This is a genomic window from Streptomyces sp. NPDC008125 (genome assembly GCF_042957125.1).
Classification (GTDB): Bacteria; Actinomycetota; Actinomycetes; order Streptomycetales; family Streptomycetaceae; genus Streptomyces.
This window is the reverse complement of the sequence record NZ_JBIBHR010000003.1, coordinates 111,512-168,239: the sequence shown is the minus strand read 5'-3', so window position 1 is coordinate 168,239 and position 56,728 is coordinate 111,512. Positions and strand designations below refer to the sequence as shown.

The following is a 56,728-nucleotide window of genomic DNA, read 5'->3' as shown; positions in this document are numbered from 1 at the left end:
ACCGGCTCGGCCTCCGGCGCGGTCCCGTGGACCTTCCTGTCGGCCGATCGGTTGATGCGGGCCCCGCCCTGCCGGGTCACCATGGTGGAGGCATGGGCGCGTCCGCCCAGCTCACGGCAGACGCGGCGGAGCCCGCCGCACGGCCGGGAGCACCGACGACGACAAGCGTGAGGCGGGTACGAGGTGCGGCGGAGAACCGGCCCGGGGCGGGACGGACCGGCGGACGGTGCTCCGGCCGGACCCGGGTCGTCCGTGGCGCGCACGCCCGATCCGGACGCCCGGTGGCTGGCGCTCCTGCTGCACGCCGCGTTCTTCCTGCTGCTGGGCGCCTCGCTCACGCGGTTCCTGATGCGCCACCCCGGCGAGGCCCGCACCCCGTGGATCATCGGTCTGTCCGTCACTCTCGCCGTCGTCTACGCCCTCGGCCCGGTACTCGGCTCGCGGCCCACCCCGCGCCGGTTCACCTGGCTCGCGGGGCTCGTCACCGTCTGGATGGTGCTGGTCGTCCTCGCGCCGAGCTTCGCGTGGTGCGCCGTACCGCTCTTCTCCACCGGACTCCGCCTCCTCCCGCCCCGTGCCGCGCTCGTCCTGGTCGCCCTGCTCACGGCGTTCGTGGTGGCCGCCCAACTGCGGCTCGCCACCGGCTTCGACCCGAACCTCGTCCTGGCACCGCCCGCCGTCGCGGCCGTGGCGACCGCCGTTCTCGTCCACGTCCGCCGCCAGGCCGACCGCCAGCAGGAACTCGCCGTACGCCAGCGCGAACTCATCGAAGACCTGGTCCGGACGCGACGCGAGCTGGCCGCGACCGAGCGCCGCGAGGGCACCCTCGCCGAGCGCCAACGGCTCTCCATGGAGATCCACGACACCCTCGCGCAGGGCCTTTCCAGCCAGCAGATGCTGCTCCAGGCCGCCGACCGCACCTGGGACACGGAGCCGGGCACCGCCCGCGCCCATGTCCGTACGGCGGCGGGCATCGCCGCCCGCAACCTCGCCGAGGCCCGGCGCTTCGTCCACGACCTGGCACCGGCCGACCTCGCGGAGGGCGCGGGGCTGGAGGCCGCCCTCCGCGCCCTGGCCGCACGGGCCACCACGACGGGCGGGCCCGCCGTGCGCTGCCACGTGGAAGGCGCCGCGCGGTACCCGCTGCCGGACCGGGTCCAGTCGGCGCTGCTGCGCATCGCCCAGGGCGCGCTCGCCAACGTCGCCGAGCACGCGGGCGCCGCCACCGCCGCGCTCACCCTGACCCACCTGGACGACCGGGTCGTCCTCGACGTCGCGGACGACGGCCGCGGGTTCGTCACCGGCGCACCGGAGGCAGGGGCGGAGCACCGGGACGCTCCTGAGCGCCGGGGCCACGGGCTGCCCGCGATGCGTGCCCGGGTACGACAGCTCGGCGGGCGGCTCACCGTCGAGTCCGCCCCCGGCGAGGGCACCGTCCTCTCGGCGGAGATCCCGCTGCCGGACCCGGACCCGGACACGGACCCGGACACGGACCCGGAGGTACCCGGCACCTCCGCGGAGCCCGCCCGTCATGGGGAGCCCGCCCGTCATGGGGAGCCCGACACCCCCGAGGAGCCCGTATGACCCGCCGTACCGTACGCGTCCTGGTCTGCGACGATCACGCCGTCGTCCGCGCCGGACTGCTCGCCCTCCTCGGCAGCGAACCGGACCTCGACGTCGTGGCCGAGGCCGGCAGCGGCGAGGAGGCCGTCGTCCTGGCCGCCCGGCTGGCCCCCGACGTCGTCCTCATGGACCTCCAGCTCGGCCCGGGCATGGACGGCGTCGAAGCCACCCGCAGGATCACCGCCGGAACGGGAGGGAACAGCGCAGGGGGAAGCGGCGCGGAGCCCCATGTGCTCGTCCTCACGACGTACGACACCGACGCCGACATCACCCGGGCGATCGGCGCGGGCGCGACCGGCTATCTGCTGAAGGCCGAGCGCCCCGAGGAACTGTTCACCGCGATCCGGTCCGCCGCGCAGGGCCGCACCACGCTCTCCCCGCCCGTCGCGGACCGGGTGATGGCCCGGCTGCGTACCCCGCCACCCGCGCTCACCGACCGCGAGCGGGACATCCTCGGGCAGCTCGCCCGAGGGCTCGGCAACCGGGACATCGCCCGCACGCTCTTCATCAGCGAGGCGACGGTCAAGACCCACCTGGGGCGCATCTACGCCAAGCTGGGCGTGGAAACCCGCGCCGGAGCGGTCGCCAAGGCCAACGAGCAACGTCTGCTGCCCTGAACCGGGACATCCGGGCCATGGCTTCCGGCCAGGGCTCCCGGCCAGGGCTTACGGGCCAGCGCTTCCGAAGGCCAGGGCTTCCGGGCCAGGATAGGTGGTGCCGCAGGTCACCCGGGGTCTGAAGTCCGGCCGTCCCGCCGCCCGCTCCCGGCATGACACCATCGAACCGTGCTCGACATCGGCTACTCCCTCTCTCGTCGCTTCCCCGACCCCCCGCAGACCGACTACCGCCGCGCGGACGTCCACGCGCTGCGGCACGACCTGTTCTCCGGGGACGTGTACCTCGCGGACACCAAGGCGGACCGCGAAGTATCCACAGCCTGGGGATGGGTGCCGGTGCTCGACTTCGCGTGGGCGCTCTGCGACATCGTCGAGCAGCTCGACCAGGACCCGCGCGGCAACCGCTCCCACAAGGAGCAGTACGCCGAGCTGGACTTCACCGAGTCCAGCGACCGCATGCTCTTCGCACGCCGGTTCGGCTGGGTGAACGTCGAGGCCGACTGGATGCACGCCGACGAACCGCCGCTCACCTTCAGCCACTCACTGCTGCGCCGCGAAGCCCGCGACTTCCTCCAGGACCTGATCGCCGACCTCTCCGACATGCACGAGGGCCTCGCCGACAACCCGGTGATCTGGGACCTCCAGGCCCGCTTCCCCCGCCTCTGACCACGGGCCCAGGCCGCCGGCAGGACCACGGCTCGGGCAGGATCACGGCTCGACCCGGACCCCGATCTGTGCCGCGAACGCCGGGGCCAGTTCCATCAGCTGCACCGGGCTGATCACCGCGCCCGCCAGCCGTTCCACACCCCGCGCGATGTCCAGCTCGGCAGCGGGCCGCAGGTCCACCGACTCCATCGTGACGTTGCTGAAGTCGGCCCGGCGCAGCACGCAGTCGCGGAACTCGACCCGTACCAGCCGGGCGTCCGCGAAGTCCGGCTCCGAGAGCACGCACCCCTCGAAGACGACATCGGTGAGCCGGGCCCCGCGCAGGTTCAGGTAGTCGATCTTCCCGCCGCGCACCAGGACGCGTTCCAGCACCGCCCCGTGCATCTGCACCCCACCGAGGCGCGCGTCCACGATCTCGACGTCGCGCAGCGACGCCTCGGCGAGCTCGGTGGCCACACCCCGTACGCCGGTCAGCACCGAGTCGAGGAACCGGGCCCGCACCAGCTCCGTACGGTCCAGCGCACAGCCGTCCAGCGCACAGTCCATGAACCGGGCCCCGCGCCCCGACTGGTCGGCGAGGTCCACGGAGGAGAACCGCAGCCCGTCGTAGTCGCCGTCCGCCTCCAGCCCGGCGTCCTCGTACGGGGCGAGCGGCGGCAGCCGCACCTCCGGCCGCCGCGCCGCCGCGACCTCCTTCCGGCCGCCGACACCCTTGCCGGTGCCGCCCCTGCTGTTGCTGTTCCCGCTGGTGCTGTTCCTGCTGTTGCTGTTCCTGCCCGCGCTCGCTGCCATGGGCCCATCGTGGCGTACGGGACCGACAGTCCGGAGTCCCCCCTGGGCGCCGCCCCCGTCAGCCCGCCCGGCCGACCCGCATGGGCCGCATGGACCGATGAGTTCGACCAGCCGGTCGAGTCCCCCTACTGTGAGCGACGCCCGTTCGAGGAGGAACAGATGACCCAGCTTCTGCGCGTGCAGAACTTCACCGTGTCGAGCGACGGAATCGCCGCCGGCGAGGAACAAACCCTGGAGCGGCCCTTCGGCCACGTGGACCCTCAGAACCTCATGGCCTGGGCCGGGGCCACCGCAGGCTGGCCCAATCGCACCGACGGCAAGGGCAGCCGCGGCCTGGACGACTACTTCACACGCGACTTCTCCCACAACATCGGTGCCGAGATCATGGGCCGCCACAAGTTCGGCCCGCAGCGCGGCCCCTGGACGGACCATGAGTGGCAGGGCTGGTGGGGCGACGAACCCCCCTTCCACACACCGGTGTTCGTCCTCACCCACCACGAGCGCCCGTCCATCGAGCTCTCCGACACCACGTTCCACTTCGTCGACGCCGATCCGGCCACGGTTCTCGCCCAGGCCCGCGATGCCGCCCAGGGCAAGGACGTACGCCTCGGCGGCGGAGCCACCACCATCCGCGAGTTCCTCGACGCCGACCTCGTGGACACCCTGCACGTGGCGGTCGCCCCGGTGAAGTACGGCTCCGGAATCCGGCTCTGGGACTCCCCCGACGACCTGCGCGACCGCTTCCACCTGGACGTGGTCCCCAGCCCGAGTGGGGTGACCCACCACTTGTTCTGGCGAAAGTGACCGGCGGAGCGCAGAACTGACCTGGCGGGTGCGGGTGTTCGCGGGTTGAGTTGATGCTCGGTGGGCACGGGCGGAGGAGCACTCGCAGGCCGGCCCGACTTCGAGGCCGTCTCGGAACCATCCCCGCCCGCCCGGGGAGCAGGCCAGGCCCGCGTCCCTAACCGATCGACTCCGGCGAACCCAGCTTGGCCAGCGCCGCGTCCGTCAGCCGGTACACGGTCCACTCGTCCTGCGGGCGGGCGCCCAGAGACTCGTAGAAGCCGATGGACGGGGTGTTCCAGTTGAGCACCGACCACTCCAGGCGGCCGTAGCCCCGGTCCACGCACGTCCGGGCAAGTTCGGTCAGCAAGGCCTTGCCGTGGCCACCGCCTCGGCGCTCGGGGCGTACGTAGAGGTCTTCGAGGTAGATGCCGTGGACCCCGCGCCACGTCGAGAAGTTGAGGAACCAGAGCGCGAAGCCGACCGTCTCTCCGTCCTCGTCCGAGACGGCGATGTGGGCGTACGCGGCGGGCCGTTCGCCGAAGAGAGCCTCGCGCAACTGCTCCTCGGTGGCCTGCGCCTCGTCGAGTGCCTTCTCGTAGTCGGCCAGCTCACGGATCATGGCGTGGATGGCGGGGACGTCTGCTGCGGTGGCGGTGCGAATCATGGAGGCAGCGTAGACGCGGCGGCTGGGCAGGACCGATGCCCGGGGTGGCTGAGGGGTGGCACTGTCCCCGCACGCGCGGGGAGCACGGGAGTTCCGGCCCCTGGCTGTGTGAGTTCTGGGGACCATCCCCGCACGCGCGGGGAGCACGATGGCCGCCCAGTTCTCCGGGTGGCGGTCGGGGGACCATCCCCGCACGCGCGGGGAGCACCCGGCGGAGCTGGCGGACGCGATGGAGGCGCAGGGACCATCCCCGCACGCGCGGGGAGCACCCGGCGGAGCTGGCGGACGCGATGGAGGCGCAGGGACCATCCCCGCACGCGCGGGGAGCACTGCTATTGCGGGTCCAGAGCGCCATGCCGATGGGGACCATCCCCGCACGCGCGGGGAGCACCGCTCGTTCTCCGCTGTGAGGTTGGCGGGCACGGGACCATCCCCGCACGCGCGGGGAGCACGCGCCCCGCAACGACCTACCGGGGTGGATGACGGGACCATCCCCGCACGCGCGGGGAGCACGATCCGGGAGACCAGGAGCCACACCCGGGCGCCGGGACCATCCCCGCACGCGCGGGGAGCACCCGCAGAACAGCAGCAACGGCAAGGGCGCGAAGGGACCATCCCCGCACGCGCGGGGAGCACGAAGCCGCTGCGCTGCTCGGCCACTGCGCGGCGGGACCATCCCCGCACGCGCGGGGAGCACGCGACCCGCAGGGCCACCGTGCCCCGGGCGGCGGGACCATCCCCGCACGCGCGGGGAGCACTCTTCCTGACCTGCAAGTTCATCGCGCCCAAAGCCCGGAACCGACCAACTTCAACGACTCCGACATACCGGCCATTCCGCACATCCGCAATCCAGCGCATCCCCGCCCCCAGTCTCCCCCGACCACCCCCGCCAAGTCCGCCAAGTCCGCCAAGTCCGCGCACCTCCCGGCCACCACAGGCCCCGGAGTGAGCCAACCGCCGCCAACCCCCGCAACCGCAGCGGCCCCGCGCGCACCGGGGTGACCGAACGCTGACGCGTTGGTCACCCGGTGCGCGCGGGGCCGCCGGTGCCTTCACCTGCCGCGAGGGGCCTTCAACTGCCGCGAGCCGGCCGCTGAGCAGGCGTTCAACAACCGCTGGAGAGCCGCTGAGCAGCCGCTACCGCACGGTCACCTCCACCCCCGCACGTACGGACTGCTTCGGAAGGCTGACCGTGAGGATGCCCGTGGCGCTGTCCCAGTGGTACGCGTCGTGGGAGAGGCGCTTGCCGTGGGCGGTGACCTCGGTGGGGGCGTGGGTGGTGCCCAGGAGGGAGAGGGTCCAGTTGCGGTTCTTGACCTGGCCCTCGTAGGAGCCCTTGGCCGCGCCGATCTTCACGGTCCTGAGCACGCTCTTGCCGGAGCCCTTCCCCGAAGCCTTCTCCTTGTAGGTGACGGTCGTCGTGGCGCTCCGGGCCTTCGTCGTCGCGGTGGTGCCGTCGTCCTCGTACAGCTGGTACGAGCCGTTGGCGCCGGAGGCGATGGAGAGGGTGACGTCGGTCAGGGGGTTGCGGTCGTTGTCGGTGACGTTCTTGGTGCGGGTGGGCATGATGCCGCCGGACTTGACGAAGACGGGCATCGTGTCGAGGGTGGTGGCCACGTTCTGCGTGGTGCCGCCCTGGTACGTCTTGCCGGTGAACCAGTCGGTCCACTCGCTGCCCGACGGGAACCACACCGGGGTGGTGGTGCTCTCGCCGGGCGTGGTCACGGGGGCGACCAGGACGTCGGAGCCGTAGAAGTACTCGCTGTCGGCCGCCGCGTAGGCCGCCGGGTCCTCGGGGTACTCCAGGTAGGTCGGGCGCACGATCGGTACGCCGGTGCGGTTCGCTTCCTCGGCGAGGGAGTAGGTGTAAGGCACCAGGTTCTCGCGGAGGTTGAGGAAGGCGTCGGCCGACTTACGGGCCGCCGGGCCGTACTGCCAGGGCAGCCGGTCGCTGTGGTTGCTGTGCAGGCGGTCGACGGGCTGGAAGGTGCCGAGCTGGACCCAGCGGGCGTACAGGTCGTCGGGGAGCTTGTTGGTGCCCTTCTCCGAACCGGCGAGACCCGTCGTGTCGACGTGCCCGCCGATGTCGTGGGTGATGGAGGCCATGCCGGTCGCCGCGGACTCGCCCGGGGTGTAGCCGACCTCGAAGCGCAGCGTCCCCCAGGTGGAGAGGGTGTCACCGGTGAAGTGGAGGGTGGTGCGCTTGTCCGCCCACGGCCCGGTCGGCAGCGCCTGCTGGCCGCTGTAGCCGCCGGCCTGGAGCGAGCCGTAGGCGCGGGACATGACGAAGCCGCGGCCGATGGCCCGGGCGGAGTCGTCGGCGTAACTCTGGTTGATCCACGCGTCGGGGGTCACGCCCTGCAGCGAGGACTGCGAGGAGTCGCAGCACCAGTCGAGCCACCAGAAGTCGACGCCCTGCTCGTCCATGGTCCGGTGCAGGTCCATGTAGGCCTTGAGCTGGTCCGCGTCGCCGAAGTCGAAGGTGTAGCAGTCGCTTCCGCAGGCGCCCTTGGCGAGCTTCCCCTTGGCGGTGGCCTGCGCCTGGGCGAACTGGGGGTCGGAACCCTGGATGCTCGGGTGCGTGTTGAGCGTGTTGTGGAGGCCTTGGTCCTCCGACCAGTCGAAGAAGCCCTTGGCGTCCGGGAACTTGTTCTCGTCGATCTCCCAACCGCGCCAGGTGTCACCGGCCTTGAAGTCCGTGTCGGTCACCAGGACGTCGAGGGGGACGCCCTCCGCGCGGAACGCCGGCAGGATCGTGTCCTGGTAGTCGGCGGCCGTACGGTCGAAGTACTCCGAGTACCAGACCCCGTAGGCCCAGGCGGGCAGCAGGGCGGGCGGCCCGGTCAGGGTGGCGAGGTCCGCGAGGCCCTGCTTGTAGTCGTGGCCGTACCCGAAGACGTAACCGTCCTGGTAGGACGATCCGCCGTGCGCCGGACGGGGGCGGACCTTCTTCGACGTGAGGTCGTACAGGGCCGACGGGGAGTCGTCGAGGAGGTACCAGCCGTCCTGGCTGAGCAGGCCCGGCGTGGTGGTGACGGGGGCCGCGTTGTCGCCGTTCACGCCGTCCAGGCCGCGGCGGTAGCCGCCGAGTGCGAGGTGCGGCTGCGGTGCGGGCGACTTCGGGGAGGCCACCGAGAGGGTGTCCGCGTTGATGTGGCAGCTGCCGCCGTCGGGGCAGCCGAGGGCGATGTCGTTGGCGCCCGCCTTGAGGGCGACGGAGACGGAGGCGGTCTGCCAGTCGTCCCAGTCCTTGGTGGCGGGCAGTTCGAGGGTCGCGGTCGACGCGGTGGCCCCGGCCGAGGACCCGGCACTCGTCACGGTGGCGGTGCGGGCCCGGTGGAGGCCGTCGCCGCCCTGGCCGTTGGCGTACCGCACCCGGAGCGTGTAGACGCCGTCGGCGGGGACGCCGACGAGGTGGGTGGTGAGGCCGGACCCCTGGTTGAGCTCGGCGACGAAGCCGGTGCCCGCGTACCCCTGGTGGTCCAGGGCGCCGGTGGCCGAACCGGCCAGCCGGGCCGCCTCCGCCTCACAACTCGTCCCGTAGAGGCAGCTCTTGACGGCGGTGGTGTTGGCGGAAGGGTACGAGTCGTCGCCGGCGGCCAGCAGGGCGACGCTGTCGAGATTGACCGATCCCGAGTCCGTGGCGGTCCGGGTCAGTGCGACCGTGTGCTGCCCCTTGGCCAGGTTCAGTTGCGCGGTGGCCTTGGCCCAGGTGTCCCAGTCGGCGGTGGTGGGCAGTTCCACCTTCTGCGGGGCGCCGCCGTCCACGGAGAGCGAGAGGGTGCGGGTCTCCGCCTTGCCGTCGCCGCCCTGGGCGTTGGCGTAACGCAGAGCGAACCGGTAGGCACCGTCGGCGGTGACATCGATGTCAGTGGAGACCGAACTGCCGGTGGCCTCGAAGCCGGCGGCGAAGGCGGCTCCGGTGTGGCCGCTGTGGTCGGACGCCGTGCCGAGGCCCGCGAGCCGGAGACTCTCCGCCTCGCAGAGCGCGCCGAGCTCGCAGACGAGCCGCTGCCAGGGGGCGGCGGCGACGGGCTGCTTGCCCGCGTCGAGCTGGACGGAGAAGTTCTGGGAGTCGAACGCCCCGGAGCCGACCCGGTAGCGCAGGGTCATCGCGCTCGTCCGGACGGTCAGCCAGCCGTCCTTCGTCCGCGCGGTGTAGGCGGTCGGAGTGAATCCGTCCCGGCCGATCGCGTTGAAGGTCGGGTCGTCGGTGAACTTGCCGTCGCCCGCGTACTCGGTACGGACGAGGGTCGGCGAGAGGATCTCGAAGCGGGCACCCCCGGAGGTGACGGTGGGTATCCGGGCTCCGTGGCTCCCGCCCGCGGTGGCGGTACCCGCACCGGCGGTCAGGGTCGTCGAGGCGGCCACGGCCAGGGCGGCCACGGCGCCCACTCTCCGGCGCACACGTGGACTTCCGCCACGGCTCTTCGATGCGGCTTTCACATGCGACTCCGTTCTCCTGTAAGCCGGTCCACGGCTCGTCCCGGCCGCGCCGGCCACTTTTTCCCACGTTGCAAAATCGGCCGTCCGGCATGCAGGAGAACACGCCGTCTCGCGCGGTGTCCATAACGCTGCACCGTGGACACGAAGTTGGATGCCGTGGCGGGTGGGGTGCCGGCAACCCCCGGGCGAGCGACTGCGGTTCGCGCCACGGTGACCGGCCGTCACCGGCCCAGCAGCCGCCGGGCGATCTCGGCGTGGTCCGGGGCGAGGGTGTGCGCACCCTCCCTGCTGTGCCAGAGCACGTTCTGGAGGACCCGGCCCAGGGTCCAGGCGCGCGCCCGCTCGCGGTCGTAGGCGGGTCCGAGCGCCTCGCTGAGGGCGTCGAAGCGCCAGCGGACCTCCGCGGGGTCGAAGCGGTTGTCCAGGGCGGGGAAGAGTTCGAAGCCCGGGTCGCCCGCCAGGGGTTTCGGGTCCAGCGCGACCCACTCGTGGGCGCGGTCCGTGCCCGGGCGGCCGGCCAGGACGTTGTCGTAGTGCAGGTCCCAGTGGAGCAGCCGGTCGCCCGGTTCGCCGGCCACCTCGCCCAGGGCCGCCGCGCAGTCCGCGACCAGCCGCCGCTCCTGCTCGTCGGCGAGGGTGGTCAGGGCGCGGGGCGTCTCCGCCAGCATCCGGTCCGCCATGTCCGCCAGCGTGCGCAGCCCCGGCGGCGCGGGCACCGCCACCAGCCGGGCCAGCACCCGCGCGAGGACGCCCACCGCCTCCCGGGCGTCCGGGACCGCCGACAGGGGGCGGCTCTCGTCCAGGCGCTCCAGCAGCATCGCGCCGGTCTCCGGGTCGTGGGCGAGCAGCCCGACCGCCCCGGCCCCCGCCTCGCCCCACGCCCGCAGCGCGAGCGCCTCGCCCGCCGACTCCTCGTCCACCAGCTGGAGTTTCAGCGCCGCCGGGCGGCCGTCGGCGAACCGGACCACCGGAAGGACCAGCGCGCACATGCCGTACATCGACGGCCCGTCGACGCGCAGCCCCCACTCCCGGAGGCAGCGGGCGGCCAGCTCCGGCAGGGCGTCGGTGAACGCCCGGCCGACCGCCCCGTGGAACATGGTCTGGGTGGCGATCAGCTCTTCCGGGATGTCGATCACGCCACCGATCGTAGGACCGTGCGTCAATCGGGACCATGGAGCGAAACCGCCCGGCAGCAGCAGCCGTCGCCGCCGCGATCGGCCGCTGGATGGCCCGATCCCCGGGTACATACGTCTGGTTGACGGTCCTCCTCGTCACCTCCCACCTGCTGGGACCGCTGCTGCCCGCCGCCGAGGGATTCGTCCGGCTGCCCGCACCCGCCGATCCGCACACACTCGCGGACCGCCCGTTCCGGGTGTTCCTCGCCGGTCTGCTGTGGCTGCCCGAGGGCGGTCACTGGGTGCTCTGCGCGGTGCTCTTCACCCTCTTCCACGCGCCCGCCGAACAGTGGCTCGGGACCCTGCGGTGGTGCGCCGTGGTGGCCGTGGCGTACGCGCCCGCCGGGCTGCTCGCGGAGGCCGTACTGCTCTGGGCGGCACGGCACGGGCACGCGTCCCTGTCCGCCACCGACTCCCTGGTGTACGGCACCGATCAGGGGCTGGCGGGGATCGCGGCGGTGCTCACCTACCGGCTGCCGCGCGCGTGGCGGTACGCGTACGCCTTCGCCGTCCTCGTCTTCTGCGGGGTCCCGCTGGGCGCCGGACCGGACGTGACCGACCTCGGCCGGTTCGCCGCGGCCCTGGCGGGACTGGCCTGTTTCCCGCTGACCCGAAGACCCCGCCCCCGGGCACGCCGACCCCGGGCGCCGGGACGGGCCGCGGCCCAGTAACCTCCCGCCCACGGCTCGCACGCGGCCCACCGCGCCGCCGACCGTTGGGAGGCGCTGAGGGGGCGTTCCCGGTCGGGGCCGGGGCGCGGGAACGGGGCCGGGGCGCGGGAGCGGGGCCGGGGCGCGGGAACGGGGGCGCTGGGGGGCATCGGGCGTGCGGGCGCCGGACGGGTGCCGGACAGGTACCGGTCCGGTGTCGCGCGGCTTCCGCCGCGCGGCCGGCGCACCTACGCTGCGGCCATGACGGTGAACCCCGCGCACCCCTTCGACCTGGTGATCTTCGACTGCGACGGCGTCCTGGTGGACAGCGAACGCATCTACGTCAAGGTGGACGCGGTCGTCATGGCGGAGCTGGGCGCGCCCTTCACCGAAGCGGAGATCATCGAGCGGTTCGTGGGCTCCTCGGTGGAGGTGCTGCGGGCGGCGGTGGAGGAACGTATCGGCAGGCCGCTGGCCGACGACTGGGACGCGCCGTACTCCCACCTCTACCGCACCGCGCTCGCCGGACTGACCGCCGTGGACGGCATCCCGGAGGTGCTGGCCGCACTCACCGTCCCGTACTGCCTCGCCTCCAACGGCTCCCATCGCTCCATCCGGCGCAGCCTGGCCACCACCGCGCTGAGCCACCACTTCGAGGGCCGCGTCTTCAGCGCCGCCGACGTCGCCCGGGGCAAGCCCGCCCCCGACCTCTTCCTGCACGCCGCACGGACCCTGGGCGCCGACCCGGCGCGGTGCGCGGTGATCGAGGACAGCGCGTACGGGATCGCCGCGGCCCGCGCCGCCGGGATGCGCGCCTTCGGGTACAGCGGCGGCCTCACCCCGCCGGCCCGCCTCGAAGGTCCCGGCACGGTCGTCTTCGACGACATGCGCGCCCTGCCGGGGCTGCTCGCGGCCGGCTGACGCCTTCCGCGCCCGCTTCCGTACCCGTTACCCGTACCGCCCCCGGGCGCGCGGTCCCCGCTCCCACCAGGCACCATCGGTGTCCGGGGCGGCACCCGTACGCCGCCTCCGGGCCCTGCGGGTCCGCCACCCACCTCACCGGAGCACGCATGTCCTACGACGTCCACGCGGTCCGCGCGCAGATCCCCGCCCTGAAGTCCGGTTCGGCGCGCTTCGACGCCCCCGGAGGCACCCAGACCCCGCAGCCGGTGATCGACGCGATCGTCCACGCCCTGGCCCACCCCCTCGCCGTACGGGGCGTCCAGAACGAGGGCGAGCGCAACGCCGAGGCCATCGTCGCCGGTGCCCGCTCCGCGCTCGCGGACCTGCTCGGGGCCGACCCGCGCGGCATCGTCTTCGGCCGCAGCTCCACGCAGCTCACCTACGACCTCGCACGGACCCTCGCCAAGGAGTGGGGCCCCGGCGACGAGGTGGTGGTCAGCCGCCTCGACCACGACTCCAACATCCGTCCCTGGATACAGGCCGCCGAGGCGGCGGGAGCAACCGTCCGCTGGATCGAATTCGACCCGGAGACGACCGAGTTGACCCCCGACCACGTGCGGGACGCACTCGGCGGACGGACCCGGCTGGTCGCCGTCACCGGCGCCTCCAACCTCACCGGCACCCGCCCGGACCTGCCCGCGATCGCCGAGCTCGTGCACGGCGCCGGCGCCCTGTTCCACGTGGACGCCGTGCACCTCGCCGCCCACGCCTCGGTCGAACTCGCCGCGATCGGCGCGGACTTCCTGACCTGCTCGCCGTACAAGTTCCTCGGCCCGCACTGCGGCGTACTGGCGAGCCGGCCCGAACTGCTGGAGACCCTGCACCCCGACAAGCTGGTGCCGTCCACGGACGCCGTCCCCGAACGCTTCGAACTGGGCACACTGCCCTACGAGTTGCTGGCAGCCGCCCACGCGGCCGTGGACTTCCTGGCCGGCCTGGCGCCGGCGGCCGAAGGCGCGACGGCCCCTCGGCGGGAGCGCCTGGTCGCCGCGTTCGAGGCGATCGAGGCCCACGAGGACGCCCTGCGGGTGCGCATCGAGACCGGACTCGCCGCACTCGACGGCGTCACCGTGCACTCCCGCGCCGCACTGCGCACCCCGACCCTGCTGCTCACCTTCCCGGGCCGCTCCGCCGCCGACGCCTCGCGCCACCTGGCCGCCCGGGGCGTCGACGCCCCCGCGAGCTCCTTCTACGCCCTGGAGGCCTCCCGCCACCTCGGCCTCGGCGACGCGGGCGGACTGCGCGTCGGCCTGGCCCCGTACAGCAGTGAGGAGGACGTCGACCTGCTGCTCGACGCCCTCGCCGACTACCTCACCGCCGGTCCCGCCCGCGCCTGAGCGGGCAGACCGACGCTCCCTGTCCGCCGGGGCTCCGCGTACGCCTCGGAGCCCCGGACCGCGGTGGTGCCCCGTTTCACACGCCGGTGAGGGCCACCAGGGCCGCCAGACGGTCGTCGAGAGGACCGGAGACCGTACGGACGGGGGCGCCCGCCGCGCGGAGGGTGTCCAGCAGAAGGCGGTCCGAGAGAACGCGGAAGTGCTCGGCGATGGGCGGTGTGCCGTCGCGCAGGGGGAACTCGACCGGGAGGTGGACGAAGACGTCGTACGAGGTGAGCGCGCGGTGCAGGAACTCGCGGCCCAGATGGTCGAGCACGGTGCGGTAGGGGTCGCCGTCGCCCCCGTCGGCGACCACGTCCCACACGTCCGGGCCGGCGGCGGGGTGGAGGCCGACCGCGAGCCGGACCGTCGCGTAGACCCACTCGTGCAGGAGGGAACCGTCCGAGAGGAACCCCTTCGGGTACGCCGCCTCGGCCAGAAGCCGCTCGGCGTGACGGCGCACGACGAGCTGAACCAGCTCGGGCTCGGTGGCCTCCTCCAGCGAGGTGGGCCGGCGGCTGCCCACCGGGTCCCGCATGGGGGTGCCGTGCGCGGCGGGCAGCCCGACGCGGGCCGTGGCGGCGCTGATCAGGGTGGTCTTTCCGGCTCCGTAGGCGCCGACGAGGGCGATCCTCACAGCAGTGCTCCTGGTGGGGTGGGATTCGGTTCGGGCAGAGGTACCGCGAGGGGTGAAGGCGCCTTCGGCAGCCGGTACCACCCGTGGTGGGCCGCGAGGCGGCGCAGGTGCGGGTCGTCACCGACGATCACGGCGCGGTCGGTCAGGGCGAGCATGGGCGCGTCGGAGACGTGGTCCCCGTAGGCGATCGAGGAGGCCAGGTCGATGCGGTGGACGGCGGCCAGCTCCCGTACGGCCGCCGACTTGGCGTCGCCGATCATCGGCTGGTGCGGGCGATCGGGGAGCCTGCCGGTGTACAGGCCCGAGACCGGATCGATCTCGGGCTCGGTGCACAGCAGGTGATGGGCGCCGATGTGCTCCACGAGGGGCAGCAGCACGGCGGGGAACGAACCGGAGACCAGGACGACCCGGTAGCCGTCCCGGCGGTGGGCCCGCAGCGCTTCCAGGACGGGTTCGTGGAAGAAGCCGCCCCCGGCCACCTCGGCGAGGAACCACGCCTCGGCCAGTCTCGTGATCTCGACGGCGGGCGCTCCGGTCAGCAGCCGGAAGTAGGCGCGGTTGGTCTCCTCACGGCTGACCCCGGCCATCGTCATGGCCTTCAGGCGCTGGCGGGCGTGCACGGCCTCGTGCGGGGGCCGGCCCCGGGCCGCGTACCAGTAGACGAGGAAGCGGAAGATCGCGGTGCCGCGGGTCAGAGTGTCGTCGACGTCGAAGAAGGCGGCGGGGCGGTGATCGGCGGAGGTCATGTCGGAGCCATCCCGGAGGAGGAGCGCGGTCGGCCCTGGCCCGGGCCGACCGCGCTGCGGACGGAGGGGGTGGACGAGCGACCCCGAGGTCAGGCGGCGGCGCCCTTCGCCACCAGCAGCTCGGCGACCCCGAGGGCGCTTCCGGCCTCCTGGAGCTCGTCGTCGGCGACCTCCACGCCGTACGTGCGGCTGAGGTCCACGGCGACCTCGACGAGGACGAGCGAATCGAAGCCGATGCTTTCGAAATCCGTGTCGACGGAGGTGGTTTCGGCGGGGGCCTCGTACTTGTCGACGAGGAGGGTCAGGATCACGTCGGCGAAGGAGGCGGCGGAGGCGGATGTGACGGAATTGCTCATGGAACTGTGTTTCCTCTCCGGGGTTTCGGGGTGGTGTGATGCACGGTTCCCGTGCCGGGTGCGCGGGGTTTCCGCGGAGTTCGGCACGCTTGGATGCTGCGCGTGAGCCGTGGGAGGGCCCGGCCCGTGGACCGGCCCGGCGACGGTGGGGCCGCCGGGGAGGGCGGTCCGGGCCCGGACCCACGGGAACGCGCGCGGTACGGGCACGCAACGGCGGTGGTGCGCGCGGAGGGCCACGAAGGGCGCGCGGCGAAACCGGCGCGCGAAGGGCCGCGTGGAACGCGCAACGGCACCGGTGCGCGTGGGGGAAAGCTGTGGCGCGGGCGCGTGACGGGCGTCGCGCCGCACCTGGGACGCGGGATCAGACCGGGACGACGTCCGGCCAGGTAAGAGCGGCGGAACCCCAGGTCAGGCCGCCGCCGAAGGCGGTGAGCACCAGGCGGTCGCCGGTCTTGAACGTCCCCTTCGCCGCCGCGTCGGCCAGAGCGAGGGGAATGGACGCGGCAGAGGTGTTGCCGACCTTGTCGATGTTGGTGACGGCCCGGTCGGCGTCGAGGCCGATCTGCTCCGCCACGGACCGCAGAATCCGGAGATTGGCCTGGTGACCGACGAGGTACTCCACCTCGTCCCTGCTCCAGCCGACGTTCTCCAGAACGGCGAGCGAGGACTCCGCCATGCGGCGGACCGCCTGGGCGAACACCTTCTTGCCCTGCATGGTGAAGTAGTGGTCCTCGGTGGCCGCCGGCACGTCGCCGGAGGGCTGCCGGGAGCCGCCCGCGGGGATCTTGATGAGGTCCTTGCCGGTGCCGTCGCTGCCCAGGTCGAAGCCGAGCAGCCGGCCCGGCTCCTCTCCGGTGCCCCGGCTCAGCACGACGGCCCCGGCTCCGTCGCCGAAGATCACCGACGTGGTGCGGTCGTTCGGACTGAGGATGGTCGAGTAGGTCTCGGCCCCGATGACGAGCGCCCGCTCGACCCGGCCCGCCACGATGGCGTTGGCGGCGGCTTCGAGGGCGTAGACGAATCCGGAGCACACGGCGGCGATGTCGTAGGCCGCGGCGTGTCCGAGCCCCAGCCGCGCGGCGACGTCGGGCGCGGTGGCGGGGCAGTGATGGTCGGGCGTGGTGGTGGCGACGATGAGAAGACCGACCTCGGCTCCTTCGCCGAGTCCGGCGGACTTCAGGGCCGCGCGGCCCGCCTCGGTGGCCAGGTCACCGGTGGACTGGCCGGGCGGGGCCCAGTACCGTTCCCGGATTCCGGTGCGGGTGGTGATCCACTCGTCGGAGGTGTCGAAGATGTCGGCGAGTTCGGCGTTGGTGACTCGTCGGGACGGCAGATGCGTGCCGAGCCCGCGCAGGACTGCGTGCGGCATGGGTATCCCCGGTTCTCCTGGGTGGTGTCTTCCGGTTCTGTGGGTCCTCGCAGGGGTGGTTCTGGTTCTCCGGTACGGGTGCTCGGGTGCGGGCCGTGCGGGGCCGCCGGGGTTCAGCCGGCGGCGCGGACGAGCTCCGAGCTCGTGTCGATGAGCGCGTACTCCGCCTGGGCCAGCTCGATCGCCTCGTCGATGCTCACCACGGGCTTGAAGCCGTAGATGTCGATGATCTTCTGGAGCCGCTCGGGTATGGAGCCGCCCACCGTGTGGTACGGGATGTTGAGCTCGTCCAGGGTCCTCAGCATCAACTCGTCCGCGAGGGACCGGAAGCGCTCGTTGACCGGGCGGTGGCCGTCCTGAACCAGCGGGAACTCGATGGGCAGGTGGACGAAGGAGTCGTAGGTGGCACGGGCGTGCTGCTTGGCGGGCACCGCCATCTGCTCCAGGACCTTGCCGTAGAAGCCGATCTCCTCGGTGACCTCGATGGCGTCCAGGTTCACCGACTCGTTGGGGTTGATGCCGACCAGCACGCGGACGGTGCCGTACGCCCACTCGTGCAGGGACGAGCCGTCGGAGACGAAGCCGTCGGGCAGGTGGGACTCGTTGACCGCGCGCTCCTGGTTGCGCCGCATGATCAGCATGATCAGCTCAGGCGGGGTGCACTCCTCCAGCGTCTTGCCGGGGATGGAGATGGGCAGCAGTTCCCGCATGGTCTTGGCCGACGAACGCGGCAGGCCGACCAGATGCGAGACGGCCATGGTGGTCAGGGTCTTGCCGACGGAGTAGGTGCCTGCGATGGCGAGCTTCATGACTTGTCTCCTGTGATGATCGGGGCGCTCGGCTCCGGTGCGCGAACGCCGTGGGTCGTGGGTCGTGAAGGGGTTCAGGACGAGTACCGCGGCAGCCGGTGGACCACCGAGCAGACCACGGAGATGTCGGCGAGCTGCGCGGCGATGTCCGCCCGGCGCCAGGTCTCGCCGAGGCGGTTGTTGAGCAGGACGGAATCCCGCAGCTCCGCCCGCATGGGCAGCGGTCCGCCGTCGGCGGCCGCGCGCGGCCGGTGCGGCGTGGTCGCCTCCAGCAGGGTGCTGCGCATCCACAAGGTGTCCGAGTCGGCACGGGGAACCTGGTCCAGCTCGTAGAGCAGTACCTGGCCGATCTGGAGGGCCGTCACGAACGCGTCCACCAGGTGCACGGACGGCTGCTGCTCGCCCTCCATGCCGCCGAGCGTGCCTTCCGGCCCGCCGGTGAGCCGGATGTCCGCGGTGGCGACGCTGCTGCCGGGCCGGATCTGCATGCTCTCGACGCGCTGGACACCGAGCCGGCGGGTGTCGCCGTAACCGCCGTCACGGACGACGGGCGCGGTGCGGGCCCGGGCGCCCGGCGGGAGGTCCGGGTGGTCGGCCTCCAGGCGGATGCGGAGGGTGCCCACGGTGGCCTCGACGGCGGTCCGCGCCCGGCCGGGCCGGGGCGAGGACAGCCGGCCGACCAGCTGCGCGGAGACCGGGAAGCCGGTCAGGTCGTCCTCCACCGGCCGGTTCCCGGCCTTGATGCGGACCCGGGCGAGCCACACGGTGGCGAGTTCCCGCTCGGTCAGCCCCAGGTGACTCGTGAGCAGGGCCTCCGTGAGCTGGGCACCGAGCAGCAGGACGTCGACGGTGGAGAGGTGCGGCCGCTGGTCGGTGTCGCCCTTGCGGGACCAGTCGCTCGGATAGTCGACCTGTGCGGTGGCGGCCAGCCGGGGCGCGTCCGAGGCCGCACCGTCCGGCTCCGGTACGTGGAAATCGGTGAGGCGGTGCCGGGAGCGCTTGTAACCCTCGCCGAAGAAACGGCGTTCGGGCGCGCCCAGGTAGTCGGAGATGTCCGGCAGGTAGGGGGAGGCGACGGGCAGAACGGACGAGGCGGACTGAGCGGGCATCGAGTTCCTTCCCTGTGCTCTGGACGTGGCGTCGGGCGGTACGCCCGGATTCTGCGCTCGGTACGGGCGCCGGGCCGGACGGGTACGGGGCGCGGGCCCCGTGCCCGGGTGGACCCGGCCGGCGCGGCACCGGTTACGGCGCTGCCGTGAGGCTGGGCTCCACCGACTCGTCGGCCGCGGTCACCCCGGCGGACGCGGCGGGCTTCGGCCTGCGGAGCAGGAGGCTGATGACGAGGGCTCCGGCGAGTACGACCAGGCCGTCGACGAGGATGCCGAAGGTGGTGCCGTCCAGGACCCCGGCGGCGGAGGCGACGCCGTCGTCCAGAACCCCGTACTGCGAGGCGGCCACCGCCGACATCACCGGGATGCCGAGCGTGAAACCGATCTGCTGGGTCATGGCGGCCAGGCCGGTGGCCAGTCCCTGCTCGCGGTCCTCGATGCCGGAGGTGGAGACGACGGTGTACGAGACGATCGCCAGGACGTGGCCGAAGCCGCCGACGAACGTGGTGAACAGGACGGCGGCGATACCCGCCGACTTGTCCTCACTCAGCCAGAACAGCGCACCGGTCATGACGCCCTGCACGGCCAGCCCGAGGACCAGACCGCCCTTGGCGCCGGTACGGGCGATGATCTTCGATGCGAAGGTGCCGCCGATGAACGCGCCGAGTCCCAGGAACCCGAACATCAGACCGGTCTGGAACGGGGTGAGGTTCAGCACCTGCTGCAGGTAGAGGGTGAGCAGGAAGGAGAGCGCCGACTCCATGGAGAAGGTGATCAGCCCGCCCAGGTTGCCCCACTTGACGGAGTTGGCCTTCAGGACACGCACCGGGGCGAGCGGCGCGGCGGCCTTCAGCTCGATCAGGTAGAAGGAGGCCAGGAGGACGGCGGCGACCAGCAGGGTGACCCAGGTCTGCGCGGAGTCCCAGCCCTCGCGCTCGGCACTGGTGATGCCGTACACGAAGGCGAGCAGGCCCGCGGTGACGGTGATCGAACCGGGGACGTCCAGCTTGGGACGGTCCTCGGCGACCGAGTTGCTGATCACCAGCACGCCGCCGATGAACAGGGCGACGCCTACAGGGACGTTGATGAAGAAGTCCCAGCGCCAGGAGAGCAGGTCGGTGAGCACACCGCCGAGGACCGCGCCGCCGGCGAAGCCGAGGGAGAGCAGCGCCCCGTTCAGCCCGAGCGCCTTGGTGCGCAGCGGGCCTTCCGGGAAGCTGGTGGTGATCAGGGCCATGCCGGACGGTGTGACGATGGCAGTGGCGAGACCCTGCAACACCCGGGCCACGATCATCAGTTCGGGACTGTTGGCCAGGCCGCCGAGCAACGAGGAGACCGTCAGCAGGGCCATGCCGACGAGGAAGAGCTTCTTCCGGCCGATCAGGTCGCCGATGCGGCCGAAGAGGAGCATGAAGCCCGCGGCGGTCAGGGCGAAGGCGGTGGAGATCCACTGGAGGCTGTCGAGCCCGAACCCGAGGTCCGAGCCGATCTCCGGCAGCGCCACCGTGAGGATGGAGAAGTCGACGGCGAACATGAATTGCGCGCCCAGCAGGACGACGAGGATCGTCTTCTGCTTCCCTGTCATGGACAGTTCTGTGGAGTGTGTCTTCGGCATGGGCAGAAGCCTCACGGCGATCCTCCTCACCAAACAGTGCGCGCTCAACATATTGGTCCCCCCAACAGGCTCGGACCGGGGCGCCGCGGCGCTGTCCCCCGGCACGCACGGCGGGCCGGGACATGGGTTGTCCCGGCCCGCCGGCCGTGCGATCGACTCCTCCCCCGCCGTGCGGGCCGTCCCGCGTCGCGCCCCCCGGCGGGTGCGCGACGACCTGCTGGACGGCCCCCGGGCTCACTCCACGGGCTGCCAGACGTACCCGTCGCCCGCGGCCTCCACCCGCCCGAAGACCACGTCGGCGAAGTGCCCCGCGTAGCAGACGGTGCCGGGCCGGGCGGCCTCCTCCAGCACGGCCCGGCGCGTACGGACCGCCTCCTCGCCCCCGCCGTCGAAGAAGACCCGCCACTCGGGGTGCGCCGTCTGCGCGGGAGAGTGGAGCACATCCCCGAGCACCAGGACCCGGCGGACGCCCTCGTCCCCGGAGTGCCCGTCGGCCACCTCCACCACGTAGCCCGCGTGACCGCTGGTGTGGCCGGGCCACTCCCGCAGCGTGACGCCCGGAAACGCCTCCGCGCCATCGGCAGGCGTCCGCACCAGGCCGGCGAGTCCCGCCGGCAGCAGACTGCCCCGCTCCCGCCACTCGGCGGTGGACATCACGAAGGAGGTGGCGCCCGCGAAGTGCGCTCCGTCGGCCGCCTGCACCCAGCCGACGTGGTCGTCGTGCAGGTGCGTGAAGGCGACGGTGTCCACGGCTTCCGCGGGTACCCCGGCGGTACGGAGCTGGTTCATCAGCTCACCGCCCGCCAGCACGCCGAGCGCGGGATGCGTCTGCGCCGCCGCCAGGCGTCGCGGGCCGAATCCGGCGTCGATCAGCAGGGCGCGACCCTGGTGCTCGACCAGCAGGCCCCCCACCGAGGCGACCAGCGCACCGTCCGGGCCCCGGTAGGGGGCCAGCCCGGCGAGGTCGTCGGGGCCCAGGCCGGTGAACCAGCCCTCGGGCCTCAACTGGACCAGCCCGTCGGGAACATGGGTGAGCCGCCAGTCCCCGAAGGTGAGCGAACGCAGCGGCGAAGGACGGGTCAGCCGCTCAAGCGGCAGCACAGCAGACATGGCCAGGGCACTTTCGACGGGGAGGAGGGCGAGGACGGGAAACAAGGCGACGAGCCCACGAGCCAACGACGCAACGACGCGGCAGAGGGCGGGGAAAGGGCGAGAGGGGAGTGGAGAAGGCGGATCCCGGGTCGCCCGCCGGACCGGCGGGCGACCCGGGTCTCAGGCCGCTGCGCTTCTCATGTCCCGCGACAGGGTGAGCAGCGGCAGGGCGCGCTCCGCACGGGTGCCGGGGACGGCCATGAAGACGGTGAGCCGCAGGCCCAGTCTCGGGGTGAAGTCCAGCGTCGTCCGCCGCAGTGACAGCTCACCGGCGCGCGGATGCTGGAGCAGGTCGATGCCGCAGGAGTCCTCGCGGACCTCCTGCGCACTCCACAGCTTCGCGAACTGGTCGCTGCGCGCGACCAGCCGGTCCACCATCGACTCCAGCAGCCGGTCGCCGGAGTGGTTCGCGGTGTGCGCGCGGAACCGCGCCACCATCGTCGCGGCGTCCTGCTCCCACTCCGCGTACCGGGTGCGCGTCTGCGGGTTGAGGAAGAAGTCCTCCATCAGGTTGCCGCAACCGGATTCCAGAGCCAGCAGCTCGCGGGCGGCGTCGTTCGCCACCACCACGTTCCACAACCGGTCCGCGATGTAGGCCGGGTTGGGCAGCCAGTTGTCGACGAAGGGCAGGAAGGTCTCCCCGTCCGGCTGGGACGAGAGAGCGAAGTGGGACGAGCCCAGGCCGGCGAGCCTCCACACGTACTGCCGCTGGGTGTCGTCGAGGCTGAGGACCCGGGAGATCGCGCCGAGCACCTCGGCGGACACGTTCTCGGCTCTGCCCTGCTCGATCCAGGTGTACCAGGACACTCCCACGCCGGCCAGGAGTGCCACTTCCTCACGGCGCAGGCCCGGTGTCCTGCGCACACCCGCTCGCGGCAGACCCACCTCGGTGGGGTTCACCTCCGCCCGGCGAGCTTTCAAGAACTGTCCGATTTCCTTTAATTGACGGCCGGTCGGCATGGCCCTCCGCTCCCTTGTCCACCCATAGACGCTGAGATATACGCCACCTTACGCACCTGGCCCCCGGCCGCGCTTGGTACGTGACGGGAGTTACACACGCTCGTGCAGGCTCCGACTCGGGTGTCCGGAACGGGACTTGAGACGCTCGCCACCGTGCGGCAGCAGAGCGCACCACGCCGTCGTCCCAGGTCCGGGCCACGCCCCTGCGCGCGGGTGACCACCATGGTGCCGATGGCTTCCACGTGTGCGGCCAGTCTCCCCCGGCAGGCCAAAGCGCCGCTTAGGGCTTCTCGTCCGGATCGGGCCGGACCCGCGTATCGAAGCAGGCCGAGGCCCGGAGCCGCGGGTGAGGACCGGGCGGCGGTCCGCGCGTGCACTCCGCATGACGTGCCACCGCCGAAGCGCCCCCGAACGCGCCCTCGAACGCGCCGCCGTTAGAGCGGCTTTAGACAGCCCCTCGACGATGGCGCGACCGGCGACGCGACGCCGGGCAGCGCGGCGGCGGTTCGGCGTCACCTCCTCGCCCTCCGTTTTCGCTCCCCGCTCCCCGGTCTCCGTTCTCCGATTCCCCGGAAGTCGTCGAGTGCATCGGGCCCGCCTACTCCGTCCGGCGGCCACAGAGCCCGGGAGGGCTGAACACATGACCACCGTCCATGGCCCCGCCTCCGGAACCTTCCCGTCCTGCCTGCTGCGGAGCCAACCGCTGCCCGACGGCGCGTCGATCCGACTGCTGTGCTTCCACCACGCGGGCGGCGCCGCCTCCTCCTTCGCCTCCTGGCAGGCCGGGCTCGGACCGGACGTCACCGTGATACCCGTACAGCTGCCCGGCCGGGAACGCCGGGTGCGTGAGCCTCGGTTCCGGGACTTCGGCCGCCTGCTGGACGAGCTCGACGAGCAGCTCGACCCCCTGCTGGACCAGCACCACGCGGTGTACGGGCACAGCCTGGGCGGTCTGATCGCGCACGAGCTGACCCGACGACGGGTGACCACGGGCCGGCGCGCACCGGAGGTGCTGATGGTGGGGGCGTGCGCACCGCCGCACCTGCCGCGCACCGCCGTGGCCCCGCGGACCGCCTCCGACTCCGAACTGGGCTCATGGATGGGAGAACTGGGCGGGGTCCCCTCCGAGGCCTCGGGGCACCCGCAGTGGTTCCTCCGGTGCGTCGACCGGCTGCGGGACGACCTGGCCCTGGCGCACAGCCATCCGCGTCGTCCCGTCGTTCCGCTGCCCGTACCGATACGGGTGCTGACGGCCGCACACGATCCGCTCCTCCCGCCCGCGCAGGCCCGGGAGTGGGCACGGCACACCACCGGCGACTTCGAGGTGCACACCGTGCCGGGCGGCCACTTCTTCCACCGGGAGCACCCCGAGGCCACGCTGCGGGTGATCTCCCGGCTGCTCCCGGTCGCCGCGGGGCGTTCCGGGGCCGACGGACGGTCCTGGATTTCGGAAGTGTAAAAGCGGTGCTTCCGCCAGCGGTCGGACACCAAGAACTGGTCAAGAAATACGGGCAGGACATCCACATTTCGCACACTGTGGATTGTCTGCACCCCTGAATGCTTTCCCGCTATTCGGACAGCGGCGGCTACCTTGAGACCGTCCCGCACATTCCGACGGGTCCACGGCGGCCGCTACGGAACATCTCACGCCGGCGTCGGAACGTCCCATGCATCCAGTATGCGGACGCCCCTCCGCCCTGCGGCGCACGCCATTCGGCGCCGCATGCCGATCCACCAGGAATTACGGGACGGCCTTGGAAAGGATCGCCCGGTCCGGGGGAAAGGTTTCAGTCATCGTGGGATCATTATTAGCCATCACGAATACCTCACGGAAGACATCGGTGCGCTGCGGTGAATCACTGCGACTGCTGCAGGCGCTCCGGGACATCCGCGAAGGCCGCGGCGGCGTCGTCGAGTTGCACGGGGACCCCGGATCCGGAAAGACCCGGCTGCTGTCCCTCCTGATGGCGGCGGCCGAGGACCAGGGAGTCCGGGTGCTCGACGGCCGTTGTGAGCCCACGGAACAGGACGCGTTCGGGGTCTTCACCCGGGCTCTCGGCGACCTGGTGACGCCCCGGGCCCTGTCCCGGCTCGCTCCGGTCCACGCCGAGCTGATCCGGACGCACCTGTGCGTCGACCGCGACAGCCCGGTCCCCCCGTCCCCGCCGCTCCCGCTCTCCCGCGCGGTGCACGCGCTGCTGGCCGACGCCGCCGGCGAGGGGTTGCTGCTGGTGCTCGACGACTTCCACCGGGCACACCCCGAGGCCCTGGAACTCGCCGACCACCTGGTACGCCGCCCCTTCGGGGCACCCGTCCTCGTCGTCATCGCCCAGCGGTCCCGGCAGGCCGATCCGTCGCTGCTCGGCGCCCTCGCCTACGGTGCCGAACAGGGACGGGTGACCCGTGTGGCGCTCGGGCCGATCGACCCGGAACAGGCCGCCCGCCTGCTGAACGTACGACCCGACACCGGCTGGCTGCGGTCGGCGTACCAGGAGAGCCGGGGAAACATCCTGGATCTGCTGGTGCTCGGCGAAGCGGCACCACTGCGCCCCTCCCTCACCACCGATCTGGTCACCGGCCCGCTCGCCCCGCTCGCCGTGGAACTGGAGTCGCTCGATCCACTCGAACGCCTGGTGGCGGAATGCGCGGCCGCGCTGGGCGACCGCTTCACCCGCGAGGAACTGGCCGACGTCTGCGAGCTCCCCTTCGAGCAGGTGTGCGCGACGGTCTCCGGGCTGGTCCGGCTCGACATCCTGCGCCCACTGCCCCACTCCGTCACCCAGTACGTCTTCCGCCAGCCGGTGTTGCGCGCGCTGACGCACGAGCGGACGGACCAGTGCCGGCGTCGGCAGGCCCACCGCAGGGCGCTGGCCGTCCTCAACCGCCGCGCCGCACCCGCCGCCGAGCGCGCCGTGCACATCGAGCTGTCCACCAGCGCGTTCACGCCGGAGGATCTGGAGACCCTGGCCCTCGCCGGCAAGGAGTCGGCGCTCAGCGCCCCCGAGGACGCCATACGCTGGCTGCTGCTCGCGCTGCGCGGCCTCGCCCCTGGCGACCGCTCGCCCGGCCGCCTCCTCGGCCTGATTCCGCCGCTGGCCCGGGCGTTCCAGGCCGTCGGCCGCCTCGACGACACGGCGCTGCACCTGCTCGCCCACGACGTCGGGGTACGGCCGGACGACGCCCGTCACGCCGTGATACGCGTCTGCGTGCTGGTGGAGTGCCTGCACGGACGTTTCGCCGAGGCCGACGCGATGCTGCGCACGGAGCTCGCCCGGATCGGGTCCGCCGCGGACCCGGACATGCTCGCCCGGCTGACGGTCTTCCGAGGCATCCTGTCCTCCCTGTGCAGCGACGGCGAACTGGCCACCCACGCCTCCGCGGCGCTCCGGCTGGCCCGCACCGGTGGCCGGGCGACCACACTGGCCGGCGCTCTGTCGCTGCACGCGCTCGCCGAACTGACCGCCGGCCGCACCGCGGGTGCCCTGGCCGCCTACGACGCCGCCGTGCGGCAGCTGGACGAGCTGCCCGACAGCGAACTCCGGTTCCACACCGAGTACTTCTCGCTGCTCGGTGCGTGTGCCCTGGCGCTGGGACGACCGCAGGAGGCCGAAGCCCGCTACGCCCGGGGCCTCGCCGTCTCGGCCGGCCACCACCCCGACGCCATGCTGCCCGCCCTGTACGGAGGACTCGCCGAGGCCCAGTTGCGGCAGGGACGGCTGGAGAGCGCGCTGCGCTCGGCCGCCGAAGCCGCGGACCTGGCCGGCCACCTCGGCGCGGACCGGCTGCGGGCGTACGCGATGGCCCAGGAGGCACTCGCGGTCACCTACGGGGAACCGCCGGGCAGCAGCCGCGCCTCGGCCCGTACGGAGGAGGCACTGCGGGCCCTGCACCACTGGCACGACTCCTGGCACTCCCTGGCCGTGCTGACGGTCGCCGAATCCCTCCTGCTCCAGGGCAGCCAGGAACGCTGTCTCGAACTGCTGCTCAACCGGGGCGCGCCCGACTTCGGCGCGCTGAGCCCCCCGCGACGGGCCCGGGCCTACGAACTGCTCACCCTGGCCTCCGCCTCCAGCGGCGCCCGTGCCGCGATCTGGGCCGAGCGCGCTTCCCGCGTGATGGAGGACTGCCCCCTGCCGCACTCCCGGGCCTACGCCCTCCTCGCCCGCGGCCACGTGCTCTCCCAGCAGAACGACTGGACCGCCGCGATCGCCGCCTACCGGAAGGCCGAGCGCCTCTTCGACGGGGCGCAGCTGAGACTCCAGAGCCTGCGCGCGGCGGTACGTACCGCCGAGGCCGCGACGTGCGGCCGGCGACCGGAGGAAGCCCGGGAACTGTGGTCCGCCGCACGGGAGCTGGCCGATCACTGGCACATGCCGCTCTTCTCCCAGTCACCGTCGGGCGGCCTCCCGGAGGGCCTGCAGGAGGACCACCGGGCTCCGGCCCCGGCGTCTCCGGCGGGGCCGGACGCCGACCTCGCGTCCCTGACACGCCGCGAGTTGGAGGTGGCGCGCCTGGTCGGGACCGGGCGGCGCACCCGCGAGGTCGCGGAAACCCTGCGGGTGAGCCCCCGCACGGTCGAGGTCCACCTCGCCCGGATCTACCGGAAGCTGGAGATCGCTTCCCGCGCCGAGTTGGCCGGCCTCATGGCCGTACGTATTTCTACTGATGCACGTAGGCCGCGTTACTGAGAGGCTGAAAGAGCACTACGGGTACAGCACGCACACGACGTTGGTCCGCCCCCGGGACCGCCGGCCCACAAGGGCCGGCCACCCGGCGGCTGAAGCAGTTCTTGGACATTCGGCAGGCAGAGCGCCGCACACGGCGGACATGCGCCACTGAGCGGCCGAAGGCTGTCAGGTCGTCCTGGCGGAAACGCGCGCGCGTCCGCGACGGTACGGCGCGCGGCGAAAGGACGTCCGCGGGGCGGGAGAACTTCCGGACGACGGAAGGATTTCCGCCCGACGGAAGGACGCGGGCGTTCCGGCACCACGGCGAGGCGCGGAGGCCCTTGCCGTGTGCCCGCCGAGGACCACCGGCCGGCCCGGGGCGACGGTCTGCCGCACCTCATTGCCCCGACGAGCGCCGGCCCGGTGCAGTGCCGAGCATCGTCGGATCTCCCCCACGAGGAAGGCACCATCGTGCGATTCGAGATCCTGGGAAGCCTGCGCATCACCGACGGCCACGACGTGTTCACGGTCACGGCACCGAAAATGGAGTCACTGCTCGCGGCCTTGGCGGTACGCGCCGAGGACGTCGTCTCCATGGACCAGATGAGCACCGAGATATGGGGCGAGGGGCCACCCCGCCGTGCCGCGGCCACCCTGCACGTCTACATCTCGCAGCTGCGCAAACTGCTCGGGCGCGTGGACCAGGACCACAGCCCGATCGTCACCCGGTTCCCCGGCTACGTCCTGGAACTCGGCGACGGGAGCCTGGACGCGCACGAGTTCCAGCGCTTCGCCCGCCAGGGCCGGTCCGCGTTCCGCGTCGGCCGGTACCAGGAGGCGTCCGCGGCCTGCCGCCGGGCGCTCGCGCTGTGGCGCGGCCCGGTCCTCGGCGAGCTGCGCGGCGGCCCCATCGTGGACGAGTTCGCGACCTGGGCGGAGGAGGCCCGGCTGGAGTGCGTCGAGTGGGGCAACGAGGCCGACCTGATGCTCGGAGCCCACCGCGAACTGGTGGGGCCGCTGTACGCGCTGGTGCGCAGGCATCCGCTGATCGAGGCGTTCCACCGGCAGCTGATGCTCGCCCTGTACCGCTCCGACCGGCGGGCCGACGCCCTCCAGGTCTTCCAGCGGGTGCGCTCCCTGCTCGACCGGGAACTGGGCATCGCGCCCTGCCGGGCGCTGCACGAACTCCACCAGCAGATCCTGGCCGACGACGGATCCCTGGTGCCGGCGGCGGCGTGAACCGCCGGCAGCAGGGTCTCCCCGCGGCCCGGCGTCAGTGCCCGCACCCGCACCGGGCATGCGGGCGCTCGCCGCCTCACTCCGCCGCGACGAGGTCCAGCAGGTCGCCGGCGAGGTCGAGGGTGTGGCCGACGCTGGAGGCCGCGAAGGTGAAGTCGACGAAGGCCTCCTCCGCCGGCAGCACCGAACGCGCCTTCAGCACTTCCTCGGCGACCACTTCCACCGGCGTGCCCGCGGCCACGTTGACCCGGAGGATCATGCTGATCGCGGCCGGGTCGCGCCCCGCCTTCTCGGCCGCCTCCCGGACGGTCGCCCATCCCTGGGTGAGCTGCGCCAGGGGAAAGGCCTCGGGCGCCCACCACACCGGCATCCACCCGTCGGCGCGCTCTCCGACCCGCCGCAGCGCCCGGGGCCCGAACGCACCCAGGTAGATCGGAGGACGGGGCCGCTGCACCGGTTTCAGCTCCACATGACCGGCCGGGATCGTGAACAGCGGTCCCCGGTGACTCACGGGGTTGGTGGTCCACCAGGCCACCAGCACGTCCAGGAGCTCGTCGAGCCGCGCGCCGCGTCCTTCGAACGGCACCCCCGCGGCCTCGTACTCCTCCGGTGACCAGCCGCTGCCGAACCCGGCGACGAGCCGGCCGCCGCTGGCCACGTCGATGCTGGCCAGCGCGCGGGCCAGCAACGCGGGCGGGTACCACGGTGCGTTGATGCCGCTGCTGCCCAGCCGGACCTCGGCGGTGACCGCCGCCGCGACCGCCAGTGCGGTCAACGGGTCCGCGGCAACCCGGAATTCCTCCGGAATGGCCGTGGAGCCCGGTGAATAGCCGACCACCGGATCCACCGGCGTCAGCAGCCGGTCGCCGACCCAGAGACTGGTCGCGCCGATTTTCTCCGCGTCGGCGGCGAACCGGGCGATACCGTTCACCTCGTTGGCCGCCGGACCGAATGTCGGAAGACCGAAGCCCAGACGCATATGTCAGCTCCACCCACTATGGAATGCCATCGGCAAGGAAAGTGCGAGACCCTGCCGGAATCCTTCCGGCAGCCCCGCCCACGTTAGGGGATCGGAATGCGGTGCTCCAGTGCGCGTTGGTACCCGTGTCAAGGATGCTGGTGGTACGGCCCATAGGAGAAACGGGCTCCCCCCTCGGTCTCCGGTCGCCACCTATATTCGTTCAGGTGTCGACCCATCCGAGACAGACAGGGGATGCGATGTATCCGGAACGACTCAAATTCGGCGCGTTTCTGGCACCGTTCCACCCGCTCGGCGAAGATCCCACTCTCCAGTTCGAGCGGGACCTCGAAATGATCGAGCTGTTCGACCGGCTCAACTACGACGAATTCTGGATCGGCGAACACCATTCGCTGGGCTGGAACAGCATCGGGTTCCCTGATCTGTTCGTGGCCGCCGCCGCCGCGCGGACGCGCCAGATCAAGCTGGCCACCGGCGTGATGACGCTGCCCTACCACCACCCGTTCATGGTGGCCGGCCGCGCCCTGCACCTCGACCATCTGACCCGCGGCCGCTTCATCCTCGGGGTCGGGGCGGGCAGCAGTCCGGTGGACGCGCACATGCTCGGCCGGGAGTGGGGCGAGATGCGCCGCATGTTCAGCGAGTCCCTGGAGGCTGTCGTGGAACTTCTCCACGGGGACCAGCCGGTCACCAGGAAGACCCCGTGGTTCACCCTGCAGGACGCCAAGCTCCAGCTGGAGCCCTACCGCGGCGGCAAGGTGGAGATAGCCGCCGCGAGCGTCGCCTCGCCGCACAGTGTGCGATTGTCGGGCCAACTCGGCATCAGCACCGTCTCGTTCGGGGTCTCACGCCCCGGTCACCGGCCGCCGGACATGAAGACGCAGTGGCGCTACGCCGAGGAGGCCGCCGCGGAGCACGGCAGGACCGTCGACCGCCGGAACTGGCGGATCACCCTGCCGATCCACGTGGCCGAGACGCGGGCCCAGGCCATCGAAGACGTACGAGCGGGCTACCAGCGCTGGGCCCACGAGTACTGGGGCGACCTGCGCGGGCTCGACGTGACCATCCCCGGCGTCGATCCGGAGAACGCCATCGAGGCGGCCATCGAGGCCGGCAGCGCCATCGTGGGGTCGGTCGAGGACTGCGTGGCGGGCATCCAGCGCATGCAGGAGGAGACCGGTGGCTTCGGCACCCTCCTGGTGTACCTGCAGGACTGGGCCGGTCCGGAGCAGACCAAGCGCAGTTACGACCTGCTCGCCCGCTACGTGGCACCGCACTTCACCGGTTCGGCACGCCCGCTGGCCGAGTCCGCGCGGTGGTACCAGGAGAACCGCGATCTGTTCGGCGGCAAGCTCACGCTGCCCGACCACGGAGCGCGGGCGCGCGGCGCCGACGCCGGCTGAGCGGTCGCCCGTGAACGCCGCTGCCGCACCGGGCGAACCGCGCCCGGTGCGGCAGCGGCGTCCTCGGCGGCGGACACCGCCGACGGTGGAGTTGCGGGGAGACTTCCGCCCGCCCGGCCGGTCGGGCGGTCGGGCGGTCGGGCGGTCAAGCAGTGGCGAGGGCGGCCTCACGGTGTTCCCCGCGTGCGATCAGCAGCCAGGCGCCGACGGCGGCGACGAGGTACGCGACGCCGACCACCGCGAAGCACAGCGCGGGCCCGCGGTCCCAGTCCGAGGCGGTGCCGAGGACCACGCCCATCGCGGCGATGCCCACCAGGGTGCCGATCTGGCGGTTGGCGTTCAGTACGGACCCCGCCACGTTCGTGTGCTCGGCGCCGGCGGCGTCCACCAGGGCGGCCGTCATCCCGGGGGAGATGATGCCCGCGCCGATGTTGGCGAGGCCCACGGCCACCGCCAGGACCCAGTAGGGCGTCTCCGAGGAGACGGTGACCATGGTCAGCGACGCGATCCCCGCGACCAGCAGGAAGACCGTCAGCAGCGCCCCGTTGGAGAACCGCGCGGAGATGCGCGAGTAGACGATGTTGGCCAGCGGGAACCAGATCGTCATCGGCAGCAGTTCGAGCCCGGCCCGGAAAGGACTGGACCCCCGGGCGTGCTGGAGGTACAGGCTCAGCATGAACATGCTGCCGTACAGCGCGAGGTTGAACAGGAAGCCGACCAGATTCGCTCCGGCGAACCGCGGACGCTTGAACAGACTCCACGGCATGACCAGGTTGGCCGCACGCCGTTCACGCACCACCAGCGACAGGGCGGCGACCACCAGTACGGCGTACGCCACCAGCATCTCGCCGGCTCCCCATCCGAGCCGGGGCCCCTCGATCAGCGCGAAGCTCAGGGCGGCCAGCGCCACGATCCACAGGATGTGGCCGGGCACGGCCAGCTTGGTGGGGCGGACCTCGGTCGCCACGATGTAGCGCTTGGTCAGCAGCATCCCGACGATGCCGATGGGCAGGTTGAGGATGAAGATGCTCTGCCAGCCGAACGCGCTCACCAGCAGGCCGCCGACCGTCGGGCCGAGGCCGGCGGAGGTGGCCACGATCGCCGACCAGAGACCCAGCATGCGGGTGCGCTCCCGCTTCTCCGGGAACGAGAACACCAGCAGGGACAGCGAACTCGGCATGAAGAGTGCCGCCCCCACGCCCTGGAGGAGACGCGCGGCGATGAGAAGGCCCGCGTCAGGTGCCAGCGCGCAGCCGAGGGAGGCGACGAAGAAGACCGCCATGCCCCACAGGTAGACGTTCTTCGCCCCGAGGCGGTTCGCCAGGCCACCGGCCAGCAGCAGCAGCGAACTGAACACCAGGACGTAGCTGTCGACGATCCAGGTGAGTTCCGACAGCGAGGCGTCCAGCTCCTCCTGGATCGCCGAGCCCGCGACGTTGATGACGGTCACGTCCAGGGCGGCCATGACGAAACCGGTTGCCAGGGCGGTCAGCCGCAGACCGGGGGACACTTGCCGTGGCGGCGCCCCGTCACCTGTCGGCGGGGCTGTTCGGGTCTCGGCACTGGGCATGTTGTCTCCTCCGGAAGGCTCGCTGGGCGCTGAACGACCGCACCACCGACAACCGCGGTCAGGGATCTCTCCCCGTGTCCATTGAAACCACTATGACGATGGCGGTCAAATTTGATAACCATCATCATATGACCGCTGTCGTACGATGAAGGTGCCGCGCCGGAACGCAAGGAGGCAGAGTTCACGTGAACACGCAGACCGTCGGACGCATCACCGACCACCTCGCAGCCGAGGACATCACGCTCCAGGGCGTGCTGGACGCGCTGACCGACCCGGTGAGGCGCAGCATCGTGCGCCAGCTCTTCGACGCCGAGGACGGCATGGCGTGCGGGACCTTCGACATCAACGTCACGCGCTCCACCAGCACCCACCACTTCAAGGTGCTGCGGCGGGCCGGCATCCTCCGCCAGGAGTACGTGGGCACGGTGAAGACGAACTCCCTGCGCCGGACCGATCTGGACCGCGCCCTTCCGGGCCTGCTCGACGCGATCATCACCGCGGCCCGCCACGAGGCGGGCCGGTAACGGGCAGGACCGGCTTCGCCCGGCGGCAGCCCGCGCGGGTCACCCGGCCCGCGCGAATCACCCGGCGCGAATCACCCGGCCCGAGTGGGTCACCCGGTCCGGCCGGTCCGGTCAGCCGACCCGGTCACCGGCGATCTGGGCCGGCAGATAGAGCATGAGCAGCGGTTCGGGCCTCTGGTGAAGCCCCATGACCATGTGGTGGAAGGCGGCCCGGCGGCCGGGCGCGGGCCGCACCTCGACGGTCGCGATACCGGTGTCCCGGGTCTCGTGGCGCGCCCACAGGCGTTCGAAGTCCTTGCTCGCCGAACACAGCCTCCGCGCCAGGCGCTCGAAGTCCGGATCGTCGAGGAACCGCACCGCCTGGACCCGGAACTGGCCGACCAGACGGCTCGCCTCGTCCAGCCAGTGGGGGTAGCGGTTCCGGTTGCGGCCATCGGTGAAGAACGACCAGAGGTAGTTGGAGCCCGACGCCTGCACGCCGAGGATCGCCCGCGCGGGCGCGTTGCTCGCCAGGACGTTCCAGTACCGGTCCACCACGAAGGCCGGGGCGGGCTGCCACACCTCGACGGCCAGCCGGAGCCGGCACAGCTCCTCCGAGGACATGTCCTGCCGGGCGGCCGGCGGATTCATCCCCGCCAGCAGATACAGGTGGGCCCGCTCGGTGCGGTCCAGGCCGAGCGCCTTGCTGACCGCTTCGAGCACGTCCTCGGACACCTTGATGTCCCTGCCCTGTTCGAGCCACGTGTACCAGGACGCGCTCACCCCGGCCAGCACGGCGACCTCTTCGCGCCGGAGGCCCGGCGTGTTCCGCCGACCGCCCACCCTCAGCCCGACGTCACCGGGCGAGAGCCGGGCGCGGCGGGACCGGAGGAAGTGGCGCAGCGCGGCCCGCCGCTCCCTGTCGGCGTCTCTGACGTTCCGGGTCTCCTCCTGGCCCCATGCGACACAGCTACTCACGAAAGCCACCCTCCACGCGCGAAGAACCAGTCCGGGTCACCGGGACCGGCGGTCAGAAGGCGAGGATCAGACGCCCCCGTACGCCACCCGCCTCCAAGCGCCGATGGGCTTCGGCAGCGTGCTCGGGAGCGAGTACCTCGGCGGTGCGCAGGGTCAGCACCCCTTTCTCCGCCAGGGCGGAGAGCTCCTCCAGGGCGGCGCGCTTGGCAGGGTGCGTCATCACCACCACCCCCTGGACGACGATGTCGCGCTCGGAGGCGAGCTCGAAGGGGCGGCACTTGACGAAGCCGCCCCCGTCCTTCACCACGCCCAGGGCGTGGGCCCCCACGATGGCGGCGTCGACGACTCCGTCGGCCCCCTCGGGGATCGCGGCACGGTAGGCGGCGGCGAGATCGGCGGAGTCGGCGGCGCGCGGGACGACCACGTCGGCGCCGAGCCCCTGGATCAGGTCGCGGTCGCGGTCGGCGGCGTCGGCGACGACCCGGAGCCCGCGGTACTTGGCGAGCTGCACCACGTACCCGCCCAGTGCGCCCGCCGCTCCGGTGACGGCCAGGGTCGCCCCTTCGGGCAGGCCGAGGAGGGAGAGGGCGAGGTGCGCGGTGAGCCCGTTCATGGGCAGGCCGGCGACGTCCCGGAGGTCGAGATCCCTGGGCGCGGCGACGACCTGTTCCCGAGGCACCACGACGTACTCCGCCTGAGCCCCGCCGGTGGGGTGGAAGGGGTTCACGAACGCCATGACCGGTTCGCCGACGCCCAGATCGACCCCGTCACCGACGGCGTCGACCACTCCGGAGGCGTCCATACCGGGGATGTGGGGAGGCTCCTGTCCGGCCACGGCGGCGGCCAGGTCCCCCGCGCGCAGCAGCAGGTCGGTGGGGTTGACCCCGGCGGCGGTGACCCGGATGCGGACCTGCTCCGGGCCGGGCACGGGCAACGGACGGTCGATGACCTTCAGTACGTCGGGTCCGCCGAACTCTTCGATGCCGACAGCGCGCATGGTGGGGGGTCCTTCCACGAATCGTTTCAAGGGGCCGGTCGTCACAGGGGGATGTCCGGCCGAAGAACCGGTGACCGGGACACGGACGCGGCGGCCGGGCGGACGCGTGGCCCCTGTGCGCCCCGGAACGGGGCGGAAGAGGAGAACCGCGTCACGCTCGTGCGCCGGAAACCCGGATCGGGCCTGGTCATCCCTGACATGACCTCAATGATTCACCGGGAGGCGGGCCCCAACCAGTTCGCAAACGTCATATGGCCAGCACCAACACGTACGGAACAGATGCGTGGTGGTGCCGCTCCCAGGTGAACGGCAACCGGCACAGACTCGCCCTCTCCACCGACCGGATCAGCTCCTACGATTTCCACATGAGCGATCAACTGTCGTACGACTGTGCGGTGGTTACCTTCTCATGAGGAGAACGATGGCGACTCGTCTGGATGCCCCCGCCTTCGACTCGGCTCACTTCCGCCGGGTGCTCGGGCACTTTCCGACCGGTGTGGTGGCCGTCTCGGCCATGGACGGGGACGAGCCGGTCGGCCTGACCGTGGGCTCTTTCGCGTCGGTGTCCCTGGACCCACCCATGATCGGTTTCTTCCCCAGTGTGACCTCCACCAGCTGGCCCCGTATCGAACGGGCCGGCACCTTCGTGGCCAACGTGCTCGCGGAGCACCAGGCGGAGCTGTCCTCGGTGTTCGCGACCAGCGGGGGCGACAAGTTCGGCCGGCTCGCCTGGCAGCGGTCGGCCACGGGCGCCCCGGTACTCGACAACGTCGCCGCCTGGATCGAGTGCGAGGTGGCGGACGTCGTCCCGGCCGGCGACCACCTCTTCGTCCTGGGCCGCGTGCTCGACCTGGCGGTGGCGGGTGATCCCCGCCCGCTGGTCTTCTTCCAGGGCGACTACGCGCGCCTCGCCGGACAGTGACGCGGCCGTCGTGGCGCACGGGGCGGTGCCTGCCGCTGTCCCCGGAGGGAGAACCCCCGGCCCGGAGCGCGTCCGAGCCGGATTTTCGCGGCGCCCGTGCCGGGTGGGGGCCGACGGCCCGCCCGGGACGGCCCGAGGACCGTGAGCGTACGGGCTCACGGTCCTCGGGCCACGATCAGGGCGGTGGAACGGCCGCCTACCGCCAACGCGGCTCGACGGCGTCCCGGCGGAACCGGAAGCCCCGGGTCAGTCGGGTTTCCTTGCGGTCCGCGCCGCGCATGCGAAGGGCGTACCCGAGCAGGGCGTGGTTCAGCATGTACAGACGGTGCTCCTCGACGCCACCCTCGGAGAGCCGGTCGATGACCCAGGCCATGGGCGTGGCGCCGCCATAGGCGTCCCTGGGCTCGAACAGCAGGTGCGAACAGCCGATCTCCCCCAGCACGTTCACGGCGTAGGCGAACGGATAGGGACGGTTGACCCGGTCGTCGTCCGTCCGGTCCAGGTCGGGGAAGCAGTCCACGAGGCGTTCCAGTGTCTTGTCCCCGATCAGGTCCATGCGGCCGGTGAGCATGGCCGTCTGGATGACGTAGGCGTACGCGATCCCGTTGAGGAAGTAGTTCGCTCCGGGATCGATGTGGACCCATTCACCCACGATGTTCTCGACGAGACCGGGCAGGTAGGGGACTTGGTCGTCGAGGCGGCCGAGGTTGTGCAGGGCCATGAGGTAGTACAGGCCCATGTGGGTGCGTTCGACCGGGGTGATGCGCCCCATCAGCTCCTTCGCCTCTGCGAGCCGGTCCCTGCCGTAGGTGAGGTACTCCTCCGAACGGCCGCTCATGGCGATGGCGTTGAGCATGGTCAGAAGCGGGTAGATCTTGGGGAAGCTCTCCGACATGGGCTGGGGGAACGCCGGCGGATTGTTCAGCTCGTCCGCGCGGTCGAGATGGTCGAGAACCTCCTTGATGTAGTCCCGGTCCCCGCCGAAGATGAACCGTTCGTATCCGAGCATGGAGATCACCGACAGGAGTACCGCGCCGCCGCGCCCGCGGAAGAACGGCGCCGGGATCTTCTCCAGCAGGCCCAGCGCCTCCCTGACGTAGTTGCGCTGCCCGGACACCAGCCTCTCCTGTAAACCGAGTTGGCCCATGGCGAGGAAGACGGCGGAATAGGCGGACAGCTTCTCGTAGTGCCCGTGCCGTCCGGCGTTCTCGTCCTTGATCTGGTCCGGCGCGATCGCATCGGCGACGGCGAGGATCTCCGCCGGGAAGTCCGTCCCGGCGTTGACCAGCAGGGTCCTGTCCAGGCCCAGTTTCGCGACGGAGTCCATCAGGATGCAGCCGGCCATGAGCCGGAAGTACGGGTTCTCCTCCGCCCGTACGGCGTCCAGGACCGGGCCGAGGTCCTGCTCCAGGTCGGCACGGCGAAGCGGGCGGGCGGGGTCGGCGACGCCCAGGATGAACTCGGCGAGAAGCCTGGAGAAGGCGGTGTAGGAGTTGCTGCTGTCGACGCCCTTGGCGCCGAGCAGGGCGAACGTCTCGCGTATCCGCGCGGCGGCGTCGGGGTCGTAGGCGACGGGGTACTGGCCCAGCCCGATGCCGCGCACCATACGGCTCCACGGGGTGGCGATCATGCGGGTCTCGTTCGACAGGTGGCACAGGCCGTCCACCGGGACGGAGAACGAAGTGGTGTTCATGCGAGGTACCTTCCACGGGGTGGGAGTCGGAGTCGGGCGGCTGTGCCCGGGCGGGGCGTTCAGTGGCTCGGGCGGCGAAGGACGGGCGCCTCGATGCCCAGGAACTCGGTCCTGCTGCCCTCCAGCATCTGGAGGGCCCAGTTCAGCCACTTGATGCCCTCGCAGTAGATCGCCACCGGCCGGCGCTGGGTCTGGTAGGTGTCCACGAGGGTGCCGTCCAGCTCCTTCTGGAAGTGGAAGGGCGGCATGGCGGTGAAGTGCTGCCCCATCATGAACACGAACCGGACGAGCCAGTACGGGTCGTGCTTCAGGTACTCCGAGTCCGGGTCGTCGAGACCGAGCGCGGCCGTCATCACGGGGGCGAACCAGTCCTCCATGCCCCGGGGGTCCTCGGTGTCGACCGTGCCGTCGTTGAGGATCACGTCCCGTACCCGGTACGCCCTCCGGTACGGGTTGTCCTCCAGGAACGCGATGTCGACCCTGGGGGTCCGCCCGTCGCCGGCGTCGACGTTCATCGTGAAGTGTTCGAAGTGGATCTCGTCGTAGTGGCCGATGGAGTTGTGCCAGGGCTTGTTGTCGTACATCGCGTCGTCGCGCGTCGCGGCGCCGTCGCTCTTGTAGCCGATGGCCCGCGGGTCGAGGAACCTGATCCCCAGCGAAGAGGCGGTGATGGCCTCCAGCGCCGCGTCGATCTCCCGCTGCGGCGCCGCTGCCTCGATCAGCCTCTGGGCGCGCAGCAGCGGACGGCTGTCGGTGATCTTGATGTTCTCGGTGTTCGTGTCGCCCATGACGAGCGAGTGGAAGGCCGGTTCGAGGATTTCGAGGAAGTCGGGGGCCGCCCGGAACCGCTCCAGGAGCGCCGAGTGGTTGAGGTAGGACACGTTGTCGATGACGATCCGCTCGGTGTCCAGAAGGTGAGCGCCGAAGGTCTGCGGCGCCGTGCGGCGGCACAGGTCGAGACGGGCCTCGATCTTCCTGAAATAGGAGGCGTTCAGCGTCTCTCCCGGCGCGGGGACGCGGTGCACGCTGTGCACGTTCTCGTTCAGCACGCGGATGATCTGCTCGTAGAGGCGCGCGACGACCGCCGACGGCGGTATCCGCTTCTCGACGAACCGGCTCACCTCGTCCCCCTCCACGTAGCTCATCTCGTAGATGACCTCCCTGTCGGTCGTGCGGCCGTCGCTCCGCAGGTGGGACGGGACGGGCACTTCCCGCTCCAGGGTGGTGAAGACCTCGGGGAAGTGGGCGCGGACCGGATCGGGCAGGGCCTGGAGGTACTCGGCCTGCTTCTTGGCCTTCGCGAACGGCGGGAGCATCACGCCGTCGCCGTCCGGGTCCCACCGGGCGGTCGTCAGAGCCTCGCTCAGGATCTTCCGCACCGTGACGCGCTCCTCACCCTCCTTCCTGATGAAGATCGTCATGGACTCGCTGCCGCCCTTGCCGAAGTTGACGACGGTCTCACCGGCGTTGACGTAGGCGTAGACGGTGCTGGAGAGGACCTTGCGGCTCTGGGCGTTGTCCAGGACGCATTCGTTCTCACCGGTCATGGCGAGCACACAGGCGTACTCGAACTCGTCCAGCGCGGGGTTGAGACGCCGCTGCCAGACCTCGGCCGGCTCCACGACGTGGATCGCGTGTCCGTGATGGGGGCCGACGTCGACGGAGGTGGCGTCCAGCTCCGAACCGAGGGCGACGATCTGGCAGTTGCCGTTGAGGTGGATCCGCCGCACGTCGGTGTCGAGGGCGCTGCCGCCGAGCACGGCGCGGGTGGCGTCCTCCAGGTCCTTCTTCGACTGGACCGGCACGCCCTCGGGCGACACGACGGGGACCACCGCGCCGGTGATGCTGTCCAGTACCAGCTCCACCGCGTCGTCGCGCAGCCGTGCCGCGGACAGCGCGACGGCGTCGGCCAGGGAGATCGAGCCGGAGACGGCCAAGGAGACCAGCCAGCCCAGCGCGTCGCCGCCCTCCAGGTAGTAGTCGTTCTGCCTGAACAGCGCGGGCCGGTGCCGCACGAGGGTGTGGAACAGCAGGTACTGGTAGACGATCCGGTGGTCCACCGCGGGCACGGCGCGCTCACCGCCGCCGCACAGGCTCTTGAGCATCTGTTCGTACGCCTGGAGCGCCGCCGGCTGAGTGTCGAGGAGCAGCTGGGTCCTGCGGGCCAGCTCCTCCTCGTCCAGGTCGGCGAGTCCGTCGAAGTGGAAGACGACCACCTCCGGACGGCTGGTGTCCATGTTCGCCACCCGGACCTCTCCGGTGCGGTCCATGACGTGGAGCTCGACGTAGGCCTTGCCGAGCAGCGCGGGGTCCTCGCTGGTGATCCGCTTCTTCAGCCGCGCCTTGGTGACCAGTTCGCCCTCGTGGACGGCGATGTGCTCCCGGTGGTTCCGGGTGTGCTGGAAGGCCTCCAGCAGCTGGTAGTACGCGGGGGCCCCTCCCCGCACGGGGCTGAGCATCTCCGCGCTGACGACGCGCCCGAACGTGCGGGAGACGTGGTCGTCCCAGCCGGCGCTGCCGGCGGCGAGGCCGAACAGCTCCCGGAGGGACGCGTAGTGCCTGTCCTCCAGCCGGTCCCCGGTGACGTACAGCTCTTCCAGGTCGCGCATCAGGCCGTCCACCACACCGAGGACGCGCAGGAACCCGTCGGTGTCCGCGTCGCTCCCCGTGTAGGCCAGGACCGGGGCGTCGATGTCGTTGTCCTTCAGCAGCCGCACGGACTTGTTGCCGAGGCCCAGCTCCAGGACCAGGTCGGCGTCGAGGCCGTTGAGGACCTCACAGGTGTCCCGGGACGCCATGACCCGGTCGGTCATGGCGAGGACTCCCTGGCGGACGTCGGCCGCCGAGGTGAGCAGCGACGCGCCGTGGTTCGACACCACCGGGACGCGGGGCTCGGCGAAACGAATCCGCTGGACCCTGATGAACCGCTCCAGGGCCTCGCGCGCCGGCAGCATCCGGGCGGAGTGCGCCAGGAAGAAGGTCGGTTCCTTCAGCTCCTGCGTGGTCACGTCCGGGTGGCCGGCGACGAACCGGTCGAACTCGGCCTTGATTCCGGAGCGGACGTAGAGGTTGCCCTGCGTCGGCGAGTACTCCTTGTGCAGTTCGACGTCGACGGCGGAGTACGTGTCGCCGATCGCGGCCAGCACCGCCGCGAGGGCGCCCGGACTCTGCGCCTTCACCGCGACCACGTGGGACGGCTCCGGGACCAGTCGTCCCTCCCGGACGGAGTCGGGGAGGTAGCAGGCGATGCTCCGGGCGAAGGCTTCGTCCGTGCTCCGGCCGCCGGCCGCGAGCAGCATCAGCGGCGTGAACGCCTGGGCGATCTTCACGCCGTCGAAGACGGAGAGGGAGCCGCTCGCCACCGCGGCGGTCAGGACGCCGAAGCTCTCGCCCGTGTAGGCGACGAAGTCGAGAGGAGTCCCGTTCCCCTCGCTCCGGTCCCGCAGGTAGGCGTCCAGGGCCAGGCTGTGCACGAGCAGGGTCGCCCCGATGAAGCCCTGCCGCTCCAGCTTCCCCGGGGGAAGGTTCGCGGATGCCGCGAGCAGCAGGTCGGGGCGGGTGGGGAAGCCGAGGGCCCGGGCGGCGTCCTGGTAGATCCCGGTGATCTCGGGAATGCCGGAGTCGAGGAGTGCCCGGCCGAGGTCCTGGTAGCAGGCGCGGCTGCCCAGACCGGGGAAGAACCCGGCCACCCGGACGCGGTGCTCGGTGCCGAGGGCGTCCTCGACGAGTACGGGCGGGTGGACGGTGGCCGGAGCCGGCATGACGGTGGTGGTCGAGCTGGACATGGGCGTCGCCTTCTCGCGTAGGGCTGTGAACGGCGGCGGACGGTCTCCGTCGCCTCGTCGCGGTGCGTCACGCGCCCTTCGTCGGGCGCGGAGCATTGCATTCCCGCGGAAACAAGTTCCGGTGAAGCGTCCGACGATTTCCGTCGGGCCGCTGAAAGAATTGTGTCCGCCACACCCCACCCGATTCAATGGAATCCAATACAGGCTTATTCATGTCTTTTCAAGGCGCACAAGATATTTTCAAGAAACGTCAGAACGTTTCAGAAGACTGTCAACTGCCCAGGTCAGCCGCGACATCCGCCTTCTCGTCCTCCGTTTTGAAGCCCCCCGGCCTTCCTTCTCCACCATGACCCGGGCACAAAAAAAATCAGGACCGACGGGAGCCGCGAGGCCCCATCGGTCCTGATATATCGAATGGACAGTTTCCTGCCGGCCGACGCTCTTACTGGACGGCGGCTCCGACCTTTTCCACCTGAGGCACCGAGCCCGTCACGACACCCCCGGGAGCCGTGGTCCGGCCACCCAGCGCACCGCCGATCGCGACGACGAGAGCGGCTGCGGCGAGACCCACGCCGACCCACAGCGGGGAGACGAACCCGAATCCCGCGGCGATGGTCAGACCGCCGACCCAGGCTCCGATCGCATTGCCGACGTTGAAGGCGGCCACGTTGGCACCCGACGCCATGGTGGGCGCGTCCTCGGCGTACTTCATGATCCGGACCATCAGGCCGGGCGCCGCCGAGAGACCGATGGTGCCCATCAGCAGCAGCGAGATGATCGTGGCGACCTTGTTCTCCGCCGTCAGGGCGAAGACCGCGAGGACGACGGCCAGGACGGCCATGATGCCGGTGAGGGAGGCGTTCAGGGACTTGTCGGCCGCCTTGCCACCGATGAAGTTGCCGATGAACGTGCCGACACCGAACACCACGAGGAGCCACGGCACCGTGCTGGTGGCGAACCCGCTGACATCGGTGAGCGTGAAGGCGATGTAGGTGTAGCCGCCGATCACGGCGCCGAAGGCGAGGACGCTGAGCAGGAGGGAGACCCAGACCTGACCGCGACGGAAGACGGCGAACTCGCCCCGCAGGCTCTGTCCGGTCGAGGTGGTCCGGGGCACCAGGATCTGGATACCGATCAGCGCGATGACGCCGATGACCGTGACGGCCCAGAACGTGGCGCGCCAGCCGAACTGCTGGCCGACGAAGGTGCCGAGTGGCACGCCGAGCACGTTGGCGGCGGTCAGGCCGCCGAACATGAGGGCGATGGCACTGGCCTTCTTGTTCGCGGCGACCATGTCGGAGGCGACGACCGCGCCGACACCGAAGAACGCTCCGTGGCACAGGGCCGCGACCACACGACCGGTCATGAGCAGGCCGTAGGTCGGGGCGACGGCGGACATCAGGTTGCCCACGATGAACAGCAGCATGAGGCCGGCGAGCGACTTCTTGCGGTCGAAGCGGGCGATCGCCGCGGTCAGCGCGACGGCGCCGATCGCGACGCTCAGCGCGTAGCCGGAGACGAGGTAGCCGGCGACCGCTTCGGAGACGTCGAAGTCGTCTGCCACCTCGGGCAGCAGGCCTACGATCCCGAACTCCGTGAGGCCGATACCGAAGCCCCCGAGCGCCAGGGCAATGAGCCCGATAGGCATGAGAAGAACCCTTCGTTGCAGTGACGTGCGGTACGGGACCGTGCCGCGCTGAGTAACTAAATCGAAGTATCGCAGTATCTCGATGTGACGTGTCAAGTCGTCGGCGGACCGATGACGGACGGACGGCGATGGCGTAACGTATCGCCTATCCTCGATGTGTAAGAGTCCGCCCCGCGCCCGCCGGAGAAGGCCCCATGACGACACACGACGCACCCCTGACAGAGGACCTCACGGCCCTGACCGAACCCCTCAAGGCGCTCGCCAACCCCGTTCGGCTGCAGGTGCTCCAGTGGCTGCGCACCCCTGAAGAGCACTTCCCCGTCAACGAGGTCGGCGTCTGCGTCAGCCACATCCAGGCCAAGACCGGCCTGGCGCAGTCCACCGTCTCGGCCTACATGGCCGTGCTCGAACGCGCCGGACTCGTCCGGTCCGCTCGCGTCGGCAAGTGGACCCACTACCGACGTGACGAGGAGCGCATCGCCCGGCTCATCGAGCAGCTCAGGCAGAACATCGGCGACATGGACCTGTCGAAGCTCGCCGGGTCCTGAGGCCGCCCCACGAACGGGCGGTCGGCCCGCGAGGCGCCACGTTCCACCGGAGGCCCACGCGGCCGGCCACCCGAACCGGCCTCGGCGCGCGCGCACTCATCCGTGCCCCATGCGGTAGCCGACGCCGCGGATGGTGATCACCCAGGTGCTGGCACCGAGCTTCGACCGCAGGCTGCTCACGTGCGTGTCTATGGTGCGGCTCGAGTCCGCCCAACTGGTGTCCCACACCCTGCTCATCAGCTCCTTGCGGGAGATGACGTTCGCGGGGTCCGAGGCCAGGATGTGCAGCAGCTCGAACTCCTTCGCCGTGAGGTTCACCGGCCCGCCGTTCAGGTGCACCCCACGGCTCTTGCCGTCGATGTGGAGCGGGCCGATGGAGATGCTCCGGGTCGGTCCCGGCCGGGCGCTGGTCCGGCGGAGCAGCGCCTCGATGCGCGCCGTCATCTCGCGCACGCCGCAGGAGACGACCACGCAGTCGTCCGCTCCGGCCTGCAGGGCCAGCACCCGGTCCAACTCGGTGTCCCGTGCGGTGATGGAAATGATGGGCTTGTCCCCCTCCTCCCGTATCGACCTGCAGACCTCCAGACCGTCGATGTCGGGCAGGTCGAGGTCGAGCACGACCAGATCCGAGTTCCCGTGCACGCGCAGCGCCTCCTCCCCGGTGGCCACCGTGGCCGCGGTGTACCCCTGCCGGCGCAGGTAGCGCACCCGCTCCTCGGCCGCGGCACCGTCTCCCTCGACCACCAGCACACGAATCTTGAGTGCCTCGGTGACCTTGCTGACGTGCAGGCCCGCGGCGTCCGCCGCATCCCGCCGCCCCAGCCACTCGAGGTGCCTCCCCAGAGCCATGACTCCTCCTCCGTCTCAATAAATAATAGTAGGTTTTTTGTTTTTTAGGAAGAGGCATCTGGCAACCCCGCCGCAGCCCGCCCGGATCCACCGGTTCCAGGCCGCTCCGACACCGACCCGGAACCCGGACGCACGCGCTCGCGAACGGGCCCCCACCTGATGTGAGACCCCGTCATGTCGCTTGTCAGGCACGCATGTTGCGGTGGTACGACCCAACAGCCGGTCGATCTCGCAGCCGCCGCACAGCAACTCCCCCGCGCACCCGTCCGACCGAAAGCCGGACGCGGACGGCGCTCCACGCCGGCGGACCCGACGATCCGGGAACCAGCAACGGGGCCGTGACTCCCGGGCAACCGCGACGGCTCCCGGGCAACCGCGCCCCCGCCCACGACCCCGCGCGGCCCTCCCGCTGCCCGCTCCCCGCTCACCCATGTTTCGATCGCCTCGGGGAGACGTAACATAATGATGCATACTTTTTTTGTAATCGGCGGGCACCTCGGCATACCCTGGGCCGAGCGCTCCCGACCCGGCGGGAACGGCTGTCCGGACGGCCGGGAGACGCCTTCGAACTCGCTTGTTTTTGCCACCACTTGGGCTTGGCTTTACTGTTTCCTGCTCAATGGCGGTGCACCGGCGTCCACCCACGCGGACGCGTTCAGCCCATGGAATCCCGCCGCACAGTGCTGTGCGTGTATGACGAAAGGCCAACGGGATGCAGGAACGAGCTGCCCGCACACGGCAGGCCCTGATCCGTGCAGCCGCCCGCGAGTTCGACCACCACGGCTACGCGGCGGCCTCGCTGGCCCGGATCAGCAGGGCCGCGGGAACCTCGGTGGGCGCCGTGACCTTCCACTTCGCCTCGAAGGCCGAGTTGGCCGACGCGGTACACGCACAGGGTGTGGCGGAGACACGGCACGCGCTGCAGCGGGTCGGTCGCGGAGTCGCTCCGCTCCAGACCGCGTTCTCCATGGCGTCCACGGTGGTGCGATGCCTGGAGGACGACGTCGCCGTGCGCGCCGCCGCGCGCCTGGACCGCGACCGAGAGACCTCCGTACCGAACTGGACCGCCGTGTGGTCGGGCCTCATCCAGGAGGAGTTGGCCGAGGCGGTGGGCATGGAGCACCACGCGTCGGCCACCCCGTCGATCAGGCAGGCGGCTCCTTCCGTCGTCCTGGCGCTCGTCGTCTACCTGGTGCACGGCGCGGAGATGGACCTGCGCCAACAGCTGCGTACGGGCACGCGGGAAGTCCGGGGGAGCAGTGTGTCGGACCTCTTCACCCGGATCTGGACGACGCTCCTCCCGGCGGTGGAGCGCCCCACGAGCTCCTGAACTCCCCCGCACCGACCCGTGTCAGACGGCGCTGCAGCCTCCGTCCACCGGAACGGCGGCCCCGGTCATGAACGACGAATCGGGGCCGCAGAGCCAGACGGCGACACGGGCCACTTCCGCCGGGTCGGCGAGCCGCTTCTGGACGGCGCGACCGACGGCCGCCTCCTCCAGTCCGGGCATCTCCCGCAGCGCCCCTTCGATGAGTTCGGTTCGGGTGCTGCCGGCCATCAGCGCGTTGACCCGGATGTCCCACTCGCCGTACTCGGCCGCCGCGGCCCGGGTCAGCCCGAGGACCGCGTGCTTGGCGGCCACGTAGGGGGCGACGGCACCGGTGGCGAACTGGCCCGCCGTACTGCAGGTGTTGACGATCGCGCCCCCCGTGCCCTGGGCGAGCAGCACGGGTATCTGGTGGCGCAGACAGTTCCATGTGCCGCGCACATTGACGTCCATGATCCGGTCGTACAGGTCGTCGGCCAGCTTGTGCAGGGGCGTCCCCACCGTGCCCCAGCCCGCGTTGTTGAACGCGGCGTCCAGCGAGCCGAACGTGTCGACGGCCGTGGCCACGACCCGCTCGACGTCCGCCGATTCGGTCACGTCGCCCGGCACGGGCACCGCCGTTCCGCCCGCCGCGGCGATGTCCGCGGCCAGTTCACGCAGCCGGTCCTCCCGCCGGGCCATGAGGACCACGTTCGCTCCCTGCGCGGCGAACAGCCGCGAGGCGGCCGCACCGATTCCGCTGGAGGCCCCGGTGACCATCACCGTCCTGCCGCCGAGCCCCCCGGACTCTCTCCCCGCCGATGAATTCATCTTCGTCCCCACCCTTCGCTCACCGTGGACCCGTCATGGCCTGCACAGCGCAGCGACACCGTTGCGTGTGGCTCCCGACCTGACGGCCAAGCACTGCCGAACAGCGCGACGGGACCACCCGACAGCTCGACGATCAGCGACGAAGGTCGATCAAGGGTCAGGGATCCCGTTGCGGAGAAGTCTGTCATCACCTCCACGACCGGGACAGCCCGCGACGCTCTCGCGCCGCGCCACCAACGGGAGTTGACCCGCGTCGTGTACCTCGGACCGGTGGCCGCGGCACCGGGAGGACGGGGAGGGCCGAGCGGCGCCCGCCCTGTGAACCCCGTCGGCCGGAAGGCCCCGCGGTCAGTCCCGCGTCCCCCGGTCCTGCCCGAACTCCATGCGTGCGACGGCACTGGGCACCGCGATGCTCGGCAGCACGATCCGCCACATCTCCTCGATGCGCTGCGGCAGGTCCGCCCGGCCCGACTCGATGGAGGAGTGCATCTGGGCGCCGGTACAGGCATTGACTATCAGCCGGGCCAGCGCGTCCGCGTCGGCCGTCTTACGCACCTCCCTCCTGGCCTGCGCGGTGCGCAGGTCGGAGGCGAGGATGTCCGTCCACTGCCGGTGCGAGTTCTCCTCCGCGGCGCCGAATTGATCCTGCTCCAGCACAAGCCGCGCGCCCGCGTACAGCACGGCGTCGTCGGCCAGTCCGTACGCCCAGGTCAGCGTGATGTCGAGGGCGTGCTGCAAGCCCTCGGAGTCGCGCGGCGGTTTGACCCGCTCGGGCTGGGCCAGAACGATCTCGCGGGCGAGCTCCTCCTTCGACTTGAAGTGGAAGTACATCGCGCCGAGGGTGAGCCCCGCCCGGTCGGCGATCTTCGAGACGCTGGCTCCCGCGAAGCCGAGCTCGCCGAAGACTTCGGCCCCCGCCTGTACCAGCGCCTCCCTCGTGCGTACCGCCCGCTCCTGCTTCACGGCCCGTTTTGCCATCATCCGCCATCCCTCACTCACTGGTCAGCCACCGCTAGACAAAAAAAAGAATGCACACTATTTTATTTATCAGATCACGGCAGATGTCCAGCCGGGCATGGCTGGGCAGCAGGAGCAACGCACGGGGGAGCTGCTTCATGTCTCACACCATTGTCGAAACATCATCGGCCACGCTGTGGCAGAACCGCACACGAACCGGCCTCAAGGGGTACGTCGGCAAGCGCGACCTGTCGGAGGCCTTCGTCGTCGACTGCCTGCGCTTGTCCGACACCGAGCAGATCGTCACCGTCGAGTGGCCACGGGCCCACGAGTTCTACACACCCACACCGCAGGCCCACAGCCCGCTGCTCTTCACCGAGAGCGTGCGCCAGGCGCTCGCCGTGTCCTGCCACGCGGCTCTCGACATCCCCATGGACTACCGCCTGGGCTGGGAGTACCTGCGCTCGGACGTGGTCGCCTCCGCGCTGCGCACCACGCGGCGGCCGACCACCGTGCAACTGCGCGTCGTCCACTCGGCGATCAGACGCCGCAGACTGGGATCGGTCCAGCTGGTCGCCCATGTCGAGGGCGCCGTGGACGGCGCGTACGCGGGGTCCGCCGAGGTCCACTACAGCGCCCACCCGGGCGCCATCTACAACCGGCTGCGCGGCCCGCGCGCCGACAGTCTCGCCACCTTCCTGCGGGCCCCGGCACCCACCCCCGCCGTCTCCCCGGAGCGCGTGGGGCGCAGCAGCACGCGCGACGTGGTCCTGACCCCCACCGACGAGGCGGACCGCTGGCAGATACGCGTCGACACCAGCCACTCGGTCCTGTACGACCACCCGCACGACCACATCCCCGGGATGGTGCTCCTGGAGGCGGCGAGTCAGGCGGCCCAGGTGAGCCTGGGCGTCCCGGCGATCCCGGTCGGCTTCGACACCACGTTCGACCGGTACGTCGAGTTCGACGCGGCGTGCGTACTCACCACCACCCCCGTGGGACCCGATCTCCACGGCCGTCCGCGCGTACGGATCGACGCGCACCAGTGCGAGCGGCGGGTTTTCAGCACCACCGTGACGCTCGTGCCCGCCGGGGCCCACTGAGACACCGCCCGCCGACCCCGTCACGGCCGAAGGCGTACGTACCGCATGCGCATGGGCCCTCCCGATGATCTTCGGGAGGGCCCATGTGTCGGCCGACCGGCAGCCGTGCCGTGGAGCCCCCTGTCGGATTCGAACCGACGACCTACGCATTACAAGTGCGTTGCTCTGGCCGGACTGAGCTAAGGAGGCGAGCACGTGCGGACCCTGCGCGGGCCCGTCGCATGCCCGTGCAGTGTAACCAATGCGCCGTGTGTCCAGGACGTGAAATTCACGTGGCCTGGACTACAGACAGAACGGAAAACGCCAGGTAGCGTCGCATCGGGTTCACCCGAGTGGACCAGATCACTCCGTTACTCGGATCGTCCGGCACGTTCCTGCCGGTGAAGGAGAAGCATCCGCATGGCCAGTGTCACGTTCGACAAGGCATCCCGCATCTACCCCGGCTCCACGAAGCCCGCGGTGGACCAGCTCGAGATCGACATCGCGGACGGCGAGTTCCTCGTCCTCGTCGGTCCCTCCGGTTGTGGCAAGTCGACCTCCCTGCGCATGCTCGCGGGTCTTGAGGACGTCAACGCCGGCGCCATCCGCATCGGTGACCGCGACGTCACGCACCTGCCGCCGAAGGACCGGGACATCGCCATGGTGTTCCAGAACTACGCGCTGTACCCGCACATGACCGTCGCGGACAACATGGGCTTCGCGCTCAAGATCGCCGGTGTGAACAAGACGGACATCCGGGCGAAGGTCGAAGAGGCCGCCAAGATGCTGGACCTCACCGACTACCTGGACCGCAAGCCGAAGGCGCTCTCCGGTGGTCAGCGTCAGCGTGTCGCGATGGGCCGTGCCATCGTGCGTGAGCCGCAGGTCTTCCTCATGGACGAGCCGCTGTCGAACCTCGACGCCAAGCTCCGTGTCTCCACCCGTACGCAGATCGCCTCGCTGCAGCGCCGCCTCGGCATCACGACCGTGTACGTCACCCACGACCAGGTCGAGGCCCTCACCATGGGCGACCGCGTCGCGGTCCTCAAGGACGGTCTGCTCCAGCAGGTCGACTCGCCGCGCAACATGTACGACCGCCCGGCGAACCTCTTCGTCGCCGGCTTCATCGGCTCCCCCGCGATGAACCTGATCGAGGTCCCGATCACCGACGGTGGCGTGAAGTTCGGCAACAGCGTCGTCCCGGTCTCCCGCGAGGCGCTCACCGCCGCCGCGAACCGCGGTGACACCACCGTCACGGTCGGCATCCGCCCGGAGCACTTCGACATCGTCGAGCACGGTGGCGCCGCCGCGACCGGCCTCACCAAGGCCTCCTCCGACGCCCCGGCCGGCCTCGCCGTCTCGGTCAACGTGGTCGAGGAGCTCGGCGCCGACGGCTTCGTCTACGGCGCTGCCGAGGTCGGCGGCCAGCACAAGGACCTCGTGGTCCGCGTCGGCGGCCGCGCCGTCCCGGAGAAGGGCACGAAGCTGCACGTCGTCCCGCGCCCGGACGAGCTGCACGTCTTCGCGACCTCGACCGGCGAGCGCCTCACCGCCTGATCGACACCGCACCACCGCCCGGGCGCGCGACCGCCCGGCAGCCGGACGCACCGACGGTCCCGTCTCCTTTCCGAGGAGGCGGGACCGTCGTCGTACACGGGGCACCCCACGGCCCCCACCTGCCACCACCGGCCATCACCGGCCCCCACCGGTCACCACCACGCAACCGCGTACACCGTTCGGCAGGTTTGGGGCGCGGGAGCGGCGCGAGCGGTGAATACCGGCCCCAGCCGGGGCAATTCCCCCTCCTCCGTCAACCTCCGATTCGAAAAATGCGCTCGAACTCTCCCCCGCGAGAGTGACGGAAGGTCGCCGAATCGTCACGGGCCGCTACGCTCGCTGCGTGACCCACACCGCGCGCCGAATCGGCCGTACTCTCGCCTTCGTCCTGCCCGTCGTCATGGTCCTGTCCGGGACGCTCGCGGTCACCCGCGTGCCGTGGTCAGCGCCGAACACGGACACCCAGCTGCTGACCACCGCCTCGGCGACCGTGTCGCAGAAGGCCAAGCCCCTCGCGCCGCAGGACATCCTGCGCGAGAAGCTGCTCGTCGAACTCAAGGAGAAGGACCCGGGCGTCGCCCTGACGGGCCTTCAGCGAGCGGTGGAGCAGAAGCCTTCACTGGCCCGTCACTGCATGTCGATCGCCAAGGCACTCGGCAAGGCGGCCGTCGAGCAGTACGGCCCGACGCGCGCGCACCGCTTCTCGCGGCCGGTCTGCGACACGTCGTTCGCCTCGGGCGTCGCACAGTTCAGCTGACCGCGGCCCGGCCGCCCCGCGATCCGGTGGGCCCGCAGTCCATCGGATCTGCGGACGGCGGACCCGCAGTTCGGCCGAACGCCACCGGCAGGCACGGCATATCGTGCCTGCCATGCTGCATACGTATCCGACGCAGGCCGTGGTCCTGGCCGGTGGCCAGGGGTCGCGACTGCGCCCGTACACCGATGACCGTCCCAAGCCGATGGTCGAGATCCCGGGTACCGGGACCCCGATCATCGGCCATCAGCTTTCCTGGCTGGCCGCCGAGGGCGTCACCGACGTCGTGATCTCCTGCGGCCATCTTGCCGAGGTGCTCCAGGAGTGGCTGGATTCGGCCGTCCTCCCGCTGAACGTGACGACGGTCGTCGAGAACGAGCCCCTGGGGCGTGGCGGTGGGCTGAAGTACGCCGCCGCCCGGCTGCCCGATCCGGAACAGCCCTGGTACGCCACGAACGGCGACATCTGGACCCGCTTCTCGCTGCGCGAGATGGCCGCGTTCCACGCGGAGCGCGATGCCACGGCCACCCTCGCGCTGGCCCGGCCGCGCATTCCGTGGGGTGCCGTGGAGACGGACGCGTTCGGGCACATCACCGACTTCATCGAGTCGCCGCCGTCCCCGTACCTGATCAACGCCGGTGTGTACGTGTTCTCCCCGGCCTTCACGGGGCTGCTGCCCGACCGGGGCGACCATGAGCGGACCACCTTCCCGAGGCTGGCCCGCGAACGCCTGCTCGCCGGGTACCCGCTGCCGCAGGGCGCGTACTGGCGGGCGATCGACACGGCGAAGGACCTGACCGAGGCCGCCAGGGAACTCGGCGCGCACTCCGGCTGAGACGCGCAGCCGGCTGGGAGACGCGGAGCCCGGCCGGCCCGCAAGCCCGACCGTGACGCACAGCCCGGCCGGCCCGGAAGCCCGACCGTGACGCACAGCCCCCGCCAAGACACACAGCCCGGCTGATCCGCCCGGCTGATCCGCCCGGCTGATCCGCCCCACTGATCCGCCCGGCCGCCCCATCCGTACGCACACGGCAAGAGGTCCCACCAGGCCATCCGGTGGGACCTCTTCAGCGTTGCCGCGCTACCGCCTCACCCCTCAGCCGAGGAGCCCCCCGAGCGGGTTCCGGCCGCCGCCCGAGGTCGAGTCGGAGGAACCGGTGTCGCCGTCGGACGGGTCCGAGGAGTCACCGCCGGTGGCGCCGCCTCCGTCGCCGCCGGTGGTCGCACCGGCGGAGGACGGGCCGGAGGAGCTGGCGGACGGGGGTGCCTGCGGGGACGACTCCTGCTGCGCGGGCTGCTGGACGGTGCCCTGCGTCGCGCTGGGCTCGGCGCCCGTACCCGTGGTGGCCTGCCCGGCGGTGGCCTCGGTGCTCGGGGCGGTGCGCTCCGCGGACGGGGCCGACGGGGCGACGGAACGGGACGGTACGGGGGTGCGCTCCTGGACCGTCTTCTTCGGCGCCCTGGGCTTCGCCGGGGTCTCCTCCGGAAGCGGCATGCCGGGCAGCTGGTTGGTCGGCTTCTCGTCCGGGCCGGGGACGGTCACGACCTGGGTGGACCGGACCGCGCCACCCAGCACCGAGCCGACGAGCAGCGTGAGTCCGACGATCACGCTCGCCAGGACCGAGCCGCGTCGCAGCACCCGGCTGCGGAGCTCCCAGATCTCGGAGCGCGGGCCGAGCCGGCGCCACGCCTCGCCGGCCAGGCGGGCGTCGACCGAGTAGACCGGGGCGCCCGCGATGACGAGCGGGCTCCACGCGGCCAGGAAGATGATGTCCGGGGCGTCGTAGACGGCGACGGTGTGCCAGCTGACCGTGACCAGCAGCGCGGCGGAGAGCAGCGCGCCGAACGCGGCGGCGACCCGCTGCCAGAGGCCGAGGACGGTGAGCACACCGACGACGACCTGGAGGAAGGCGACGGTGAGGCCCGCGCCGACCGGGTGCTGGAGAGCGGCCTCGCGCAGCGGTTCGGCCGCCGCCCACGGGTGGAGCGAGTTGAGCCACTTGACCATGGAGCCGCGTTCGCCGCCGTCGAAGAAGACGGGGTCGCAGAGCTTGCCCATGCCCGCGTAGATGGAGATGAAGCCGAGGAACACGCGGAGCGGGAAGAGGACGACGCCGAGGTTCATCCGGCGGCCCGGGTAGTAGGCGTGCCGGACGGAGTCGCCGGAGGTCCGCCGCTCGCGGGCCTCGGGGCCCTCGTCCGGATCGTCCTCGTACCCGTCGTCGCCGTACCGGTCGTCGTACCGCTCGTCGCCGGACTTGCCGTCGCCGTAGCGGTCCTTGCCGAACTTCTCGTCGTACCGGTCGAAGCTGTCGTACGCGGGTCCGGCCCCGTCGTACGCGCCGACCGCCTGCCGCATCGGCGGCAGGATGGGGCCGCCGCCGGCCCGCTGCGGGGCGGGCAGCACCGGGTTGGGCTGCGTCTCGTCCAGGCGCGGGATGAGCTGGGTGGCACCGGAGGAGGCGTGGCCGGCGGAGGAGTTGCGTACGGCCTGGAGCAGGCCCGACGCCCCCGGGTCGCCAGGCTCCGACCTCCCGCTCCAGACGACCGGGGCCCGCCTGCGCCCTCCGGCTCCGCTCATCGCCGGGACGCGTGCGGCGCCGACCGGAGCCGGACCCCGCAGCCGTGCGCGCTGGCCCGGGGGAAGCTGCACCCGGAAGCTGGCGTGGTTGACGATGACCTGCGCGGGGTCGCTGTCCACCTTGGTCATGCTCAGGGCGGGTTGATCGTCGAACCGAGGCGTTCTGGTGTCCACACTCATCTAACCGAGTGACGTGACGTTAGGACACTGCCTCGGCCTCGCCTATGTGTCCGAGAACCGTCAACACCTCGTGTGCCATGCACCGTTCCGGCTCACCGCACGCCCCCACATACCCGGTTCATCCCGGTATCGGCAGGCCCGGCACACCGGGTCAGGAGGTGAGCGGCTCCCACCAGGCGCGGTTCTCCCGGTACCAGGCGGTGGTCTCGGCGAGGGCCTCGGGGAGCGCGCGGCGCGGCAGGTAGCCCAGTTCGGTACGGGCGCGCGACCAGGCGGCGCCGGTCGCGGGGACCTCTTCGGCAGGGGCGGCGCGGCCCGCCTCCCCCGTACGGGCGGAGCGGCCCGCCGGGAGGGCACCGCACAGCTCGGCCAGAAGCCCGCCCAGCTGGTCCTCGCTCAACTCCGCTCCGCCGCCGAGGTTGTAGGTGCGGCCGGGGCGGCCCCGGGTCCGGGCGAGTTCGATGCCCCGGCAGTGGTCCTCGACGTGCAGCCAGTCGCGCACGCGGGCGCTCCCGCCCGCGTCCCGGTCCCCGCTCCCGCCCCCGCGCACCACGTCGAGCCCGCCCATCAGCCGGGTGACCAGGGACGGCACGGTGTGCTCGGGGAACTGGTGCGGGCCGTACGTCCGCGCGGCCCGCACCACGCGGACGTCCAGGCCGTGGGTGCGGTGGTGGGCCAGTGCGATCAGGTCGGCGGACGCCTTGGACGCGGAGTACGGGGAGCCGGGGGCGAGCGGGGCCCCCTCGGCGCGGGGTCCCGCGCCCCCGGGGCCGTACACCTCGTCGGTGGAGACGTGGACGAATCTGCGGACCCCGCCACGCAGGGCGGCCTCCGCGAGGGTCTGCGTACCGAGCACGTTGGTCGCCACGAAGACCGCCGTACCGTCCACCGACCGGTCCACCTGCGTCTCCGCCGCGAAGTGCACGATCTCGTCGTGCCGGCCGGCCAGCCGGGCGGCCACCGCAGGATCGCAGACGTCCCCGTGCACGAACCCGAACCGCGCATCGGCCAGCACGGTCGTGAGGTTGGTCAGGGTGCCCGCGTGGGTCAGCTTGTCCAGGACGGTCACAGTCACGTCGCCGGGCCCCTCGGGGCCGAGGACGTGGCGTACGTACGCGGAGCCGACGAAGCCGGCGCCGCCGGTGACGAGAAGACGGGACGGCCCGGCCGGGGCCGGGCGCCCACCGCCACCGCCCGTCGGCACCGGGTTTCCCGACGCGTTCCGGAAATTCTTTCCTGGAATTATCTCTCTCCGCACGCAGGCGACCGTAACACAACTCCCTTTCTCATCGATCTTTCAGAAAGATCTCATGGCCGGCACAGTTCCGAATCACACCCATTTCATGAACCCGTAATAAAAATCGGGGTACGCAGTGCGGAATTCCGCATCCACGAGGAGGTACGAACCGAATGCTCCAGCACGACCCACGGGTGAGGGCGGCAGGCCGCCGGGCCCGCCGGACGTTGCGCGCCCTGACGAACCGCGTGGGCGCGGCGACCACCCGACGACCGGCACCCGCGAGGCCCGCTCCCCGGGGCGCGCGGCTGGTTCCGGACCCCGTCTTCGTCATCTCCTCGGTGCGTTCGGGCTCCACCCTGCTGCGGGTGCTGCTCAACAGCCACCCTTCGGTGCGCGCCCCCCACGAGATGCACCTGCGCACCCTGGAGGTGCGACTGCAGAAGACCTACAGCGAGAAGGCGATGGACAAGCTCGGCCTCGACCAGGCCGAACTCGAGCATCTGCTCTGGGACCGGGTCCTCCACCGCGAGCTGGTGCACAGCGGCAAGGACGTCATCGTCGACAAGACGCCGGGCAACGCCCTCATCTGGCGGCGACTCCAGGAGGCCTGGCCCGACGCCCGGTTCGTCTTCCTGCTCCGCCACCCGGCCTCGATGGTGACCTCGCTCATCAGCGGCCGCCCCGACCGCGACCTCGACGCCACCGTGTCCGAGGTGAAGACGTACGTGGACGCCGTCCACGAGGCGCGCGCCGCCCTGCCGGGCCTCACCGTGCGGTACGAGCAATTGACGGAGGACCCCGCCGCGGTCACCAAGGAAATATGCGAATTCATCGGTGTCGCCTGGACCCCGGACATGCTGAATTACGGAAAGCAGGACCACGGCCCTTTCCAGGCATTCATCGGGGACTGGAGCGACAACATCAAGTCCGGGAAAATCCAGCAGGCCCGCCCGCTGCCCACCGCCGAGGAAGTCCCCGCCCGCCTGCGCGAGATCTCCCGGGCCTGGGGGTACCCGTGCTGAGCCCCTGCCGCATCCCCTCCGGCGGCGCCACCGTGTGGCTGACCGGCCTGCCCTGCTCCGGCAAGAGCACCCTGGCCCGCGCGGTCGAGGAGCGGCTGCACGCAGCGGGCCGCCGGGTCGAGGTGCTGGACGGCGACGAGATCCGTACGTTCCTCTCGGCCGGGCTCGGCTTCTCCCGCGAGGACCGGAACACCAACGTCCAGCGCATCGGTCTGGTCGCCGAGGTCCTCGCCCGCAACGGCGTGATCGCCGTCGTCCCCGTCATCGCCCCGTACGCCGACAGCCGCGAGGCGGTCCGAGCCCGGCACGTGAGGAGCGGCACCCGCTATCTGGAGGTCCATGTCGCGACCCCGGTGGAGGTCTGCTCGGTACGCGACGTGAAGGGGCTGTACGCCAAGCAGGCGGCGGGCGAGATCAGCGGGCTCACCGGGGTGGACGACCCGTACGAGGCGCCCGAGGCGCCCGATCTGCGGATCGCCGCCCACCACCGGACGGTGGCCGAATCGGCCGAGGCCGTCCTGGACCTGCTCGACGGACCCCCCGGCAACGTGCCCGACGACCTGCGCGACGGACCGCCCGACAACCTGCGCGACGGGCCGGAGCGCCACGGCGTCCCGGCCCCGCACGACGGGGAGGACCCCGCATGAACCGCACCCTCACGGCCCCCGCGGCCCGCCGCGCACGGGAGGCCGGTACGCCCCCGGAGCGCTCGCACCTCGACGCGTTGGAGTCGGAGGCGGTGCACATCTTCCGTGAGGTGGCCGGAGAGTTCGAGCGGCCGGTGATCCTGTTCTCCGGCGGCAAGGACTCCATCGTGATGCTCCACCTCGCGCTGAAGGCCTTCGCCCCCGCACCCGTCCCCTTCACCCTGCTGCACGTCGACACCGGGCACAACTTCCCCGAGGTCCTCGACCACCGCGACCGCA

Annotated in this window: 46 protein-coding genes, 1 tRNA gene, 1 pseudogene and 1 CRISPR repeat array (1 of these 49 only partly in view); of the genes and pseudogenes, 22 read left to right on the top strand and 26 right to left on the bottom strand. The window is 71.3% G+C overall.

The window, feature by feature from the left end:
* Window positions 1–183: 183 nt before the first annotated feature.
* The 3 genes from ACFZAX_RS06000 (at window position 184) to ACFZAX_RS05990 (ending at window position 2,906) form a co-directional block, all read left to right on the top strand.
* Window positions 184–1,584, top strand: a complete 1,401-nt coding sequence (locus ACFZAX_RS06000; protein ID WP_390959526.1) for a histidine kinase — start codon at window positions 184–186, stop codon at window positions 1,582–1,584.
* Window positions 1,581–2,240, top strand: a complete 660-nt coding sequence (locus tag ACFZAX_RS05995; protein ID WP_390959524.1) for a response regulator — start codon at window positions 1,581–1,583, stop codon at window positions 2,238–2,240. The genes ACFZAX_RS06000 and ACFZAX_RS05995 overlap by 4 nt, the downstream gene beginning before the upstream one ends.
* Before the next feature lie 168 nt (window positions 2,241–2,408).
* The gene (locus tag ACFZAX_RS05990) at window positions 2,409–2,906 is read left to right on the top strand and encodes a hypothetical protein (protein WP_390959522.1); all 498 of its coding nucleotides are present in this window, start codon (window positions 2,409–2,411) and stop codon (window positions 2,904–2,906) included.
* A gap of 42 nt (window positions 2,907–2,948) precedes the next feature.
* Here ACFZAX_RS05990 and ACFZAX_RS05985 read toward each other — a convergent pair whose 3' ends face one another.
* The gene (locus ACFZAX_RS05985; protein WP_390959520.1) at window positions 2,949–3,698 is read right to left on the bottom strand and encodes a pentapeptide repeat-containing protein; all 750 of its coding nucleotides are present in this window, start codon (window positions 3,696–3,698) and stop codon (window positions 2,949–2,951) included.
* A gap of 159 nt (window positions 3,699–3,857) precedes the next feature.
* On the opposite strand from ACFZAX_RS05985, the gene ACFZAX_RS05980 reads away from it, so the two are divergent.
* The gene (locus ACFZAX_RS05980; RefSeq protein ID WP_390959518.1) at window positions 3,858–4,502 is read left to right on the top strand and encodes a dihydrofolate reductase family protein; all 645 of its coding nucleotides are present in this window, start codon (window positions 3,858–3,860) and stop codon (window positions 4,500–4,502) included.
* Window positions 4,503–4,659: 157 nt separating this feature from the next.
* On the opposite strand, the gene ACFZAX_RS05975 is transcribed toward ACFZAX_RS05980, so the two are convergent.
* From ACFZAX_RS05975 to ACFZAX_RS05965, 3 genes are all read right to left on the bottom strand, one after another.
* Window positions 4,660–5,148 carry a GNAT family N-acetyltransferase gene (locus ACFZAX_RS05975; RefSeq protein ID WP_390959516.1) on the bottom strand — a complete coding sequence of 163 codons (489 nt, stop codon included), beginning with the start codon at window positions 5,146–5,148 and terminating at the stop codon, window positions 4,660–4,662.
* Between the two features lie 57 nt (window positions 5,149–5,205).
* Window positions 5,206–5,906: a CRISPR direct-repeat array (repeat unit 29 nt; unit sequence GGGACCATCCCCGCACGCGCGGGGAGCAC).
* A gap of 379 nt (window positions 5,907–6,285) precedes the next feature.
* A complete protein-coding gene (locus ACFZAX_RS05970) occupies window positions 6,286–9,534 on the bottom strand; it encodes a TIM-barrel domain-containing protein (RefSeq protein WP_390959514.1) in 3,249 nt (1,082 codons plus the stop codon).
* 281 nt (window positions 9,535–9,815) lie between these two features.
* A complete protein-coding gene (locus tag ACFZAX_RS05965) occupies window positions 9,816–10,691 on the bottom strand; it encodes an aminoglycoside phosphotransferase family protein (protein WP_390960063.1) in 876 nt (291 codons plus the stop codon).
* Window positions 10,692–10,765: 74 nt separating this feature from the next.
* Between ACFZAX_RS05965 and ACFZAX_RS05960 the strand changes: the two genes are divergently transcribed.
* From ACFZAX_RS05960 to ACFZAX_RS05950, 3 genes are all read left to right on the top strand, one after another.
* Window positions 10,766–11,440: a rhomboid-like protein gene (locus ACFZAX_RS05960; RefSeq protein WP_390959513.1), complete on the top strand. Its 675-nt coding sequence runs from the start codon at window positions 10,766–10,768 to the stop codon at window positions 11,438–11,440.
* 240 nt (window positions 11,441–11,680) lie between these two features.
* Window positions 11,681–12,340 carry an HAD-IA family hydrolase gene (locus ACFZAX_RS05955; protein WP_390959511.1) on the top strand — a complete coding sequence of 220 codons (660 nt, stop codon included), beginning with the start codon at window positions 11,681–11,683 and terminating at the stop codon, window positions 12,338–12,340.
* Between the two features lie 149 nt (window positions 12,341–12,489).
* The gene (locus tag ACFZAX_RS05950; protein WP_390959510.1) at window positions 12,490–13,719 is read left to right on the top strand and encodes a cysteine desulfurase-like protein; all 1,230 of its coding nucleotides are present in this window, start codon (window positions 12,490–12,492) and stop codon (window positions 13,717–13,719) included.
* 76 nt (window positions 13,720–13,795) lie between these two features.
* Here ACFZAX_RS05950 and ACFZAX_RS05945 read toward each other — a convergent pair whose 3' ends face one another.
* The 9 genes from ACFZAX_RS05945 to ACFZAX_RS05905 form a co-directional block, all read right to left on the bottom strand.
* Window positions 13,796–14,395, bottom strand: a complete 600-nt coding sequence (locus ACFZAX_RS05945; RefSeq protein ID WP_390959508.1) for an AAA family ATPase — start codon at window positions 14,393–14,395, stop codon at window positions 13,796–13,798.
* Window positions 14,392–15,141: an HAD-IB family hydrolase gene (locus ACFZAX_RS05940; RefSeq protein WP_390959506.1), complete on the bottom strand. Its 750-nt coding sequence runs from the start codon at window positions 15,139–15,141 to the stop codon at window positions 14,392–14,394. Before ACFZAX_RS05940 ends, ACFZAX_RS05945 begins: the two co-directional genes overlap by 4 nt.
* Window positions 15,142–15,230: 89 nt before the next feature.
* Window positions 15,231–15,497 (bottom strand): phosphopantetheine-binding protein, encoded by a 267-nt coding sequence (locus tag ACFZAX_RS05935; RefSeq protein WP_390959505.1) that lies wholly within the window; start codon window positions 15,495–15,497, stop codon window positions 15,231–15,233.
* Between the two features lie 361 nt (window positions 15,498–15,858).
* Window positions 15,859–16,866 (bottom strand): beta-ketoacyl-ACP synthase 3, encoded by a 1,008-nt coding sequence (locus ACFZAX_RS05930; protein ID WP_390959503.1) that lies wholly within the window; start codon window positions 16,864–16,866, stop codon window positions 15,859–15,861.
* A gap of 113 nt (window positions 16,867–16,979) precedes the next feature.
* A complete protein-coding gene (locus ACFZAX_RS05925; protein ID WP_390959501.1) occupies window positions 16,980–17,675 on the bottom strand; it encodes an AAA family ATPase in 696 nt (231 codons plus the stop codon).
* Window positions 17,676–17,749: 74 nt separating this feature from the next.
* Window positions 17,750–18,784: an AvrD family protein gene (locus ACFZAX_RS05920; RefSeq protein ID WP_390959499.1), complete on the bottom strand. Its 1,035-nt coding sequence runs from the start codon at window positions 18,782–18,784 to the stop codon at window positions 17,750–17,752.
* A gap of 133 nt (window positions 18,785–18,917) precedes the next feature.
* Window positions 18,918–20,369 (bottom strand): MFS transporter, encoded by a 1,452-nt coding sequence (locus tag ACFZAX_RS05915; RefSeq protein WP_390959497.1) that lies wholly within the window; start codon window positions 20,367–20,369, stop codon window positions 18,918–18,920.
* A 264-nt stretch (window positions 20,370–20,633) separates the two neighbouring features.
* Window positions 20,634–21,509, bottom strand: coding sequence for an MBL fold metallo-hydrolase (locus tag ACFZAX_RS05910; RefSeq protein ID WP_390959496.1), 876 nt, complete (start codon window positions 21,507–21,509; stop codon window positions 20,634–20,636).
* A gap of 162 nt (window positions 21,510–21,671) precedes the next feature.
* Complete coding sequence (locus ACFZAX_RS05905; RefSeq protein WP_390959494.1) at window positions 21,672–22,511, bottom strand: helix-turn-helix domain-containing protein; 840 nt, start codon at window positions 22,509–22,511, stop codon at window positions 21,672–21,674.
* 640 nt (window positions 22,512–23,151) lie between these two features.
* Here ACFZAX_RS05905 and ACFZAX_RS05900 point away from each other — a divergent pair.
* The 3 genes from ACFZAX_RS05900 (at window position 23,152) to ACFZAX_RS05890 (ending at window position 28,417) form a co-directional block, all read left to right on the top strand.
* Window positions 23,152–23,970, top strand: coding sequence for an alpha/beta fold hydrolase (locus ACFZAX_RS05900; protein WP_390959492.1), 819 nt, complete (start codon window positions 23,152–23,154; stop codon window positions 23,968–23,970).
* Between the two features lie 382 nt (window positions 23,971–24,352).
* Entirely contained in the window at window positions 24,353–27,199 is a 2,847-nt protein-coding gene (locus tag ACFZAX_RS05895; protein WP_390959490.1) for an AAA family ATPase, read from the top strand.
* 450 nt (window positions 27,200–27,649) lie between these two features.
* A complete protein-coding gene (locus ACFZAX_RS05890; protein WP_390959488.1) occupies window positions 27,650–28,417 on the top strand; it encodes a BTAD domain-containing putative transcriptional regulator in 768 nt (255 codons plus the stop codon).
* A gap of 76 nt (window positions 28,418–28,493) precedes the next feature.
* Here the strand turns inward: ACFZAX_RS05890 and ACFZAX_RS05885 are convergent, their stop codons facing one another.
* Window positions 28,494–29,396, bottom strand: a complete 903-nt coding sequence (locus ACFZAX_RS05885; RefSeq protein ID WP_390959486.1) for a TIGR03619 family F420-dependent LLM class oxidoreductase — start codon at window positions 29,394–29,396, stop codon at window positions 28,494–28,496.
* A 239-nt stretch (window positions 29,397–29,635) separates the two neighbouring features.
* On the opposite strand from ACFZAX_RS05885, the gene ACFZAX_RS05880 reads away from it, so the two are divergent.
* Window positions 29,636–30,799, top strand: coding sequence for an LLM class flavin-dependent oxidoreductase (locus tag ACFZAX_RS05880; RefSeq protein WP_390959485.1), 1,164 nt, complete (start codon window positions 29,636–29,638; stop codon window positions 30,797–30,799).
* A gap of 145 nt (window positions 30,800–30,944) precedes the next feature.
* Here the strand turns inward: ACFZAX_RS05880 and ACFZAX_RS05875 are convergent, their stop codons facing one another.
* Window positions 30,945–32,369, bottom strand: a complete 1,425-nt coding sequence (locus tag ACFZAX_RS05875; RefSeq protein WP_390959483.1) for an MFS transporter — start codon at window positions 32,367–32,369, stop codon at window positions 30,945–30,947.
* 185 nt (window positions 32,370–32,554) lie between these two features.
* Between ACFZAX_RS05875 and ACFZAX_RS05870 the strand changes: the two genes are divergently transcribed.
* Complete coding sequence (locus ACFZAX_RS05870) at window positions 32,555–32,893, top strand: helix-turn-helix domain-containing protein (RefSeq protein ID WP_390959481.1); 339 nt, start codon at window positions 32,555–32,557, stop codon at window positions 32,891–32,893.
* Window positions 32,894–33,004: 111 nt separating this feature from the next.
* Here the strand turns inward: ACFZAX_RS05870 and ACFZAX_RS05865 are convergent, their stop codons facing one another.
* The gene (locus ACFZAX_RS05865; RefSeq protein WP_390959479.1) at window positions 33,005–33,850 is read right to left on the bottom strand and encodes a helix-turn-helix domain-containing protein; all 846 of its coding nucleotides are present in this window, start codon (window positions 33,848–33,850) and stop codon (window positions 33,005–33,007) included.
* Between the two features lie 52 nt (window positions 33,851–33,902).
* Window positions 33,903–34,847 (bottom strand): alcohol dehydrogenase catalytic domain-containing protein, encoded by a 945-nt coding sequence (locus tag ACFZAX_RS05860; protein WP_390959477.1) that lies wholly within the window; start codon window positions 34,845–34,847, stop codon window positions 33,903–33,905.
* A 421-nt stretch (window positions 34,848–35,268) separates the two neighbouring features.
* On the opposite strand from ACFZAX_RS05860, the gene ACFZAX_RS05855 reads away from it, so the two are divergent.
* Window positions 35,269–35,769: a flavin reductase gene (locus ACFZAX_RS05855; protein WP_390959476.1), complete on the top strand. Its 501-nt coding sequence runs from the start codon at window positions 35,269–35,271 to the stop codon at window positions 35,767–35,769.
* A 196-nt stretch (window positions 35,770–35,965) separates the two neighbouring features.
* Here the strand turns inward: ACFZAX_RS05855 and ACFZAX_RS05850 are convergent, their stop codons facing one another.
* The 3 genes from ACFZAX_RS05850 to ACFZAX_RS05840 form a co-directional block, all read right to left on the bottom strand.
* A complete protein-coding gene (locus ACFZAX_RS05850; protein ID WP_390959474.1) occupies window positions 35,966–37,462 on the bottom strand; it encodes a hypothetical protein in 1,497 nt (498 codons plus the stop codon).
* A 59-nt stretch (window positions 37,463–37,521) separates the two neighbouring features.
* Complete coding sequence (locus ACFZAX_RS05845; protein WP_390959473.1) at window positions 37,522–41,247, bottom strand: ACP S-malonyltransferase; 3,726 nt, start codon at window positions 41,245–41,247, stop codon at window positions 37,522–37,524.
* 442 nt (window positions 41,248–41,689) lie between these two features.
* Window positions 41,690–42,895, bottom strand: a complete 1,206-nt coding sequence (locus ACFZAX_RS05840; protein ID WP_390959471.1) for an MFS transporter — start codon at window positions 42,893–42,895, stop codon at window positions 41,690–41,692.
* Between the two features lie 194 nt (window positions 42,896–43,089).
* Between ACFZAX_RS05840 and ACFZAX_RS05835 the strand changes: the two genes are divergently transcribed.
* Window positions 43,090–43,443, top strand: a complete 354-nt coding sequence (locus ACFZAX_RS05835; RefSeq protein ID WP_390959469.1) for a metalloregulator ArsR/SmtB family transcription factor — start codon at window positions 43,090–43,092, stop codon at window positions 43,441–43,443.
* 96 nt (window positions 43,444–43,539) lie between these two features.
* Here the strand turns inward: ACFZAX_RS05835 and ACFZAX_RS05830 are convergent, their stop codons facing one another.
* Window positions 43,540–44,292 (bottom strand): winged helix-turn-helix domain-containing protein, encoded by a 753-nt coding sequence (locus tag ACFZAX_RS05830; RefSeq protein ID WP_390959468.1) that lies wholly within the window; start codon window positions 44,290–44,292, stop codon window positions 43,540–43,542.
* A 712-nt stretch (window positions 44,293–45,004) separates the two neighbouring features.
* Between ACFZAX_RS05830 and ACFZAX_RS05825 the strand changes: the two genes are divergently transcribed.
* Window positions 45,005–45,622 (top strand): TetR family transcriptional regulator, encoded by a 618-nt coding sequence (locus ACFZAX_RS05825; RefSeq protein WP_390959466.1) that lies wholly within the window; start codon window positions 45,005–45,007, stop codon window positions 45,620–45,622.
* Between the two features lie 21 nt (window positions 45,623–45,643).
* Here the strand turns inward: ACFZAX_RS05825 and ACFZAX_RS05820 are convergent, their stop codons facing one another.
* Both ACFZAX_RS05820 and ACFZAX_RS05815 read right to left on the bottom strand, forming a co-directional pair.
* On the bottom strand, window positions 45,644–46,378 hold the full coding sequence (locus tag ACFZAX_RS05820) for an SDR family oxidoreductase (RefSeq protein WP_390960062.1): 735 nt from the start codon (window positions 46,376–46,378) through the stop codon (window positions 45,644–45,646).
* 399 nt (window positions 46,379–46,777) lie between these two features.
* Complete coding sequence (locus ACFZAX_RS05815; protein WP_390960061.1) at window positions 46,778–47,407, bottom strand: ScbR family autoregulator-binding transcription factor; 630 nt, start codon at window positions 47,405–47,407, stop codon at window positions 46,778–46,780.
* A gap of 137 nt (window positions 47,408–47,544) precedes the next feature.
* Here ACFZAX_RS05815 and ACFZAX_RS05810 point away from each other — a divergent pair, with 137 nt between their 5' ends.
* The gene (locus ACFZAX_RS05810) at window positions 47,545–48,489 is read left to right on the top strand and encodes a ScbA/BarX family gamma-butyrolactone biosynthesis protein (RefSeq protein WP_390959464.1); all 945 of its coding nucleotides are present in this window, start codon (window positions 47,545–47,547) and stop codon (window positions 48,487–48,489) included.
* Between the two features lie 111 nt (window positions 48,490–48,600).
* On the opposite strand, the gene ACFZAX_RS05805 is transcribed toward ACFZAX_RS05810, so the two are convergent.
* A tRNA-Thr gene (locus tag ACFZAX_RS05805) sits at window positions 48,601–48,678 on the bottom strand.
* Window positions 48,679–48,888: 210 nt separating this feature from the next.
* Here ACFZAX_RS05805 and ACFZAX_RS05800 point away from each other — a divergent pair.
* From ACFZAX_RS05800 to ACFZAX_RS05790, 3 genes are all read left to right on the top strand, one after another.
* The gene (locus ACFZAX_RS05800) at window positions 48,889–50,025 is read left to right on the top strand and encodes a sn-glycerol-3-phosphate ABC transporter ATP-binding protein UgpC (protein WP_390959462.1); all 1,137 of its coding nucleotides are present in this window, start codon (window positions 48,889–48,891) and stop codon (window positions 50,023–50,025) included.
* 343 nt (window positions 50,026–50,368) lie between these two features.
* On the top strand, window positions 50,369–50,782 hold the full coding sequence (locus ACFZAX_RS05795) for a hypothetical protein (RefSeq protein WP_390959460.1): 414 nt from the start codon (window positions 50,369–50,371) through the stop codon (window positions 50,780–50,782).
* 115 nt (window positions 50,783–50,897) lie between these two features.
* Window positions 50,898–51,614, top strand: coding sequence for a sugar phosphate nucleotidyltransferase (locus ACFZAX_RS05790; RefSeq protein ID WP_390960060.1), 717 nt, complete (start codon window positions 50,898–50,900; stop codon window positions 51,612–51,614).
* A gap of 261 nt (window positions 51,615–51,875) precedes the next feature.
* Here the strand turns inward: ACFZAX_RS05790 and ACFZAX_RS05785 are convergent, their stop codons facing one another.
* Window positions 51,876–53,540 (bottom strand): DoxX family membrane protein, encoded by a 1,665-nt coding sequence (locus ACFZAX_RS05785; protein ID WP_390959458.1) that lies wholly within the window; start codon window positions 53,538–53,540, stop codon window positions 51,876–51,878.
* A gap of 151 nt (window positions 53,541–53,691) precedes the next feature.
* Window positions 53,692–54,744, bottom strand: coding sequence for an NAD-dependent epimerase/dehydratase family protein (locus ACFZAX_RS05780; protein ID WP_390959456.1), 1,053 nt, complete (start codon window positions 54,742–54,744; stop codon window positions 53,692–53,694).
* 206 nt (window positions 54,745–54,950) lie between these two features.
* Between ACFZAX_RS05780 and ACFZAX_RS05775 the strand changes: the two genes are divergently transcribed.
* The 3 genes and pseudogenes from ACFZAX_RS05775 to cysD all read left to right on the top strand — a co-directional run.
* A complete protein-coding gene (locus tag ACFZAX_RS05775) occupies window positions 54,951–55,802 on the top strand; it encodes a sulfotransferase (RefSeq protein ID WP_390959455.1) in 852 nt (283 codons plus the stop codon).
* Window positions 55,799–56,332, top strand: a pseudogene (gene cysC / locus ACFZAX_RS05770) (adenylyl-sulfate kinase); the annotation flags it as partial. The gene ACFZAX_RS05775 and the pseudogene cysC, both read left to right, overlap by 4 nt.
* A 113-nt stretch (window positions 56,333–56,445) precedes the next feature.
* A protein-coding gene (cysD, locus tag ACFZAX_RS05765; RefSeq protein WP_390959453.1) for a sulfate adenylyltransferase subunit CysD crosses the window boundary here: on the top strand, window positions 56,446–56,728 show its 5' end (the start). 668 nt of this gene lie beyond the right edge of the window; the window shows 283 of its 951 coding nt (coding positions 1–283); it begins with the start codon at window positions 56,446–56,448; its stop codon lies off the right edge, out of view.

Excerpts from the sequence above, each read along its gene's own strand:
- ACFZAX_RS05785 (WP_390959458.1), bottom strand. The coding sequence starts at position 53,540 with ATGAGTGTGGACACCAGAACGCCTCGGTTCGACGATCAACCCGCCCTG.
- ACFZAX_RS05810 (WP_390959464.1), top strand. The coding sequence starts at position 47,545 with ATGTCTCACACCATTGTCGAAACATCATCGGCCACGCTGTGGCAGAAC.
- ACFZAX_RS05920 (WP_390959499.1), bottom strand. The coding sequence starts at position 18,784 with ATGCCCGCTCAGTCCGCCTCGTCCGTTCTGCCCGTCGCCTCCCCCTAC.
- ACFZAX_RS05965 (WP_390960063.1), bottom strand. The coding sequence starts at position 10,691 with ATGTTCCACGGGGCGGTCGGCCGGGCGTTCACCGACGCCCTGCCGGAG.
- ACFZAX_RS05840 (WP_390959471.1), bottom strand. The coding sequence starts at position 42,895 with ATGCCTATCGGGCTCATTGCCCTGGCGCTCGGGGGCTTCGGTATCGGC.
- ACFZAX_RS05995 (WP_390959524.1), top strand. The coding sequence starts at position 1,581 with ATGACCCGCCGTACCGTACGCGTCCTGGTCTGCGACGATCACGCCGTC.
- ACFZAX_RS05975 (WP_390959516.1), bottom strand. The coding sequence starts at position 5,148 with ATGATTCGCACCGCCACCGCAGCAGACGTCCCCGCCATCCACGCCATG.
- ACFZAX_RS05775 (WP_390959455.1), top strand. The coding sequence starts at position 54,951 with ATGCTCCAGCACGACCCACGGGTGAGGGCGGCAGGCCGCCGGGCCCGC.
- ACFZAX_RS05860 (WP_390959477.1), bottom strand. The coding sequence starts at position 34,847 with ATGCGCGCTGTCGGCATCGAAGAGTTCGGCGGACCCGACGTACTGAAG.
- ACFZAX_RS05940 (WP_390959506.1), bottom strand. The coding sequence starts at position 15,141 with ATGACCTCCGCCGATCACCGCCCCGCCGCCTTCTTCGACGTCGACGAC.
- ACFZAX_RS05815 (WP_390960061.1), bottom strand. The coding sequence starts at position 47,407 with ATGGCAAAACGGGCCGTGAAGCAGGAGCGGGCGGTACGCACGAGGGAG.
- ACFZAX_RS05915 (WP_390959497.1), bottom strand. The coding sequence starts at position 20,369 with ATGACAGGGAAGCAGAAGACGATCCTCGTCGTCCTGCTGGGCGCGCAA.
- ACFZAX_RS05950 (WP_390959510.1), top strand. The coding sequence starts at position 12,490 with ATGTCCTACGACGTCCACGCGGTCCGCGCGCAGATCCCCGCCCTGAAG.
- ACFZAX_RS05910 (WP_390959496.1), bottom strand. The coding sequence starts at position 21,509 with ATGTCTGCTGTGCTGCCGCTTGAGCGGCTGACCCGTCCTTCGCCGCTG.
- ACFZAX_RS05880 (WP_390959485.1), top strand. The coding sequence starts at position 29,636 with ATGTATCCGGAACGACTCAAATTCGGCGCGTTTCTGGCACCGTTCCAC.
- ACFZAX_RS05855 (WP_390959476.1), top strand. The coding sequence starts at position 35,269 with ATGGCGACTCGTCTGGATGCCCCCGCCTTCGACTCGGCTCACTTCCGC.
- ACFZAX_RS05930 (WP_390959503.1), bottom strand. The coding sequence starts at position 16,866 with ATGCCGCACGCAGTCCTGCGCGGGCTCGGCACGCATCTGCCGTCCCGA.
- ACFZAX_RS05850 (WP_390959474.1), bottom strand. The coding sequence starts at position 37,462 with ATGAACACCACTTCGTTCTCCGTCCCGGTGGACGGCCTGTGCCACCTG.
- ACFZAX_RS05960 (WP_390959513.1), top strand. The coding sequence starts at position 10,766 with ATGGAGCGAAACCGCCCGGCAGCAGCAGCCGTCGCCGCCGCGATCGGC.
- ACFZAX_RS05935 (WP_390959505.1), bottom strand. The coding sequence starts at position 15,497 with ATGAGCAATTCCGTCACATCCGCCTCCGCCGCCTCCTTCGCCGACGTG.
- ACFZAX_RS05905 (WP_390959494.1), bottom strand. The coding sequence starts at position 22,511 with ATGCCGACCGGCCGTCAATTAAAGGAAATCGGACAGTTCTTGAAAGCT.
- ACFZAX_RS05825 (WP_390959466.1), top strand. The coding sequence starts at position 45,005 with ATGCAGGAACGAGCTGCCCGCACACGGCAGGCCCTGATCCGTGCAGCC.
- ACFZAX_RS05875 (WP_390959483.1), bottom strand. The coding sequence starts at position 32,369 with ATGCCCAGTGCCGAGACCCGAACAGCCCCGCCGACAGGTGACGGGGCG.
- ACFZAX_RS05985 (WP_390959520.1), bottom strand. The coding sequence starts at position 3,698 with ATGGCAGCGAGCGCGGGCAGGAACAGCAACAGCAGGAACAGCACCAGC.
- ACFZAX_RS05980 (WP_390959518.1), top strand. The coding sequence starts at position 3,858 with ATGACCCAGCTTCTGCGCGTGCAGAACTTCACCGTGTCGAGCGACGGA.
- ACFZAX_RS05800 (WP_390959462.1), top strand. The coding sequence starts at position 48,889 with ATGGCCAGTGTCACGTTCGACAAGGCATCCCGCATCTACCCCGGCTCC.
- ACFZAX_RS05885 (WP_390959486.1), bottom strand. The coding sequence starts at position 29,396 with ATGCGTCTGGGCTTCGGTCTTCCGACATTCGGTCCGGCGGCCAACGAG.
- ACFZAX_RS05925 (WP_390959501.1), bottom strand. The coding sequence starts at position 17,675 with ATGAAGCTCGCCATCGCAGGCACCTACTCCGTCGGCAAGACCCTGACC.
- ACFZAX_RS05955 (WP_390959511.1), top strand. The coding sequence starts at position 11,681 with ATGACGGTGAACCCCGCGCACCCCTTCGACCTGGTGATCTTCGACTGC.
- ACFZAX_RS05835 (WP_390959469.1), top strand. The coding sequence starts at position 43,090 with ATGACGACACACGACGCACCCCTGACAGAGGACCTCACGGCCCTGACC.
- ACFZAX_RS05830 (WP_390959468.1), bottom strand. The coding sequence starts at position 44,292 with ATGGCTCTGGGGAGGCACCTCGAGTGGCTGGGGCGGCGGGATGCGGCG.
- ACFZAX_RS05845 (WP_390959473.1), bottom strand. The coding sequence starts at position 41,247 with ATGTCCAGCTCGACCACCACCGTCATGCCGGCTCCGGCCACCGTCCAC.
- ACFZAX_RS05820 (WP_390960062.1), bottom strand. The coding sequence starts at position 46,378 with ATGGTCACCGGGGCCTCCAGCGGAATCGGTGCGGCCGCCTCGCGGCTG.
- ACFZAX_RS05900 (WP_390959492.1), top strand. The coding sequence starts at position 23,152 with ATGACCACCGTCCATGGCCCCGCCTCCGGAACCTTCCCGTCCTGCCTG.